The organism is Sphingobacterium chungjuense (genome assembly GCF_011316935.1).
GTDB classification, from domain to species: Bacteria; Bacteroidota; Bacteroidia; order Sphingobacteriales; family Sphingobacteriaceae; genus Sphingobacterium; species Sphingobacterium chungjuense.
In genome coordinates this window covers 692,057-749,727 of the sequence record NZ_WLYS01000001.1, presented here as the reverse complement: position 1 = coordinate 749,727, position 57,671 = coordinate 692,057, and the positions used below count along the sequence as shown (strand labels likewise).

The following is a 57,671-nucleotide window of genomic DNA, read 5'->3' as shown; positions in this document are numbered from 1 at the left end:
CCGTGGCAATACAAATTGAACGCCAGCATCTATATTGGTGTCAAATAAACCTGTTGTGCCGAATGATGCTAAGTAATTTCCAAATCTCACTTGCGCTTGAGGAGCAGGTCCTCTTACCCATTGTGGATTTTGTTCTAAAATACGATCGACGAACTCCCATCCATACTGATCGATAATTTTTTTCCACAAAAATATGATCGCATCATCGTCGTGAGGATACGTGAGCATCATGTTATCTCTATATTCCGGTGCTAATAAGTCGGCATACGTTTCAGGAAGAGCCGAAACGTTAGCCCGATTGGCTATTATGGCAAAAGAAGTATAATAAACTGGTGTGAAAGCGCCATCCGTATCTTTGATGTCTGACGGTATTAAATCCCATGCCCACGGTTTATAATTTTCTAGATGACCTTCTGCTTTCCATCGAGGAAAGTTAGTGATCGTTTGAATTTGAACTACATCGGGCGTCAAACTGTTATTGGCCAGCTCTTGATTAACCTCTTGGTCTAGGAATTTTGAAAAGTCCACTCTAATATTTATTTTAATTTCTGGAAACGCTTCTTCCCATGCATCTCTAATCCAATCTAGCTGCATGGGAGCGCTACCTCCGCCCCATAGTGTAACTTCAGTTTCTCCAGCATCAATAGCTGCGCGGTACAACCGTTGGATTTCTGCTTCTTCATTCGCAGCTGTCTGCTCGTGGTCATCATCCCTATTACAGGCCAGTGCGATCAAAGACATCGCTATGATCAATAAATGCTTCGTTTTCATAATGTTCATTTTACGTTTAACCTTCTGTTAATTAATGAAATGTCTTGTTGTAGAATCTATCATAACGAATTGCGCGGTTGCTATTTTTTAAATAGCACTAATCTGGTCGTAGCGGCTGTTATGCCTTCTTATAGGGTTTTCCCAAGAGAGCTATGATTCCAACCTGCTAATAGTATTACCGTGTGTATTCGGGAATGTATTTTTTACGCATAAATAAGCCTTAGGAGGGTTTATTTGTTTTTTTGGTTAATAAATATTTTTTTAAAGCAACTTCACTGGCTTTGGGTATTTTTGCAATTCAAATAATTGGATCTGTAGTAACCAATCTACAAATAGCAGCCATATTTTCATATTGAAATGACTTTATAAGTAATAGGTAGATTTGCTGTTTTCCTTTCTCGCTTTGAGTCAGTTTGTTAGTGCGAGATTTGGGATGCGCGTGGGGCTATTTATTATCTTCGAAGGTACCAAGCCTGCGCATTTTTGAACATGATAAGCTCAAGATCATCGGCCGAAAAGTTTTCAGCGACCAATTGTGCGTCTTTTTCAGAGAATGGTACAGAAGCACGCGTGGAAGGCAGGTCTGTGCCAAATAGCAGGGCGTGTGGATTGATTTGGTGTATCTTCTTCATTGTCGGTATCGGATCGAAATTAATTCGTCCGAAGCCCGTCGCTTTTATCTTTGCACCTTTATCTACCCAATAATATAGATCGTCCAATCCCTCTTTGGAAAGTCCGAGGTGGTCAATGGAGAATTTTGGAATACTTTGCAGTACCGGCTTTAGCTCTTTCAAATCCTTGCTGTCAATATACAGCTCCGTGTGCCAGCCGTATTCCTCATACAGCTTATTAGAAAGCTGCTCAATATGCTCTATTTTTTCTGAGCCACCTCGTTTTACATTGAAACGCACGGCTACAACATTTGCTTTATTTAATAAAGCCAGTTCTTGTCAGATATAGTATGTGGGATATTAGCCACGCCTACAAAACCATCTCCTAAGATTTTCAATGCATCAATGAGATAATCCTGATCGAAAGCTTGAAATGAACCAGATACCACTGCTCCGCCGGCTAGTAGATAAGCCTTTGTCGCCTCGAGATAATCTGTAGTGACAAATTCAGGTGGAAGATAACCATTGTTTTCTACCAGTGGAAATTGCGGATTAATAATGTGAAAATGGGCATCAAATAATTTCATGATCATACATCGTATACGTGATTCTGCATCGAATTATGGTATAACACGTAAAACTACTTCTTGTGATATCAGATGGATGAAATGATTTTTGAAAAATTGAAATTCGAAACCTATAGTTGTTGAATGTCCTGTAAATTACAGATATGTTTTTTTACACCGTAAAATTGTAAGACGTACTAAAAAGGGAAGCAATTAGGCTTCCCTTTTTCTTCTTTGTAACCACACTTTTAGTTGTTAGTCAATAAATCGAGATACTGCGGATCAGTAAGTGGAGAGCCACCTTGGACAGGTCCTATTCTTTCCTCCATCTGTCTATAAATCTCATTATAGGCTTCCGTATCCAAGAGAAATTGAACGTATTCAATTGGAGATGTATTTTGGAAAGTTCTAAAATCATATCCTCCTTTGATTGGCAAATCTGTCCTTATGGACCACTCGATCCATACATCTCTTTGGATTCTTGGCGAAAGTAACCAGTTTAAATAGAGCTTTGCTGCATTTTTATTTTTTGTCAGCTTGAATATTCCTGCTGTTTGACCCCAAGTAACGAAAGGGTCTACTCGTGGCAATATCACTTGGGCACCATTATCTCTTGTGGTGTCAAAGACACCTGCCGTTCCGAATGATGCCAGTTCGTTTCCAAATCTCACTTGATTATGTGGGCCAGCAGTTCCTCTCACCCAGCGGGGATTTTGTTCTAAAATACGGTCAACATACTCCCAACCATACTGATCGATAATCTTTTTCCATAAGAAAATCACTGCATCATCGTCATGAGGATAAGTGAGTATGAGGTTGTTTCTATATTCTGGTGTCAATAAGTCGGCGTATGTTTCTGGGAGAGCCGAGACGTTATTTCTATTAGCCAGCATAGCAAAGGTGATGTAATAAACTGGCGTGAATGCACCATCTGGATCTTTGAGTGCTGATGGGATCAAATCCCAAGCCCATGGTTTGTAGTTTTCGAGATGCCCCTCCGCTTTCCACCGGTGGAAGTTCTGAACCGTCTGAATGTGGACAATATCCGGAGTAAGGGTATTATTGGCTAACTCTTGATCAATCTCTACGTCCAAAAATTTAGAAAGATCAACTCGAATATTGATCTTAATTTCTGGAAAGGTTGCTTCCCACTCGTTAATAATCCAATTTAATTGAGTCGGAGTATCTCCGCCCCCCCAGATGGTAATTTCTGTCTCTCCGGCATCAACAGCGGCTCGGTAAAGCCGTTGGATTTCTGCTTCTTCATTTGAGATGGTCTGCTCGTGGTCATTATCCCTACTACAAGCTACTGTGATCAAAGACATGGCGATGATCAATAAATACTTCGTTTTCATAATGTGCATTTTAAGTTTAACTTTCTGTTAATTATTGAAATGTCTTATTGTGGAATCTATCGTTACTAATTGTGTAAATGCTGTTCTCCAAAAGAGCAGTATCTGTCTGTGGCAGCTCTTATATTTTGTCATCGCTTTTTGCCAAGAGAGCTATGATCTACCTCGATAAGAGTATTAATGGATGTATTTAGAAATTTACTTTTTACGTGCAAATAATGTTTAGGAACAGCAAGTAATGTGTGGGTTAATTAATGTTGTTTTTAAAGCAATTTTAATGCCTTTAAGTATTTTTAAAATGAAAAAATAGGGATCTGTAGTACCGAATCTACAAATAGTGGTCTTATTTTCTTGTTGAAATGATTTTATAAGCAATACGTAGATTTGCTTTTTATTTATCGCTCTGAGTCAGTTCTCGCGCTGACATCGTGTTCGGAATATTCGCGACGCCAACAAAAACATCTCCAAGCATGCTCAAGGCGTCGATAAGATAATCCTGATCGAAAGCCTGAAATGATCCAAAGACAACCGCTCCACCCACAAGCTCATAGGTGCTGATTTCCTGAATGTAATCTGTTGCAACAAATTCGGGAGGCAAATAACCATGGTTTTCTATTAATGGAAATTGGTGGTTGATGACATGGAAATGCGCGTCAAATTACTTTATGCTCATTTAATTGTACAGCGTTTTATTCGGATAACATCATAACGTTTAAATGGCTTATTGTGATAAAAGATATCCATGTTTTCGATTGGATGCATTCTATAAAAGCCAAAAAAGCCGGACATCCCTCAGGATATCCGGCTTTTGCACTATATATAATTAAACTAATTGTTGGCTTACATCATGCCGCCCATGCCGCCTGGCATACCAGCAGGAGCACCGCCGCCAGCTGCACCAGCTTCTTCTGGCTCATCTGCCAACACACACTCGGTAGTCAACAACATTGAAGCTACAGAAGCAGCATTTTCTAAGGCTACGCGAGATACTTTAGTTGGGTCGATAACACCAGCTGCGATTAAGTTTTCGAATACATCTGTGCGTGCATTGTAACCGAAGTCACCAGAACCTTCTTTCACTTTTTGTACGATTACCGCACCTTCGATACCTGCGTTGAAACAGATCTGACGAAGAGGCTCCTCGATTGCACGACGGATGATGTCGATACCGATGTTCTCATCTTCGTTATCACCTTTCAAGTCTTTCAAGGCTTCTGTTGCACGAATAAAAGCAACACCACCACCAGCAACGATACCTTCTTCCACAGCTGCACGAGTAGCGTGCAATGCATCGTCTACGCGATCTTTCTTCTCTTTCATCTCTACTTCGGTAGTAGCACCTACGTAAAGAACAGCTACACCACCAGAAAGCTTCGCTAAACGCTCTTGCAATTTCTCACGATCGTAGTCAGAAGTAGTCGTTTCGATTTGTGAGCGAATTTGTCCAACGCGTGCTTTGATCTCTTCCCCGTTTCCAGATCCGTTGATTACCGTCGTGTTATCTTTGTCGATGACCACTTTCTCTGCTTGACCTAGCATATCTAGTTCAGCATTTTCCAATTTGTAACCTCTTTCTTCAGAAATAACGGTACCGCCAGTCAAGATCGCAATATCTTCCAACATCGCTTTACGACGATCACCGAATCCTGGTGCTTTTACAGCAGCCACTTTCAGTGAACCACGGATTTTATTTACCACTAGTGTCGCTAATGCTTCACCATCTAAATCTTCTGCGATGATCAATAATGGTTTGCCTGTTTGTACTTGTTTCTCCAAGATTGGCAACAATTCTTTCATGTTGCTGATTTTCTTGTCGTAGATCAAGATGTATGGGTTCTCAAGATCTGCTTCCATTTTTTCGGAGTTGGTCACGAAATATGGAGACAAATAACCACGGTCAAACTGCATACCTTCTACTGTTTTTACTTCAGTTTCCGTACCTTTTGCTTCTTCTACCGTGATTACGCCATCGTTACCTACTTTTTCCATCGCTTGTGCGATCAAAGAACCGATCACTTCATCGTTGTTAGCAGAGATAGACGCTACTTGTTTGATTTTGTTATTGTCTTGGCCAACAACCTGAGATTGCGATTGCAAGTTAGTCACTACCGCAGATACCGCTTTGTCGATACCACGTTTCAAGTCCATTGGATTTGCACCAGCCGCTACCGACTTGATACCTGGCGCTACGATTGCTTGAGCCAATACGGTAGCCGTAGTCGTTCCGTCACCTGCTTGATCAGCAGTTTTAGAAGCAACTTCTTTCACCATTTGTGCGCCCATGTTTTCCACGGCGTCTTTCAATTCGATTTCTTTTGCTACCGTTACACCATCTTTAGTGATCGCTGGAGAACCGAATTTTTTCTCGATAATGACGTTACGACCTTTTGGTCCCAACGTTACTTTTACTGCATTTGCTAACGTATCTACCCCTTTTTTAAGAGCTTCACGCGCTTCTACATTATATTTTACCTGTTTTGCCATTTCTTGCTATTACTTAAATCTAATAATCGAATATAACTTAACTTACAGTACCGCGTAAATGTCTGATTCACGCATGATCAAATACTCCTTACCTTCGTACGTGATCTCTGTACCTGCATATTTACCATACAACACTTTATCGCCTACTTGTACAGTCAATGGTTCATCTGGTTTACCAGTTCCTACTGCTACCACTGTTCCTTGAGAAGGTTTTTCTTTCGCTGTATCTGGAATATAGATTCCTGATGCTGTTTTCTCTTCTGCTGGAGCCGCCTCAACTACGACTCTGTCGCCGATAGGTTTGATACTTAATGCCATAATTATTCTATTTATTTTATGTTTTATTTACGTTTATACATTCTTCGCATCACCAATTATGCCAAAGCAGGATTTACATATTTAGGAGACATTTTTGCATAAGTCTGCTTCATGGTTGTCAGATTTCTGCAAAAGTTGCGTGTCAAGCTGTCAGGATATCAGCATCTCGCATTTCGGCAAATTTGCCTAATTTTAGACCATGAGAGCAGTCATTCAGCGTGTCAGCTTCGCCGCATGCCATGTTGATGGTGTCGAAACAGGAGCCATTAAACAGGGATTGTTAGTTTTGCTAGGAGTGGAAGAAGCAGATGGAGAAGAAGATGCCGTCTGGCTTGCCGCCAAAATTTGCAGTATGCGCATATTTTCCGATGATCAAGGGTTGATGAATCGCTCCCTGCAAGATGTAGGCGGCGGCTTATTGCTCATTTCGCAGTTCACCTTGTACGCGCAAACCAAGAAAGGCAATCGGCCATCCTTTATTCGTGCGGCGAAGCCGGATAAGGCAAAACCCATGTACGAAGATATGATTGCGCGGTGTAGCGAACTGTTGGGTCAACCGGTGCAAACCGGAATTTTTGGAGCAGATATGAAGATCAGTCTGGAGAACGATGGACCGGTGACCATCATGATGAATACCAAAGACAAAGAGAATTTTTAAGAATAGGAAACACACAACAAAAGAAAATATGACGATCGAGCAAGCACAGATAAAGGTAGACGAATGGATCAATACGACAGGCATACGGTATTTCAATGAATTAACAAATACGGCTATGTTGATGGAAGAGGTCGGCGAAGTGGCGCGTATTATGGCGCGTCAATATGGAGAGCAATCATTTAAAGCTTCCGATAAAGAAGTGAATCTAGCCGATGAGATGGCTGATGTACTTTTTGTATTAATCTGTTTGGCTAATCAAACCGGCGTTAATCTCACCGAAGCATTGCAAAAGAACTTGGAAAAGAAAACCATACGCGATGCCGATCGGCATGCCAATAACGAGAAGCTCAAATAATAAAAATACCAACAAGCAAACAACACACATGAAAATACTATCTCATTTTTTAATCGCGTTCTTGCTGTTCAGCTCCTGCCAAAACAAGAGCAATACACCCGATGGCGCGCAAACAAACGAATTCGAACACGGCGCTGTAGTCGCAGCTCATCCATTGGCCTCTGATGTGGGCGTGCAAATCTTAAAAGATGGCGGTAATGCCATCGATGCGGCTATCGCGGTACAGTTTGCTTTGGCCGTCGTATATCCAAATGCAGGAAATATCGGCGGAGGCGGTTTTATGCTGTACAGAAGTCCCGATGGTAGCGTAGATGCCTTGGATTTTCGAGAGAAAGCACCCGAGAAATCTGATAAAGACATGTACTTGGATGCCGATGGCAATGCAATTACAGACTTAAGTCTTCATGGACAGCTGGCAGCAGGCGTGCCGGGCACCGTGGCCGGAATGGTTGCCGCGCATGAGAAATATGGCTCTATGGATTGGAAAGCCCTCGTTGCACCAGCAATCAAGCTAGCCAAAGAAGGTTTCCAAATTACCGGCATGCAAGCCGAAGAATTCAATAAGCATCAGGAGCTTTTTTCCAAACTCAATGTCGGTGGCGCAGCGATTATCCGTAGCGAAGCATGGAAAGAGGGCGATATATTTCAGCAGCCTGAGTTAGCGAGCACTTTAGAGCGCGTAGCGAATGATGGTCGTGATGGTTTTTACAAAGGCGAGACAGCCGATCATATTGTAAAAGAAATGCAGCGTGGCAATGGTATCATGAGCAAAGCGGATCTGGAAAATTATCAAGCGGTATGGCGCAAACCGGTAGAAGGAATGTATCGCGGTTACCGCGTGATATCCATGCCGCCGCCATCAAGCGGCGGTGCTGCGCTAATCGCTTTATTGCAATCGGTGGAATTGTATCCATTGACAGATTGGGGATTTCAAAGTGATTCTGCCGTGCGTGTCATTGTAGAAGCCGAACGGCGCATCTATGCCGATCGCGCGACGCACATGGGCGATCCGGATTTTCACCGCGTGCCTTTGAAGGAATTGATGGACAACGACCGCAATAAATCGCGCATGAAAGCAATCAATTTCGCCAAAGCGACACCAAGCAGTGACGTATTAGCTTCTAAATTCGCAGGCTATGAGTCGGAGGAAACAACACATTATTGTATCGTCGATAAAGATGGTAATGCGGTTTCGTTGACCACGACGTTGAATGGCGCTTACGGTGCGGGCGTGTGGGTGAAAGGTGCCGGTTTCTTATTAAATAATGAGATGGACGATTTTTCGGTGAAGCCAGGCGTGCCTAATTTATACGGTTTGGTCGGCGGCAAAGCCAATGCTATTGCGCCAAACAAACGTATGCTGAGTTCGATGACGCCAACGATCGTGGAGAAAGAAGGTAAGTTATTTATGGTTGTCGGCACACCGGGAGGTTCTACGATCATTACGTCAGTATTTCAAACGATTACCAACGTGATTGATTACGGCATGGATGCGCAAGAATCGGTTTCCGCTTCGCGGTTTCACCATCAGTGGTTGCCCGATCAGATTGATGTGGAAGATGCCGCTATCAAACCTGATACGCGCAAAAGCTTAGAGCAAGCAGGTTACAAATTCTACGAACGTGGCAATATCGGTCGTGTAGAGAATATTATTGTGTTGCCGAACGGCAAATTGCAAACTGGCGCAGATCCGCGTGGGGATGATGTCGCGAGGGGGTATTGATTTTTAGATTAGTATTGCCATCAAACCGGGCAGGCGCATACTTTTTCCCCGTAAAAAAGTATGCAAAACCACGAAGTGCTCAGCGAAGCTAAACTCGCCGCTGACCGTATTGGCAGAACGTCCGTGCATCCTACTACAATTGCCAATCCGCTAAGGCGGCATTTTATGAGTTGGAAAATTCCTGCTTCAACCGACCTAGCGTTCCGACTGCGTGAAGCTGTCCGAAAGTAAATCCGTGAAGAACAAAAATCTGTTTGAGCGCAGCGAGTTTATTTTTTGTTCAGGATTTCTGAGGATGGATCGCAGTAAGGGACGCAGTCTTGATTTTTGCCAAACTTTTTATCAAGAAAAAGTTTGAATAAAAACACCTACTGCAACTTCTGATGCGTACGCCACCACAAATCCGGCATTTCGCCATCTACGGCCAATTGATAATCCTCATAACGGCATGGCACCAAGAAAAATCGTTCGTTCACCGATTTGGTGCCGAAATAGGGCACTTGCATCCACCAACGATCAGATTTTTTGCTTTTCACAAATACCAATTCGTAATCGTCGCTCTCTAAAGAAGTGCGATAGATGATGTAATTGGATTTTGGATACATCGGAGCATCGCCCTTACGAGAATAAAAACCATCTACAAAACACCAGATCATCTGAGCGACCAACATGGCGCTGTGTCCCATCGGATCGAAGGTTGGGTTAAATTCATAGAATCCTACCGACGAACATTTGTCGGACATGCCCGCATAGCGCGCTAGCTGACAAGCTTCATCACCATATAATCCATTAGGAGTCGCATTCGCATTGCCGCCAGCTTCCGAAGCGCGGATCGCACCCATATCAAAACTCACCATATCCGCTGCGCGGATCAATGGTTCAGACTGATCTAGTTTTCCGGTAATCGCGCCAAGGCGCATGGTATTGAAAAACAACTTATTGTACATGTTGATCGACTCCTTGCTTACCAAATACGTTTGATAGGCAATGTTGCTCAGGCTAAACAGATAATCTGGTTGGTGTAAGATGATGTGATTGAGATACGTTGTCGAGTTCAGTTTAGTATTCTCGTCGCTTTCCTGATCCAAGTCAAACCGAGAATCAATAACCGCGACCTCCACTTTTTGCTCCAGATTTTCATAACCTTGGTACTGCGCATAAGTCAGATCCTGTCCGCCGCCAATAATCACGGGTACAATCTGCATTTTCACCAATTCTTCTACCACATTGCGTAGTGCTGCATACGTATCTTCGATGCGAGCACCGGCTTTGATATTTCCTAAATCAGCAATTCTCAGCGTATAATCGCCTTCGTAGAGTTCATATAAATGCTTACGCACTTCATTCGGCGCTTTCGCAGTTCCACGGTTATTCACCGCGGCACGATCTTCTTCCACACCCACAATAGCCAGATGCGGTCTAGTATCGGCATCCTCCAAATCAGGGAAACTATCTTCGTAACGTGTGATGGTTTTGCCGAGTTGTGAATTAAGAAAATCCGTGGTAGACGTAATTTCAGAAAGGATTATCGGTTGAAAAAAATCTGCTAAAGTCATGAATATGGTGATGCTAAAAGTACTTTACGTAAATAAATCGCTTTTGTTTACCACAAAGATGCACTTATTCCTTCGCTTTTGCTCCCACAAATAAGCATTTGCATGGTATGTATAATTACTATACTTTTGAAGGAAGCAATGTCAAACACCTAGGTAGAAGATGATTTTAGTAACTGGAGGAACCGGTTTTTTGGGATCTGTATTGATCAAAAAGTTGATAGATGCAGGGCATAGCATTATCGCTCTAAAGCGACCACAATCTATTATACCAGATGCGCTGAAAGCATCTTCTTTGGTACAATGGGAAGATGCCGATATCACCGATTATTTCGCCCTGCAGGAAGTGTTTTCAGGTATTAAGTACGTGTACCATTGCGCGGCGATGATTTCCAATCAATCGAGAGATGCTGCCCAGATCACACAAATCAATAGAGAAGGTACTAAGCATATCGTGAATCTGTGTGTAGAGCATCAGGCACGTTTGGTGCATGTTAGTTCTATTGCAGCGCTGGGGCCTAACAAAGACGGACAGCCCGTTACTGAAGAGGCAAAATGGGAGATGACACGAAAAACGGCTCTATATTCTCGTGCGAAGCATGATGCGGAGATGGAAGTGTGGCGCGGGATGGAAGAAGGGCTGGATGCGGTGATTGTCAATCCATCGATTATGATGGGCGTAGGATTGGGCAAAGGCAAAGTTGCCGCCAATGCCTTATTCGACCAAGTCAAAAAAGGACTGAAAATCTTTCCAATCGGCTCCGTTGGTATCGTTGATGTCACGGATGTCGCTAGTATTATGATTTGGCTGATGAATTCCGAAATCTCCGGTGAGCGATTTATTTTAAACAGTGAGAATGTATTGTCACGCGATTTACTGACGGATATTAGTGCCTTAATGGGAAAACCAGCACCCACCATTCAAGCGAGCAAAACCTTAATGTCGATCGCATGGCGATTGGCCAAGGTAAAAGCGACGCTGTTCGGACAGCCTTCGGTACTCACCAAATATGCCGCCAGAGCAGCTTCCGAAAAATTGAGCTACGACAATTCCAAGATCACTCGACTTACTGCCCATCAATTCGTGCCAGTAGCCGAAACCCTTAAAAATGTATACCAGGCATATTATGCCAAATAATCCATACGGAGCGTGAAAAATTATTATATCATTGATTTCGACAGCACATTTACACAAGTAGAAGCGCTGGACGAATTAGCCAGAATATCACTAGAAGGAAGTCCCGAACAAGAAACCGTATACCGCGAAATAGAACGCTATACCAATTTGGCGATGGAAGGAAAGATCTCCTTTCGCGAAAGCCTTACTGGCCGCATCAGTTTGCTAAAAGCAAATAGAACTCATCTAGATCAATTGATCAAACACCTCAAAAAGAAGGTTTCCAAATCCTTCGATCGCAATCGTGCTTTCTTTCAAGCCAATGCCGATACGGCATGGATTGTATCTGGTGGATTTAAGGAGTTTATTACGCCCGTCGTGGCGCCCTACGGTATCAAGACCGAAAATATTTATGCCAACACCTTCTTATTTGATGACGAAGGCAATATTGTAGGCTATGACGATACCAATCCACTTTCTGATGAAGGGGGAAAGGTAAAATTGTTGAAAGAACTCAACGTACAAGGCCGTTTGTTTGGTATTGGCGATGGTTATTCTGATTTTCAGTTGAAGGAGTCTGGATTGATCGAACGATTCTATGCTTTTACGGAGAATATTGCGCGGCAATCTGTTACCGAAAAGGCGGATCACGTCACGCCAAGTTTTGATGAGTTTTTGTATGTCAATGATTTACCACGTGCGATCTCGTATCCGAAAAATCGAATTTTATGTCTGATCATTGGCAATGTACCTAATGTGGCCGCCGAGATATTGAAGAATGATGGCTTTTCGGTTCGTATCAAAGACAGCTTTGAGGAGAAATACGTGAAGGATGTCGGCATGTTGCTTCTGGGAGATAATGTCACAGTAGATCCCGATCAGCTCCGTCGTGCGAATAAGCTCAAAGTATTAGGCTATCTAGGTGATGTAAAAGGCAATGTGTCACGCACGGTATGTTGCGAAAAAGGCGTGGTCATCTTTGATGATAAACGACAAAAAAAACGCAATGCCGAATTTATTCCACGTCGGATGGCAGACTTCATCAATCATGGCGATACCTATATGAGTCGCAATTTCCCGGCCATGACTTTACCAAAGTTGAAACATGCGCATCGCCTGATACACATTCACAAGAATGTACCGGGCATTATGGCGCAGATCAATAAGGTGTACGCAGAGAATGAAGTCAATATTTTCTCCCAGTTTTTGATGACAAAAGATGCCATTGGCTATGCCATCACCGATGTGGACGCACAGTATGATAAAGAGATGTTGAAACAACTCAAGCAGATCGATAATACGATCAAGTTCCGAATACTATACAAATAAGCCGATTACTCTAAGAGGATACTTAGGTCCTCGCGGGATAAGGATTTGACGAAACTCTCTTCTGTGGTGATTAGCGCGGAAGAGAGTTTCTTTTTGCGGTTCTGTAAGGATACGATCTTTTCTTCTACGCTATCTTTGCTGATGAAGCGGTAGATAAAGACATTGCGCTCTTGGCCAATGCGGTGGCTGCGGTCAATGGCTTGCTGCTCTACCGCCGGATTCCACCACGGATCCAGAATAAACACATAATCCGCTTCTGTCAGATTTAGACCCACGCCACCAGCTTTGATCGAAATCAGAAAGATGCGTGTTTCCGCATCGTTTTTAAACTGATTCACCGCCGCTTCACGATCTTTCGTGCCACCATCCAAGTATGCGTATTTCGTTTTCTTGCGGTCGAAATGCTGGCGAAAAATATCCAAATGCTTCACAAACTGAGAGAAGATCAAAATCTTGCTATCTTGGGTAGGTACGGATTCCAACATTTCCAGTACAGCATCAAATTTTCCCGAGCCGTCGGCGTATTCCTGATCTACCATATGCGGATGATTGGCCAGCTGCCGCAATTTCATCAAACCCTGCAACAAAGTCATCTGACTGTTTTCGCCTGGCGCAGGCCCGTCCAACAATACATTGCGATAAGCCGATTTCGTGCTATCGTACAACTCCGCTTGTTTATCATTCATGGCGCAATACACGATCTGCTCCGTTTTGGAAGGCAGTTCCGTAGCCACCTGATTCTTCGTGCGGCGCAGGATGAATGGTTTGATCATCGCTTGCAGCCGTTGCGCACGGTCCTCATCTTTCTTTTTCTCGATCGGAATCACAAATTCCTCTTGGAAATAGTGGTAATTGCCCAATAATCCGGGATTCGAAAAGTGCATCTGCGTCCAAAGGTCGGCTACCGAATTTTCAATCGGTGTACCCGTGAGTGCCAAGCGATGTTTGCTACGCAAAGTTTTGATAGCTTTAAACGATTTCGATCGCGGATTTTTGATGTGCTGACTTTCATCGAGAATGATGTAATCGAAGAAGAATGCGCTAAACAACGCCTCATCACTTCTGACTACACCATAGGTCGTAATCACCAGATCATAGTGTGTAAACGTAAAAGAATCTTTAGTACGTGCATAACCCGTATGTAAGAGCACTCGGAGTTTTGGCGCAAAACGGGCAGCTTCCTTCTGCCAGTTGTAGAGCAACGAGGTGGGCAAAATCAGCAAAGAGGTGACCGCATGCTCGCCTTCGGCACGGTTTTCTTTTTGCCGTTGCAATAGCGCAATGGTCTGTACGGTCTTACCCAATCCCATATCATCCGCCAGAATACCACCAAAACGGTATTGCTGCAAGAAGTGAAACCAATTGTAGCCCGCCTGCTGATATGCGCGTAATTGTCCTTTGAAATGCATCGGCGGCGGCATCTGCTCAATCTCTTCAAACGAGTTCAATTTCTCCAATTTACGTTGGAAAGAAACCATCGCATGTTCGCTGATGTCTTGGAGAATACCGACATGCATTCTATTCAGTTTCAACCCATCGGTGGAGTGGGAGAAATGAAACAAATGCTCGTACTGTGCAAACCAAGCTTCGGGAATCACGGCAATCTCGCCGTTGGGCAAGACGAATTCGTGAATCCTATTGAGAATATGATCGCGCAATTGCACGAATGGTATTTTGTATGGCCCAAAGGAAACGAAAGCTTGTAGATCAAACCAATCATTGTTCTCCTCTACCGTCATGTCGACGCTAGCCAAACCTAAGAAAAAACGTTTCGCGCCGGTTTGTTGCTCGACGACAAAGCCCAATGCTTCTAACTGTTCGATATGCTTGTTCAACCACTCGAAGATCGAAAAGCTGTGTTCACCTGAAGCAGCGGCTACACCGAAAGAGCCGAAGAGGCGATCTTTGGATTGTAAACCCAATTCTATCAGCGCATTTTCTTGTTTCTGCTCCCATTTCACGGATCGTTTGATTCGGGTGAAGGTGTACGTATCTTGTTCCTCATCGTGTTGCAAACGAACGGTGATGGAGCGCTCGATGCTAGGCGGAAAGGTGTAGTCGCCATAGCGAAAGCTCAACTCTACTTGTGGCGCCTGTCCTTCCGCGTAGCGAATGGTTAAGATGGGTATGGCATCTTCCTTCATCGTTTTGATATCAAAACCTTCGGCGTAGACATTGTGGCGTTCGATGAGATTGGTCACGAAGGTTTCAAAATACTTCTTCTCCGTACTGCGAGGGACCGATATAAAACGCTTCTGTAAGAATGGACTGAGCTTTTTGCCATCCAGTGGCTGATCAAAATGATACAGGGTGCCTTCGAGTAACAACCAAGCTTGTTCTTGTATAATGACACTTGCATCTTTATACATAAACTCCATGCGGTGTCCTTGGTATTTGATGGTCGGGAAATAGCGCGTTTCTTCTTCATTTCTTCTGAAATGAAATAGGATAGAGGCAGGCTCTTGCGCAATTTCCAATCTCGTTTCAGCCGGGTAACCATCTTTTTTGCTCATCAGATAGAGCGGACGGCCTTGGAGTTTGTCGAGCACCTTGAGCAGTCGTTGCTCGATCTTGGGGCGAACAAACTGATATATTTTTTGATCGAATATCTTGGTGAAGTAATCTGCCGGACGAATCGGTTTTTTGTGATACCGCTTGATGATATGCGTCTGCTCGACTTCATCGAGCAAGCGAATCATCTCCATATCCGCATCAGATAGTCCTGCAGCGTACTCGGCAGCCGTATTGCTAAACACTCTTTTGTACGTGAGTGATAGCGATCCATTGCTATTGAGCTGCACCACATGCGGCTCGATAAGGTAGCCCAAATAAGGGTGCTCACCCAAAGAGTAAATTAAACGAAAAGGAAGATTGGAATCAACTTGCTGCATGAAATGATTGTAGTGCTGTCTCGCAAAAAAGACCACTAATATACCATTCTCCTGCTAGAGTTTAAAATTCGCCCTGAAATACCGATTTGGCAGGGCCGTGTAACCAGACATTGGTAAATGAATCTCCTTGCTTGTCGAAGGCAATGCGTAATTGGCCACCTAATACACGAATGCCAATTTTTTGATGTCCTTCTCGTTGTTCTTGCAGGGCAATGGCCATCGCTGCGGCCGTCGCGCCAGTACCACAAGCAAATGTTTCATCTTCTACACCGCGTTCGAAAGTACGACAGAAATAGGCATCTTCTCCTTCTTTCTCCACAAAGTTTACGTTGATACCGTCGGTTTTGTAGGTTTCATTATTTCGGATCGCCCCGCCGACTGTGAAGACATCTAAGTCTGCCAGTTCGGATACGAATTCAACATAGTGCGGAGATCCAGTTTGCAAGATGTACGCTTCGCCATCGCGAACGAAATTGTTTACGTCTATCATGCCAAGTTGTACTTGATCGCCTTGGATATTGGCATGATGTAAGCCGTCAACTGCCATAAAGACAGTGTCTTGCTTGATAACGCCAAGATCACGCGCAAAAGCAACAATACAGCGTCCGCCATTGCCACACATCGAACCTTTTTGACCGTCGGCATTATAGTAAATCATGTCGAAATCGGTCGAAATATCAGAATTTTTTGTATACTCCAATAGCATAAGACCATCAGCGCCGATACCAAAACGGCGATCACACATTTTGGACACTAAATCATGGTTGTTATGGTCAAAATCGTAATTACGGTTATCTATTAAGATAAAATCGTTGCCTGCGCCTTGATATTTAGAGAATGCAATTTTTCTGCTCATGTCCTTTAAAATATGGTACAAATTTAATAATCTTGTTACAAAAGAGACCAATATGGTTAAATCTTGTTAAAAGCGCATCAAATGCGTTTTTGATTAACATTATTTAACTGACAAAACTTGTACCAGCAGGCCGCATGGTATTACATTTGACTTAATCAAAATATCATCGGATTAGTAGCGGTGTTTATTTATGTTTCAAGAATTAAAATCATTATGAAAAAAATAGGAGCAACATTGTTAGTAGCGGCGATAGGAGGAGCTATCGCATTGGGGGGCTATAAGCTCTTCGAGAACCGGCAGCTGGATCGGATGACTTTCGAAGAACAGCAGAAAGTTTTTTATGCAAATAATCCGGGTGCAGAGATTATGTCTTCTACCGGAAATCCAGATTTTACACAAGCAGCAGCAGCCGTGACACCGGGAGTGGTACATATTACAGTCACGTCTACAGCAAAAGGTTCGCAACGTGGCGGCGGTGAACCGTTTGATCTTTTCGAAGAGTTCTTTGGTATGCCGCAACAACGCAGACAGCAGCAACCACGTCAATCTACCGGATCAGGATCTGGTGTGATTATCTCGCCAGACGGTTATATCGTGACGAATAATCACGTGGTACAAGATGCAGACAAGATTGAAGTAAAACTGACCGACAAACGTACGTTTGAAGCGAAAGTGATTGGTCGTGATGCCAATACGGATTTAGCATTAATCAAAGTTAGCGGCAGCAATTTGCCAATCGTAAAACTAGGCGATTCAGATAATGTGCAAGTAGGTGAGTGGGTTTTAGCCGTTGGTTATCCACTTGGTTTAGAATCGACAGTTACCGCCGGTATTGTAAGTGCAAAAGGTCGTCAAATCGGTATTTTGGGTGAATCGCAACAGCAACAACAACGTCCACGTGGATTTGGTAGTCCGCAGGAACAGCAAGAGCTGATGGTTAATACGGCGATTGAATCCTTTATTCAAACGGATGCGGTGATAAACCGTGGTAATAGTGGTGGTGCTTTGGTAAATGCACGCGGCGAATTGGTCGCGATCAACTCGGCTATTGCTTCTCCAACGGGCGTATACGCTGGTTATGGTTTTGCTATTCCGATCAACTTAGCCAAAAAAGTATTGGATGATTTCAAAGAATTTGGTAGCGTAAAACGTGGTTATGTAGGTGTTACTTTCACGGAAATCAATGCAGCAACTCGCGAAGAGTTCGGTATTGATGATGTATCCGGTCTTTATGTAAGAGATGTGGTGAAAGGTGGTGCAGCAGAAGCCGCAGGTATCAAACGTGGTGACGTGCTGACAAAAATCGAAGGACGTACGATTGAATCGACTCCAGATTTACAAGAGCGCGTAGCGAGACTTCGCCCGGGTGATAAAGTGAAATTGACGTACAAACGCGACAAAAAAGAGAAAGACGTTACGATTACCTTAAAAGGTGAGGAAACCAAAACAGCCGCAGAATCTGAAAGTGGATCGGCTAGCGGTGCGGAAATCTTTAATAAACTAGGAGCTAGCTTTGTGCCAGCAACCGATGCGAAGAAAAAAGAATTGGGTGTCAATTCTGGTGTTACGATCGCACAGGTACACCGTGGTGGATTGTTCGAGTACTTTGGTTATGAGGCTGGTTTAGTGATCACCGAAATCAATGGTAAACCAGTGAACAACGTAGATGATGTAGAAAGTGCTTTATCTAATACACGTAGAAATATGATTAACATCGTGGCGGTGCCACGTAGAGGAAGCATTCGTGAAATGAATGTGCCCTTGCAACGATAAAAAGTAGATAGTTTCCATCCCAATGGAAGAGCCTCCCCAGAACAGGGAGGCTTTCTTGTTTTTGACAAATTAGGCCATTGCGGCAGCGGAATTATAATATCTCCGCATAATGTAGTAATTTCGATCACCAACAAAAATGGACTAGCAATACATGAAGATATTAATGGTATGCTTGGGTAATATTTGCCGTTCGCCTTTGGCGCATGGTATTATGCAAGCATTGATCGATAAAGAAGGATTAGATTGGCAGGTAGATTCTGCCGGAACGGGCGATTGGCATGTTGGCCAAGCGCCAGACCGACGCTCCATCGCGACAGCAAAAAGCTATGGATTGGATATATCTACGCAGCAAGCGCAATGGTTTCAACCGAATATGTTCGATCGCTTTGATAAGATTCTGATGATGGATCGGCAAAATTACCGCGATGTGATTAAACAAGCTAAAACGGATGAACAACGCGAGAAAGTAACTTTGTTCTTGCCAGAAGGCGAAGTGCCCGATCCGTATTTCGATGATACGATGTTTGAGCCGGTATACGATATGATTGCTGCACAAGCGCGAGTCTTGTTGAAAACTTGGCAATCCGAAAAGCAGGAGGACAAAGCATGAACGCCGGAGAAGTAAATAAGAAATGGGCACATCTGCAACAGGTTCTCGCTGAGCAGTTTGATATGGATATCCCTGACCTCAAGGTGATGTTGTTTCTCATCGGTGTACAGGAATTGGGCAAGGGCCCGCAGGAATTTTCTAAAAGACAGAAAGAAGAGCTGATGCATATCGCTAACTGCCGTTTGTTCAGCTCTATGGGTTTTTACGAACTAAAGGGCTTGGATGAAGAAGGTTGGCCGCACTGGGAATTGGTGAAGCCAATCCCCAACTATACGCTGATGGAACAAGAATTAATTATCAAATCATTAATCATAGATTATTTTGAAGATGCACAGGTTATTTAAGGCCACGATATTACTAGTTTTCGCGTTGTTATTGAGCAACAGCGCGATATATGCGCAATCACCTACTCACTATTATGTAGAGATCAAGACGGGAAAAGGCAATGCCATTTTGAAATTGTACAACGAAACGCCTTTGCACCGCGATAATATGGTGCGATTGGTGCGCGCGAATTTTTACGATTCCCTATTGTTTCACCGCGTGATTAATCAGTTTATGATACAAGGTGGAGATCCGGGGTCTAAGTTTGCGGTCGATAAGCAAAGTTTGGGCGAAGGCGGTCCCGGTTACGATGTGCCTGCAGAAATCCAAGAGCAACTCATCCACAAGAAAGGTACGATTGGCGCTGCGCGCGATAATAATCCAGAAAAGAAATCTTCGGGGTCACAATTCTACTTGGTACAAGGCAAGAAGTTCTCCGAAGCGGGATTGGATTCGTTGGAAACGATGCGCTTAAAGAAAAAGCTGACACCGAAACAACGTGAAACCTATACCACGGTCGGTGGCGTGCCACATTTGGATGGAGAATACACGGTGTATGGTGAAATTATTGATGGATTAGACGCGGTTGATAGCATCGCCAAAGTAGAAACTGATGGGCGCGATCGTCCAGTAGCGAACGAACGGATGTCTATGCGTACGCTAACGCGTGATGAAGCTTTGAAAATCGAATTAGGAGCAGTGCCAAAACGAGGTTTTTTCTCGAGTATTTTTTCTAAAGCACCAGCACAAGAATACACCCTAACGCCCAGCAAGAAATAATCCATGAAAATCATCACCTATAACGTCAACGGGATACGTGCTGCGCTCAAAAAGGGCTGGCTCGAATGGTTGAAGATGGCTGCGCCGGATGTTATCTGCATTCAGGAAATCAAGGCCACACCGGATCAGGTGCCCGAATTGCTTTATCTGGAACAAATGGGTTACGAACATTATTGGTATCCCGCACAGAAGAAAGGCTATAGCGGAACGGCGATCTTCACCCGCCGAACACCAAAGCAAGTTGTTTACGGTTGCGGTCATGAAGATTACGATTTCGAAGGCCGCATGATTCGCCTAGATTTTGAGGAGGTATCGGTGATGAGCGTGTATTTCCCTTCGGGAACGACTGGCGATATTCGCCAGACATTTAAATACCGCTTTTTGGACGATTTTCAGGCGTACAGCAACAAATTGATTGAAGAACAACCCAAGCTCGTGGTGTGTGGAGATTTCAACATCTGTCACCGTGCGATCGACATTCACAATCCCAAGTCCAATGCCAATACTTCCGGCTTTTTGCCGCAAGAGCGCGAATGGATGGAGCAATATTTAGAATCAGGCTTTATTGACTCATTCCGCCACCTTAATCCAGAGCCACATAACTATACTTGGTGGAGTTACCGTGCGGGATCGCGCGGCAAAAACTTAGGCTGGCGCATTGACTATAATATGGTTTCCAAAGCGTTGGAAAGTCAGATTGTCAGCTCAAGTATTATGTCAGAGGCGGTGCACTCAGATCATTGTCCGACAGTGGTAGAATTGGCGCTGTAGCAACAACCAATTCCATTTCAAAAAGCGAAGCAATATGGCCTTTTAGCTTCGCTTTCACTTCTTCCATATCTAAAGCGTAGCCGAGCTCGCGCTGCATGGAAGTCACATCCTTGTCATCAATGCCGCAAGGCACAATGTGGTTGAAATAATTCAGATCCGCATTCACATTAAAAGCGAAACCATGCATCGTGACCCAGCGCGAAGCACGTACGCCCATCGCACAGATTTTGCGTGCGCGATCGTTGTCCGCATCAATCCAAACACCCGTAAAACCGGGATATCTGCCGGCTACAATGCCATAATCGGCCAGCGTCAAAATCACCGCTTCCTCCAATACGCGCAAATAGCGATGAATATCGGTGAAGAAATTGTCCAAATCTAAAATAGGATAACCAACAATCTGTCCCGGTCCGTGGTATGTAATATCACCGCCACGGTTGATTTTGTAAAATGTCGCTTGGTGCTTTTGCAGTCCTTCTTCGTCCAATAACAAATACTCCAAATGGCCACTTTTCCCCAACGTGTACACGTGCGGATGTTCCGTGAAAATCAGGTAATTGGGCGTTGGGTTTTCTGTATTTTTCGTACGATTCTGCAGTTTGGCTTCCAGCACATGGTTGAATACCGACTCCTGCCGATCCCACGCTTCTTGGTAATCTACCAAACCCCAATCGATAAATTGCGTCTGTTTGTTTTGCATGAACTTTCGTTTTTCGACCGTTTAGTACAACAAATTGTTGTGCGGGTAGCGCGCGGTATGAAGTTCGGAAACCATCTCGTATAGCTTCGCGCGAAACTCTTCGACATTGACCTTATCCGTTGCCGAAACAAAGATTGCTGGCGCAGCGTGTCGACCCATCCACGAGTTTTTAAAATCCTCTAAAGTCACTTTGATTTCTTCGCCATCCTCATCCTGTTCTACCGCCGGTTTGTACGCATCGATCTTGTTGAATACCGTCAAGATCGGTTTATCCAAGGCATTCAAATCTTTCAAGGTTTCATTCACGGCATGAATATGATCTTCGAAACTATGGTGTGAAATATCCACCACGTGAATCAAAATATCCGCTTCGCGCACCTCATCCAAAGTCGATTTGAAACATTCTACCAAGTGATGCGGTAATTTTCGAATAAATCCAACGGTATCTGACAGCAAGAAAGGCAAGTTTTCGATCACGACTTTGCGTACCGTTGTATCCAGCGTGGCAAAAAGTTTATTTTCGATCAATACATCCGACTTAGACAATAAGTTCATGATCGTCGATTTGCCCACATTGGTATAACCCACTAATGCGACGCGAACGAGTTCGCCGCGATTTTTACGTTGGGTTTCATTCTGCTTGTCAATGTGTTGTAAGCGCTCTTTGAATAAGGAAATCTTATTCAAAATCATCCGGCGGTCACTCTCGATCTGGCTCTCACCAGGACCACGCATACCGATACCACCTCGCTGACGCTCTAAGTGAGTCCACATACGAGTTAGTCGTGGCAATAAATATTGTAACTGTGCTAATTCCACTTGCGTTTTCGCCTGCGCGGTCTTTGCATGGTTAGCAAAAATATCTAAGATCAAGTTGGATCTGTCCAATACCTTGATCTCAAATTCCTTCTCTATGTTGCGCAGTTGCGATGGTGAAAGCTCGTCGTCGAATACGACGATGTCAATTTCCTCTGCTTTGATGAATGCTTTGATTTCGTCCAGCTTTCCCGATCCAACAAATGTTGCCCGATCTGGCTTGGTTAATTTTTGCGTGAAAACGCCTTTTACAATACCACCCGCCGTCTGCACCAGAAAATCTAACTCAGCCAAGTATTCCTTGGCGGTTTCGTCCGAGACGCCCTGCGGAATGACACTGACTAAAATAGCCGTTTCTTGTCTCGCAGCGGTATCGTATATTTTTGGTTCTTTTCCCATTAAAAATCTCTCTCTTTATGATTGTAAAGTACAAAGATACGTGTTTTTAAGAGATTTTGTCCCAAGCGATGGCTGGGCCTTTGTGGGTGAGTTTTTGGAGTAATGGTTGGTGTTCGGGAAGTTGCAGCTCGGGATCCTGTAAGAAAATGTCGATCACCGTTTCCCGTACTTCGGTCAGCAGCGCTTGATCGGTGCTGAGGTTGGCAATTTTCATCTCCAAAATGCCGGATTGTTGGGTGCCCGAAATATCGCCCGGCCCACGCAATTGCAAGTCCACTTCGGCAATCTTAAATCCGTCATTGGTTTCCACCATCGTTTCTAGTCGCTTTCTGCCGTCTTTGCTCAGCTTATTGCTCGACATCAAGATACAGAACGATCGCTCTGCACCACGACCAACACGGCCGCGCAACTGGTGTAGTTGCGAGAGGCCAAAGCGTTCGGAATTTTCAATAATCATCACCGAGGCGTTGGGCACATTGACACCGACCTCAATCACGGTGGTGGCCACCATGATCTGCGTTTCGCCTTTTACGAAACGTTGCATTTCAAAGTTTTTGTCCTTGATCGGCATTTTGCCGTGTACCACGCTGATGCGGTAGTTGGGCAATGGGAATTCGCGCATCAGCGATTCCAGTCCAGCTTCCAGATGCAGTAAATCTAGTTTTTCACTTTCTTTTATGAGCGGATAAACGATATAGATCTGTCGACCTTTCTGGATTTCTTCGCGCATAAAACCAAAGGCGCGCAAGCGTTGGTTTTCGAAGAAATGCACCGTTTTGATGGGCTTTCGGCCTGCCGGCAATTCATCAATCGCCGAAATATCCAGATCGCCATACATCGTCATGGCCAAGGTGCGCGGAATCGGCGTCGCCGTCATCACCAGCATGTGCGGCGGAATGGTGTTTTTGCGCCAAAGTTTGGCGCGCTGTTCCACGCCAAAGCGGTGTTGCTCGTCGATCACGACGAAGCCAATGTTTTTGAACTTTACTTTGTCTTCGATCAAAGCATGTGTGCCGATCAGAATATCCAAACTGCCATCTTCTAGCTGTTCGTGAATGCGACGACGCTCTTTGGTGGATGTAGATCCCGTCAGCAAAGCGACCTGACACAGATCTTCCCCCAGTAATTCTTTCACGCCGTGATAATGTTGTGTCGCCAAGATTTCTGTTGGCGCCATCATACAGGCCTGAAATCCATTGTCGATCGCCAATAGCATCGCCATGAGCGCAACCACCGTCTTGCCCGAGCCAACATCGCCCTGAACCAAGCGATTCATCTGTGCACCGGTATTGGTGTCGATACGGATTTCTTTCATCACGCGTTTCTGCGCGCCCGTAAGTGGAAAGGGCAAACGGTTGTTGAAAAACGTATTAAAATGATCGCCTACCTGCGTGAATCGATGCCCGCGGTATTTCTTGGTGTTGAGCTGCTTATTGCGCAGCAAGCGTAACTGCAACCAGAATAATTCATCGAATTTGAGCCGACGCGACGCGGTTTCATACGCCGTCTGATCCGTAGGGAAATGAATGCCTAAAATAGCTTCACGAGCCGAAATTAGATGATGTTTCTGCCGCAAACCTGCGGGCAGATCATCTTCCCAATTGGGTAATACCGTTTCTAGAGCCTGAGCTACCAACTTCTGTAAACCTTTGGTGTCCAGATTGAATTTCTTCAGTTTTTCGGTGGAAGTATAGACCGGTTGCAAGGTTTGGTTACCGATTTTTTTCTCGGAAGATTGGTACAGTTCCATCTCGGGATGCGTGATGGAAATCGCGTCATTGAATGAGGTCGGTTTGCCGTACATCACATAAACGGCATTGAGTTGCAGCGTTTTTTTGAGCCAAGCGATTTGTTGAAACCACACCAATTCGACCGTTCCGGTTTCGTCTTTGAGCAATCCGACCAAGCGCTTCGCGCGCTTTTCGCCAACCTCTTGCAGGCGAATCAGTCGGCCCAACACCTGTGCGCCTAATAGTGAAGCGTCCAGTTGGCGGATTTTGAAAAACTGTGTCCGATCGACATACCGGAAAGGATATAGCTGTAGCAGGTCACCGATCGTGAAAATCTGCAACTCTTTTTTCAAGACGTCGGCCTTTTGCGGGCCGACGCCTTTGAGATATTCGATGGGAGTGATTGCTGTCAATACAGCCATATCGGGAAATCAGATTTTTAGGAGCCTTTTTTCCAGGCGATGACGGAGATCTCTACGTTCACATTTTTTGGCAAAGTCTTCACGGCTACGGTTTCGCGCGCGGGCTGGTTCTCTACAAAGTATTGCGCATAGACATCATTGATGGTCGCAAAGTCGTCCATATTGCTAATGAAGATCGACGTTTTGACCACGTCATTGAAGCTGTAACTAGCGTGCTCCAATATGGCCGATACATTTTTCAATACCTGATGGGTTTCATCGGCAATGCCTGTAGCGACCAATTGCATGGTTTCTGGTAAGAAAGCAATCTGCCCAGAAACGTATAAAGTATCTCCGGCTTGCACCGCTTGATTGTAAGGGCCAATGGCTTTGGGTGCGGCATCTGTGTTAAATATCTTCTTTTCAGACATGGGATATATTGTGTAGTGATATAAATATTTTGTGGTTTTGTATGCTTACAGCTAATGTACGACACCGCGGCAAAAATCTAAAATTTAATTGTCGAAGACCTTGTGGGACAATTCTTTTTTTTGACGGATAAAATTGTAGTTTTGCTTGTTATGAACTTTTGGAATATGAGGCAACGAATTGGTTTTTTATGGGTAGGATTGGTGATGATGTTGGTGTTGTTTTCTTGCGGGAGCAAGAGAGGGCGCAACAAAGTATTAGTAAAACCAAATACCGAAGTAACAGGTGTAGCGCAGGGTAAACCGGAGCTCGAAGGGCCGAAGGAAGCAGAGGTAGCGCAAACATCGCGTGCCGCCGAAGTCGTAAAAGCGACAAAAGTAGCCGAAAAAGAAGTTCCGCAGCCGATACGCGCGCAGTTGCCAGAAGTTCGTCGCGAATTTCGCGCAGCGTGGATCGCTACGGTAGCCAATATCAACTGGCCATCGAAAAACAACCTATCGACCGATCAACAAAAGCAAGAAGCGATCACGCTTTTGAATCTGTTACAAGAGAATAATTTTAATGCCGTGATCTTCCAAGTAAGACCATCGGCAGATGCTTTATATAACTCTTCCTTAGAGCCTTGGTCGTATTTCCTGACTGGCGAAACAGGCCGTAAGCCTTATCCGTATTACGATCCTCTGGAGTTTTGGGTAGAAGAAGCGCACAAACGCGGTTTGGAATTACACGTTTGGCTGAATCCTTACCGGGCACATCACAGCTCTGGTGGCGGCGTGGGAAGCGCGTCGTTAGTGAAAAAATTTCCACAAAATGTGGTGCGATTAAAGAATGGTATGTATTGGTTTGATCCAGCGGATCAAACAACACAAGATCATGCTTCGATGGTAGTGCGCGATATTGTAAAACGCTATGATATCGATGGGGTGCATTTCGATGATTATTTTTACCCGTATGCATCGTATAATGGTGGGGCCGATTTTCCAGACAATACTTCGTGGAATGCTTATCGCCAACGTGGCGGGAATCTTTCGCGTCCCGATTGGCGTCGGGATCAAGTAAACCGCTTTATCAAGCGTGTTTACGGAGAGATCAAAGCCGAAAAGAAGCATGTTAAATTTGGATTGAGTCCGTTTGGCATCTGGAAACCGGGATATCCATCCGGAATTACCGGATCATCGCAGTACGATGAATTGTATGCCGATGCCAAATTGTGGTTAAACGAAGGTTGGGTAGATTATTTTGCGCCGCAGTTGTATTGGGCGATTGATCCGCCGCGTCAAAGCTTCCCAGCTTTATTGCGTTGGTGGCAATCTGAAAATAAGCACAATCGCCACTTATGGCCGGGTTTAAATACGGTAGAAGTACGTACGGCAGATCGTCCGACAGAAATCGTGCGCCAAGTAGAGTTAACGCGTCAAATTGTGCCCAACAGCCAAGGTGTTATTCACTGGAGTATTGCGGGCTTAACCAAAAGTCCGGCCATGGTGCAAGCATTGGTCAATGGTCCATACAAAGAGAAAGCCTTAGTTCCTGCCTCGCCTTGGCTGCAAACAACGCCGTTAATCACACCAACTTTGTTGTTGACGAAAGAGAAATCCGGATCTGTTTTTGCCAAATGGCAACACCGCACACCCGAAGATGTCAATCACTGGGTAGTATATGCTAAGTACGGCGATAATTGGGAATACACGATCTACGATCGCGACATTACGTCGAGCGAATTCTCTCCGAATAAACAAGGGGCTAAGTTGCGCGGCGTCGCGGTGCAAGCGATTGATCGCTTGGGCAATGCCAGTGATTATCTCGCTTACGACGTAAAATAGAGGCTTTGCTATAACGCTTTGAGCTGCTATTTAATAAGTTGTTTTTTTTGAATAGATTTATAAAAAACAAAAGTTGATATGATCTACGCTCGACTTATTATCATCTTCCTATTAGGCGGTCTCTATCAAGTAAGCTGTTCTTCTGGTGCTAGCAAAAAATCGGCCTCTTCGTTGGAATCAAGAGATTCTGTAAAGTCCGAAGCGCAACAATTACTCACCGGTGCCGATAAGACGGCGGACTATTTGCCTTTGCTTCAAGGGAAAAAGGTTGGACTCATGGCCAATCAAACTTCCATTGTTGGCGACACGAGTACGCATCTTGTCGATTTCTTATTAGCGCAAAAAGTCGATGTGAAATTCGTATTCGCGCCAGAACATGGCTTTCGTGGGCAGGTAGAGCGCGGCGAAAAAGTCGACAATGAAGTAGACAGCAAAACGGGTATTCCACTGCCCACTTTATATGGTGGCAATGACAAGCAAGATGAGATCGTGCAATCTATCGACGTGATGGTCTTTGATCTGCAAGATGTGGGCGCACGATTCTATACATACATTACATCCTTGCACCGGGTGATGGAGTTGTGTGCCAAACACAACAAACCACTCATCGTATTAGATCGTCCGAATCCGTGTGGCGATCAAGTCGATGGTCCGGTACGATCGGATGATCGTTTTAAAGCTAATATTTCTTATCATAAAATTGCCATGGTGCATGGCTTGACGATTGGAGAGCTGGCGCAGATGATCAATGGAGAACGCTGGCTCGAAGAAGGTCGCAAATGCGAACTACATATTATTCCGGTGGAGCATTATACACATTCGACCAGATATGTGTTGCCCGTTGTGCCATCGCCAAGTTTACCGAATGATGTGTCGATCAGATTATATTCATCCCTCTGTTTATTTGAAGCAACTGATTTTTCCATTGGTCGAGGCACGGATTTTCCTTTTCAGGTTGTCGGTTATCCAGATCGGGTGTTTGGCGACTTTACATTTACACCAAGCGAAAAATCGGGCATGGCCAAACACGTAGAAGGAAAAGGGCAGGTAAATTATGGATTGGATCTGCGCGGTATCGATCCCGATCAACAGCAGTTTACGTTGCGCTACCTGTTGGATTTTTATCAGAAAATGCCGGATAAAAAGCGATTCTTTACCCGCCCGGATTTCTTTGACAAGCTGGCAGGTACCGATCAATTGCGACAGCAAATTATCGCCGGTAAGAGCGAAGCGGAAATCCGAGAATCATGGAAAGAAGAATTGACCGCCTATAAAACGATGCGCAAGAAATATTTGCTGTATCCAGATTTTGAATAAGAGGCCGAATTGCGGCATCACTATATATTATTGACCATATTATGATCATTAGAACGACCGAAAAAGAATCGAATCACCAAGGATTGGATAAAATGTCGACCACCGAATTGTTAACCAATATCAATCGAGAAGATCAAACGGTGCCCCATGCGGTGGCATTGGCTATTCCAGCGATTGAAAAATTAGTGGATATCACTGCAGATCGGATGAAAGCGGGTGGACGCTTATTTTACATTGGGGCTGGCACGAGCGGTCGCTTGGGTGTGGTCGATGCTTCGGAATGTCCGCCCACATTTGGTGTACCGGCCGATTGGGTGATGGGATTGATCGCCGGTGGCGATACGGCGATCCGCAAAGCGGTGGAAAATGCAGAAGATGATGCCGAGCAAGCCTGGAAAGATTTGGAAGCATATGACATTAATTCGAAAGATACTGTAGTCGGCATCGCCGCTTCGGGGACGACACCTTATGTCATCGGTGGATTGCAGCATGCGAATGCTGCCGGTTTGGCAACGGGATGTATTGTGTGTAATGCTGGATCGCCTATTGCTGCTGAAGCGCAATATCCCGTAGAAGTGGTTGTCGGACCGGAATTTGTCACTGGCTCGACGCGGATGAAAGCAGGAACAGCACAGAAATTGGTGTTGAATATGTTGAGCACCGCTGTGATGATTAAGCTTGGCCGGGTCAAAGGAAATAAAATGGTGGATATGCAACTATCGAATCATAAATTGGTCGGCCGTGCGGTACAGATGGTGATGGACGAAACGGGAGCGAACGAAACCACTGCAAAGGAATACCTAGACAAATATGGCAGCGTGCGCGCTGCAGCTACGCAATACGAAGCAGATTTGAAAAACTCTTAACGCCCTCATGATGTCGCCGATTATCTTATTATGTTTCCTGATTGTATATTTTGGCGTGCTGCTATCCATCGCGCATTTCACGTCCAGAAAATCCTCTGACAATGCCACTTTTTTCGTAGCAAATCGCAATGCGAAGTGGTATATGGTGGCTTTCGGAATGATCGGCACCGCACTTTCTGGCGTGACGTTCATCTCCGTGCCCGGAGCTGTCGGAGCCAATAATTTCAGTTACTTCCAGTTTGTGCTGGGCAATGCTATCGGCTTTGTATTGATCGCCTACGTCTTGTTGCCGTTGTATTATCGCTTAAACCTCACCTCGATCTATACGTATTTAGAAGAGCGGTTGGGCCATCGTAGCTACAAGACTGGCGCCATGATCTTTTTGATTTCGCGGACTATTGGTTCGGCTTTCCGCTTGTATCTGGTAGCCATCATTCTGCAAAAATTCATCTTTGATGCATGGAATGTGCCTTTTATCGTTACCATTGCTATTTGTCTTTTGTTGATCTGGTTGTACACTAATAAAGGCGGACTGAAAACCATTATCATTACCGATTTATTGCAAACATTCTTTTTGCTGTTGGCGGTTGTATTGTCGATCTATTTTATGGCAGATGGATTGGGCTTGTCTATGATGGAGGCTTTTGAAGCAGTCAAGGAAAGTAGTTATTCGAAGATTTTCGTGTGGGAAGACTTTCTAGGATCGCGCAATCATTTTTGGAAACACGTGATTGGCGGGGCATTTGTTACGATTGCGATGACAGGGTTGGATCAGGATCTGATGCAGAAGAATCTGAGTATGCGTACTATTGGCGAAGCGCAGAAAAATATGCTGACCTTCACGGGTATCTTTATCGTGATCAATTTGTTTTTCCTCTGCGTTGGCGCGCTTTTATATATCTATGCCGCGAAGAATCAAATCGATCTTACGGCAATGCGCACGCCAGATTACCTGTATCCAGAGATTGCGCTTAATTATCTGACGGTGCTACCTGGGATTATTTTTATGTTGGGACTTACGGCGGCGACGTTTGCCACCACAGATTCTGCATTGACGGCCTTGACGACGTCCTTCTGTGTAGACTTTCTAGGATTTAATAAGAAAGCAGACCCAAATGCACCACATTTGATTCGCCAGCGGAACTACGTTCACGCGGGGTTTTCGGTCATCATGCTTCTGGTGATTATGGCCTTTCGGATCGTGAATGATGACTCGGTGGTGAATGCTATTTTCACGGCGGCCGGCTATACGTATGGGCCTTTGTTGGGCTTATTTGCTTTTGGGATTCTAACGCGACTGCGTGTGCGGGATTCCTTGGTGCCGATCATCAGCGTGATTTCACCGACGATTATTTTTCTGGTCATCAATACAGATTATCTGTTTTCATTGGGCAGCTACCAAGTAGGATTTGAGCTGATTATTTACAATGGTTTGCTCACTTTTCTGCTGCTACTGTTAAGCTCGCCGGGCCGATTGAAATTAAATCCTGAGGTGGTGCAAGAAATACCAAAGCGATAAGGCGATCGTTAAAAGAACTTAAAGTAGCTGATGTATTATTGCGTGGCTAACAAAATTCGTTTATGTTTGAGAATAGATCTATATTTTGAGTATGCACGATAGTTATAATGAAACCATTGCCTACATCCGTCGTAAAATAGGTGATTTTGTACCTGAGTTTGGTATTGTCTTAGGCACCGGTTTAGGAAAGTTGGTTAATGAAATTGATGTTTCCTATCAATTGATGTATTCCAATATTCCAAACTTTCCGATCTCTACCGTAGAGTTTCACTCTGGGAAATTAATCTTTGGGCAATTGAATGGTCGCAACGTGGTCGCTATGCAAGGTAGACTGCATTATTACGAAGGCTATGATATGCACGAGATCACTTTCCCCATCCGTATTATGAAGTTGTTGGGAATCCAGAAATTGTTTTTGTCCAATGCTTCTGGATCTCTAAATCCGGATATTAAAAGAGGCGATCTCGCGATCATAGACGATCATATCAATCTGTTGCCTGATAATCCGCTGCGCGGATCAAATAATGAAGATTTCGGGCCACGTTTTCCAGATATGAGCCAACCTTACGATCGTGGCATGATTGAGCAAAGCTTGTCGATCGCACATAATTTGGGTTACAAGGCTCATAAGGCCGTGTATGTTGCCGCGCCCGGGCCAAACTTAGAAACACGTGCCGAATATCGCTATATGCGCATTATTGGAGGTGACATTGTCGGGATGAGCACTGTGCCGGAGGTAATTGTTGCGCATCATATGAGTGTTCCAGTGTGTGCAATCTCGGTGGTTACTGATGAAGGATTTCATGCGAATCTGCATCCGGTTTCATTGCAGGAAATTGTTTCGGTTGCTACAGAGGCCGAACCCAAATTAACGCGACTGTTAAAAGAACTAATTGTGTTGCAATAATTTGGCGCATAAGATGTATTTTTGTCTCAATTTGCCGGGAATTTACTAAAGATGATCTTGTTGAGGGCGTTTCTATTGTGTGTCGTGTTTTGTTGTTTGTCTTTTGTGGCTGTTGCACAAGAGCAAGAGTTCAGTTCGGCATTGGATTCTGCGCGAGCAGCAGAGGATAATAAGCAAGATTCGGTCGTTTTTTCGGCGCGCTATGTGCGGTACACTACTTTAGCGGCACTGAAGCAACGCACGCAGACTTTCCAGATCGACACCACGCATCACAATTTTCAGTATTATAATAAACAACTGCAACCTTGGAATCCCAGTATCAATCTGGGCGCATATGGTTTAGCGACCCGGGATTTATTATTCAACCCGAACAAAAGTATTGGTTTTCAAACCGGATATAATGCCTTAGATCGTTATTTAGTGAAGGCCGACTCGGTGCAGTACTATCGCGCCCGCGCTCGTTATTCGGAACTGTATGCTGTTGGATTTTTCTTTAATGACCAGATCTTCCGAGCAAAGCTAGCGCAGAATCTGCACTCTCGTCTCAACATCGGTGCCGAATATAACGCGGCCAATACAGATGGTTTTTATCAGAATCAACAATATAGTGACCGAAAAGGAAGCGTATTCTCTTGGTATGAATCACCCAGTTTACGATACAACCTCTTGACGAATTTTACTTTCAATACGTTGGATGCCTCAGAAAACGGTTCTATTGTGAATGATGAAGTATTCTCCAATAACCCGGAAAGTAGAGGTTCATTAAGTGAAATTCCTAATCTTCGGGGCGCCAATGCGGATCGTCCGAGGACGAAATGGAAGGATATTGGTTTTTTTATGCGGCAATCGCTCTATCTTGGTCGCATAGATACGATCAATAAGAATCTTCCAGAAATGGAGATCCGGCCTACCAATGTCATGGCGCACAACCTCTATTTGCAAAATCGGCGTTATATGTTTTATAAGAATGAAGCCGATGCCAATGGGATATTTCCACTCAACAACTTGGTGCAGGTAGGCGATACCACGAAAGTAACCACATTGACGAATGAATTTACGTATAGTTTTTTTCTACGTAGTCCTTCGTTAGCCAACGAAATTAAGCTGGATTTGGGTTTTCAGAACGACCTGATCTGGTACGGCGAAGATAGGCAACGTGATTCGAATAGTATCGCATTACTGCAGGATACGATCTATCGAACAACGTTCCAAAATAGTATGGTCAAGGGGCGTTTAGGTTATCAGTTTTCGGATCGAGTAGATGTAAGCTTGGGTGTAAACCAAATAGTGTTGGGGGAGAATTTTGGAGATTTTCTCTACGAAGCACAAGCTAATATTTCTGGCGGCGATAATTTGGGGTATATACAATTAGGCGCGTATACGCAAAGTAAATCTCCAGAAATGATTTTTCAGCGAGCCAACTTGTCGTACCATCAATGGCGTCCGGAACAGACTAACTTTACTAATACAAGAACGCAGAATCTGTCGTTTTCCTATGTAAATCCAAAGTTGCGCTTTACAGGTAAGGCTGAGTACTTTCTGATGGATGGATTCCTCTATTTTAGAGAAGTGGCAAATCCGCAAGACGATCCTGCTTTGAGCCGCGTTATTGAACCAGCGCAACATGGAGCGCTTAATTTGTTGAAGCTAACCGTGACACAAAATTTTAGCTTTAGAAAATTTCATTTGGATAACAGAGCGGTTTATCAGAAATCTGATGCCATGGACGTGCTAGCTATCCCGGAATTATATACCTGGCATAGCTTTTACTATGCCGACGTACTTAGTGAGGTGCTAGATTTTAGATTAGGATTGGATGCCCGCTTCAATACACCATTTCGTAATCCTTCGTATGCACTAAATGCGGGTCAGTTTTATAACGACAACGCGGGAATAGAGTTCTCCACTTATCCCATTTTTGACATCTGGGCCACAGCCAATATCAAACGAGTCAACCTGTTTTTGAGTTACAACTTCGTAAACCAACATATCGCGCCGAACGGTTTCTATACCGTTAGAAGGTATCCGATGCAGGATGCCAACATCCGCTTTGGATTATCGTGGAAATTCTACGATTAATTTATTAGACCGCAATCAATTTATGCTTTGATCTTGTTTAGCTATGGTGTGATGCCACACATCAGGTTATCAAATTAATATGCGTACTTTTGTGGAATAATGAACAATGTGCAGAATATAGTTTTAAATTTCTTGTCAAAGTCAAAAGAAAAATTGGATTTTGAGCATATTCACTTGTTTCTTTTAGGGGAGCATGGTGGCGATGCTTTGCGGAATACTTTAGCGACGATACTGCCCGGTTTGATTCTTTTTTATTTTGGTTTTCTAGACGAGGCGATCATGATTGGGTTAGGTGCATTGTTTGCTGCACTCACTGATTTGCCAGGCAATCGTAAAGACAAAGTGCGATCGTCGCTATGGACGATTCCGTTTTTCGGTATCACGGCATGGATCACGGCTAGTACGATTGCCATTCCGGTTGTGTTGATCTTGTGGCTGATAACAGCAGCATTCGGTTTCACGATGATTTCTGTCTATGGTGGTCGCTTCGCTGCCATGGGATTGATGGGGTTGATACTAGTAACGTTCACAGTCGGTCTTTGGCCGGCAGATCCGTTGACGTACGGATTGTACATCGCCTTGGGTGTATTTTGGTATTTTATGATCAGCGTGCTACAGGTGCTTTTATTTCCGTATCGATCATTGCGGTACGCAATGGCAGATAGTTTTTACCGAATGGCTGTGATGCTAAAGAATAAAGCGCAGTTCTATGATGAAAACGTGCCGCTGGAGAAAGCGTACAAAGAGTTGGGGACGTTGCATTTGCAAGTGAGCGAACAGCAAGAGAACGTGCGAAATCTTTTGCTTCGGGAAAAACGGTTGACCGATTCTTCCTCTGATATGAGTGAATATTGGATCAAACAGGGTTTGGGTGTAACCGATTTATATGAATTGTTAGCTGCATTGGATCATGATTACGATTCGATTCGAAAGCTATTGGCGCCTTTGCAGGTATTAGAATCTATTCGAGCCTTAATACTATTATTATCGGAAGAAGTGGATTTCCTATCTCGCGAAAGTGCGCACAGTCTTCGAATGACCAAGCGCCATACGAATGAGGCGGAAATAGCGCAGATCATGCATAAATTATCCGCAAAACTCGACACGCTTTCTGGGGAAGCAGCACAAGTATTAGGGGCGACTATTCGGAATTCACGCTCCATAATCGCATGTATTGCCCGAATCCGATTGGTGCTGAATCGGCAAGATACGCAGCAAAGTGTGTATGGTCAGTATAGTTACTCACGTTATATAGCACGTGCTCCGCGTGGTGTCAGTGCACTACGCAATCAGTTTTCCTTTCGTACCGCCGTATTTCCATTCGCTTTACGTTTGGCTGTGATGTTTGGCGTTGGCGGCAGTATTGGATTGCTTTTGCCAGAGTATCATTATACGTATTGGATATTGATTACGTTGGTCGTCGTAGCCAGACCTGGATTTGCTAATACCAATATTCGGAATACCCAGCGGATTATCGGAACGCTTGTTGGCGTTCTGTTGGGTTCGGTATTGCTATTACTGATATCGTCACCAGTGGTATTGCTACTGTTGGCCGTGTGCGGATTATTTGGTTTTTTCTTCTTCAATAGGATCAATTATATGCTCAGCGTGCTTTGTTTAACGCCGGGAATCATCATGGCTTTGCATGTCTATGAAGGCAATATGGTCGATATATTGGGAAGCCGCATTGTCTTTACATTAATTGGAAGTTTATTAGCCTTGGCAGGATGGTTTTTCATTCCGGTACGGCAAAGCAAAGGTCTGAAAAAACTGGCGGCTGATGTGGTAGATAGAGGAGAAGTGTACCGCAAGTTGGTACAGCAAAAATTAAGTCGGGCAGATGTAGATGCGAATGATCTTCGGTTGGCCCGAAAGATGGCACACGGTGCATTGGCAGCATTCTCTTCGGCGATGGATCAAGTGCGTCGCGAACCAGGCGCAAAACGCTGGAATTGGCGACGGTTGTATACATTCCACTCGCTGGCATATCGCGCCAATTCGTTAATGATCGGATTATCGGTAGCGGCTGCGGAAGTGGGCAATGAGCAGGATGCTGTGGCATTGTTGCCGCGTACAGCTTCAGTTGACGCATTGCATGCTGATCTTCTGAAGCTGTCGGCGGAATTGTAGAAATCTATCTCCCTGATAATCCGTATGATTGGTTTTTTATTCTATTTATTTAGATAAATAGTTTTGAAAATCAGATTTTAGGCATATATTTGCACACGCAAACAGAAAGGAGAATTAGCTCAGCTGGTTCAGAGCACCTGCCTTACAAGCAGGGGGTCACTGGTTCGAACCCAGTATTCTCCACCAAAGTAAAAACAAGGAGGATTAGCTCAGCTGGTTCAGAGCACCTGCCTTACAAGCAGGGGGTCACTGGTTCGAACCCAGTATCCTCCACTCCAAAAAAGCATCAAGAAATTGATGCTTTTTACTTTTAGCTAAAGCGCCTATACTCTCCGCGCTCAAAAACCAAAATCCTAAAATTGTATCGACATTTCAATACCGCCTTTTCTATCTCGCATATTTAACTTTATAATAGTTTGTAAAAAAATTAAAAAGCTCTTGTTAATTAATTATTAAATTCAATATCTTTGGTGCGTCCTATGAAGACCTTTTTATGAATGCGGCGCAAACATTGGTAATGAAGAGTTTATGCTTTGCTAAGATGCAAGCGGTTGCAGATATGTCCGCTCGCACAGGTAAGAGCATACCTAATGTTACTAAGGTAATCAACCAACTCACTGATATGGGCATTGTGCTCGAATGCGGTTACGCGGTATCGAGCGGTGGCAGAAGGCCATTACAATATCGTCTCAACCATCAAAATCTACCCAACGTACTTTCTGTTTCCATAGATCAGTATTACACGAGTGTAGCGATCTATGATGTATCATTTGAAATTTTAGGAACTGTCAAGACGATTCGTAATCCTGTTACAGATGGCGAAGCATGTGTCGCTGCGATCAAAGCGATGATTGCCGAATCGCTGGAGGCGCATGTCGGTCAGCCGATTATGGCTATTGGATTGACTATTCCGGGCTTTGTGGATTCGGCTAGCGGGCAAAACCATTCTTACGGAGCAAATCACCCTTTATTTAATCTATGCAAAACTATTCAAGATCATTTTGGAATCCAGACTTGGGTGGAGAATGATTCGACTGCGATTGCGATTGCAGAGAAGCATTTTGGTGAAGCGCAACGATCGCAAGATGTGTTGGTCGTGAATCTCAACTGGGGCGTAGGTCTGGGTATGATTATCCATGATCGTCTGTTTAAAGGGCACAGTGGTTATGCAGGCGAATTCAGTCACATTCCACTATCGGACGAAAACACCTTGTGTTCCTGTGGCAAAAGAGGCTGCCTTGAAGTAGAGGCATCGCTTACTGCTGCGGTCAAATCTGCAAGCCTACGGCTGAGTGAAGGAGAAATTTCGGCGCTGCAAAGTGTGTATAGTGTACAGGGAAACATCCGCGGCGATCAATTGATGGATGCAGCCAATGAGGGCGATCAATTGGCGATGGAATCGCTCAACAAAATAGCTTTCATGTTGGGCAAAGGTGTAGCTACGCTAATCCATATCATCAACCCCGAATATGTCGTAATATCTGGTCGTGGTGCGAAGGTGGGGCGCATTTTACTGCCGCAGATTCAGAGCGCTTTGATGAAGTATAGCATTGATCGACTTTCGAAACATACAAGGGTATTGATTTCAGATTTAAGTCAGGTGCAATTACTCGGTGGGGCATGTGTGGCTTTGGATAAAGCCAAGTGGAGCATTTAATAATCCAATGAAGAACAATTAAACAATTAACCATAAATACAAACAACAAATGAGCAAATTTCACAACAAATGTTGCGCTCTACTACTGCTGTTGCTATGCGTATGTACAACAGTTACGTTCGCGCAGCAAGCTGTCAGCGGTCGCGTCATGAGCGCAGATGGTCCACTCTCGGGTGTGACGGTTAGTGTGGTAGGAACCAGTCGGGGGACGCAATCAGACACCGATGGTAAGTACAGCATTAATGTAGCTGCAGGAGAGGTTTTACGCTTCTCCATGATTGGTTTCGTATCACAAGATTTTACGATCGGAACGAATAGAGCGATCAATGTCGTGCTAAGAGAAGAAGCAGGAGAAGTGGGTGAGGTCGTGGTAACTGCGATGGGTATCAAACGCGAAACCAAAGCCTTGGGTTACGCTGCTACGACTATTTCTGCCAAGGAATTGACCGAAGCGGGCAATACCAACATCGGATCGGCATTGTATGGTAAAGCGCCAGGTGTGCAGATCACGACAGCACCAGGTGGTGCTTCGAGTGCGGTAAACATGCAAATTCGTGGTATCAATTCCTTGAACTACAATCGTCAGCCTTTATTTGTGGTAGACGGTGTCATGATCCGTAACGATCAGCAAGGCGGTGCGGCTGGTGTGAACAACACGGGTGGTATCACTAATCCGGGTGGACAGGCGATCTGGTCTGACAATAGAATCCGTGGTAACGGTATGTTGGACATCAACCCGAACGATATCGAGTCGATGACGATCTTGAAAGGTGCCAGTGCTACGGCATTATACGGATCGGATGCGGCGAGTGGTGTTATTGTTATTACCACTAAAAAAGGATCTAAAGATCGTGGATTGGGTATCGACTTTAACTACACAGGTTCGGTTGAAACAGCGGCATTCTTGCCACGCTTGCAATATGAGTATGGCCCAGGATATGATGCTGCGACAAACTTGCAAGCGGGTGCTAACGAAGAAGGTTGGATTACCAATAATCCTTCTTTCCCAGGTGAGCGTCTGTTGAATTACAATGCTTGGGGACAATTTGGGCCTAAATATGACGGCGGCGATGTACGTTGGTGGGATGGCTCCGTACGGGCCTATTCTCCAAACAAAGGAAACTACGGCGACATCTTTCAAACAGGTCACAACAGCAACTTCAATGTGAGTATTTCTAACCAAACAGAGAAGTTAAACTACCGTTTCTCTGCGACCAACATGGATTATAAAGCCATCGTACCGGGAAGTAGACAAAACAGAAGTACATTCAACTTAAACAGTAATGTAAAACTGCATGAAGATTTAAGTTTAGATGTGGTAGCTTCTTATATCTCTACTAAAACCAAAAATCGTCCAGGGCTGATGGGCGATGTATTGGCTTCTTACGGCGGATTTTTCAGTGGTGCAGAGGATGTTGCCAAAATGCGCGACCAATTGTACCGTACTTCAGATGGGTACAAATTTTCGACCGTTGGATCTAACCGTCCAGAAGAATTTCCAGTAGCTTATCGTGGGGTAAACTTATTAAATTACTTCTGGCAACAGAATCGTAATGAATATACCGAGAAAGAAGATCGTTTCCTATCTAGTGCGACGATGAACTGGAAGATTATCGACAAGTTGAGTTTGAGAGGTCGCCTCGGAACGGATGTGACTTCATTGAATATCGAAAACAAGGAGCATAATGAGTATGCAACTCGTTTCAATGAGACGAATAGTACTGGTAGATATGCTGTCAACAAAGGTTTGTATTCTATCGTATACGGAGATGCATTATTAACGTATGCTGATAAAATCTCTGATGATGTAGATTTCAGCCTGAGTGGAGGTTTCCAATCTCGTATGGAAGACTACAACGATCAATCATCGAGTACAGAGGGTGGTTTGGTTACGGCAAACTGGTTTAGTTTGAACAATACCTTTGCGCAAGCAACTACTACGAGTGTACGTAAGCAATTGATTAAATATGCCTACTTCGGGTTGGCTAATTTTAGCTACCGCAATTACCTATTCTTAGAAGCTACTGGTCGCCAAGAATACTCTTCGGCATTGCCTTCGCAAAATAACCCATACTTGTATGGATCGGTCAATACCGGTTTTGTATTTACGGAAGCATTTGAAATGCCAGAATTCTTCAACTTTGGTAAACTTCGTGCTTCATACGGTCTTGTTGGTAATGATGCACCAATGTATGTATCTAATATCGCCTACAAACAGAGTGCTATCATCACTGGAAATGGTCCGGTACCAGCATTAAATGTGAATGAGAACTACGGTAATTTTGATCTTAAGCCAGAGATGAAAACGGAAGTAGAATTTGGTTTGGACTTGAAGTTCTTAAATAGCCGCTTAGGCTTAGATGTGTCTTATTATAATAATAAGATCAAAGATCAAATCATGCCATTGTCCAATGCTTTCTCAACCGGAGCAGTAACACAAATCGTGAACGTTGGTAATATCTCTAACCGTGGTTGGGAAGTTTCCTTGACAGGCACGCCGATTCGCAGTGAGCACTTTACTTGGAATGCACGTTTGAATTTTGCGAACAACCGTTCTCGCTTAGATCAATTGATCGATGGAGTTCCACGTTTGATTTTCTACGATGCGGATCAAAGTTCCATTCGTTTGGAAGCAAGACCAGGTGAGTTATTAGGAAATATCTATGTACATCCACGTGCTACCAATGCAGATGGGCAATTTTTGATCTCTGACGAAGGTAACTACATCATCGACAAAAGCACGTATATCAAAGCAGGTAATATTATGCCGAAAGCGATTGGTGGTTTGAGCAATACTTTTGCTTACAAAAACTTCGCTGTAGATTTTACCGCAGATTATCGTTTTGGTGGTCAGATGATCTCTACACCACATAAATATGCATATGGTGCAGGTCGTTTAGAAAGCACATTGGAATACCGCGAGACAGGCATTACTTTAGATGGTGTGAATGAAAATACTGGTGAGGCCAATAATGTAAATCTTACTGGTGCAGAATATTACATGAACAACTTCTATTGGGGTAATGATGCTTGGAATGAAAAAGCAGCCGTTTTAGACAACAACTTCATCAAATTACGTGAAGCAGTTATTTCTTACCGTTTGCCAAGTGCATTCAGCGAACGCTTGAAATTAAATAATGTACGTGTATCATTGGTTGGTCGTAACCTGTTCTACTTCTATAGATCGATCAAAGATATTGATCCAGAAGCTCCAGTCGGAAATTTCTGGTACTCGCAAGGTATAGATATTGGTTCTACCGCAGCCACTAGAAGTTTTGGCTTCTCATTGAATGCTAATTTCTAGGACGTACAGCAGTTAAAAAAGAAACAACATGAAAAAGTTAAGAAACATAATATGTCTACTGGTTGCCGCGCTTTCATTGACGGCTGTGCAATCCTGCAAAACCGAACTAGACGAGCGTTATCAAGATCCAGAGCAAACGGACATTCCTAATATTCGGGCTTTTATGACCCAAATATTAAACAATTCGCGCCTTCGTTCTGAATACTGGCACTACCGAACTTTCGTATTGCCACACCATGCGCGTTATACACAAACGACGTATTTCGCGAACAACAATACGATGTACCAACAGCAAGATTCGTACACCAACGATTACTGGAGAGATTTCTATTCTCCGGGTATGTTAGGTGTATTTCGTGTAATGGAACGCACGTACGCCGCATTGCCAGAGGCAGAGCGTGCAGAGTATGACGCATTCATGCATGCTACTCGCGTGATTGTCTATGGTCAGGCAGCGAAATTGGTAAACAACTTTGGTGACATTCCTTTCAGCGAAGCAGGAAGCTTGCCCGCTACGGATCAAATTGTCTTAGGCAAGTTTGATGATCAAAAGGAATTGTACGATCAGTTTATTACAGCATTTGCCGAGGCAGCGGAGTTCTTTAGTACGTATCAGACTACGAATGATTTTATCCGTGCGGATATCATCAACAGAGGAAATGGTGAGAAATGGCGCAGATACGCCAACTCTTTAAGACTTCGCGCGCTAATGCAGATCTCGAAATCGGATGAGGGGAGAGCACGTACAGACATTATGGCGATGTTAAATGCACCAGAAACTTATCCATTGATCGATGGTACACAAGCATCATTGGAAGCTGGTACTCGTGCTGATGTATTGAATCAAAAATTGACAACCTATACATCTAGTTTATTAGATGCTGTACGTGAGTTGAACAGCCATTATGCACCAGATTATATGTTGAATACGGTGTTGAAGTCAGCTAACGACCCTCGTATGGATGCCCTATTTGGTAAATATGGTAGAACAGAGGGTGGCAGATTTGTGCCTAATGCTGACTATCAAGCACTGCCTATTAAGACTTCAGAAGCTACCGCAGATACCGAATACAGTAATGCTGCACTGCGCCGTTATGCCATTGTAGATTCAGCCACTTCTTGGATCAATAATAACCTTCCAGGTGTATTGATGACGACTTCTGAGGTGAACTTTATCAAAGCAGAAGCACAAGAACGTTGGGGAAGCACAACTGCAGCAAGGACTGCCTATGAGACGGCTGTAGAACAATCAGTAGATTTCTACTTCTACCTGAATGGCGCATCATCTAACAGTTTGAAAGCGACAAGACCTACGGTAGATTCCATCCAGACATTTATTAAAGAGTCGAATATCGCGTACGAAGGTAATTCGCAGGCAAAACTGCAATTGATCGGAACGCAAAAATGGTTGCATTTTGGTTGGTTGCAAGCAGAACAAGCATGGGCAGACTACCGCAGAACAGGTTACCCCGTTTTGCCAGCATTCCCAGTTTCGAACTTGAATGGCTTCCAAAATCCTCCGCTACGTTTGTTGTACCCATCTAATGAGGTAACGAACAATAGCATGAACTATGAGGCGGTAAGATCTAAAGATACGCGTACTACTCGTATCTTCTGGGATGTTGACTAAATCCCTACATCTACCAAACAATTGAAAAGCAAAATGGCTGCTTCCATATCGGAAGCAGCCATTTTTAGTATCGAATAGCTGCTAAAAGCAGTAGCTATAAATAGTTATAAAGATAGAATCTCTACAATTCGAGTCAGGTTGGTATTGACCTGTTTAATGTGTTTGATCGCTTTTTCGAAAGGTGTGTATTGGATCTGTCCACAGATCAAGCCTGCCATCTCTCCACGACGACCTTCAAGCAATCCTTCGACGGCAGCTACACCTAGTCTGCTGGCCAACACGCGATCCATACACGTTGGTTTACCACCGCGTTGGATATGACCTAAGATAGATACGCGAACATCGTAATGCGGAAAGTTTTCTTTGATCTTGTCGGCAACTACTAAACCACCTTCTTTATCACCTTCGGCTACGATGATGATACGAGAAGACTTATTAGAGCGAGATTTATCCAGACGCTTCATAATCGCGTCGTAATCTACATTTAGCTCTGGTATCAATACCGCTTCTGCTCCTGTACTAATACCAGAACGTAGTGCGATCAGACCAGAATCTCGTCCCATCACTTCCACCACAAAAACACGATCATGAGATTCTGCCGTATCCCGAATTTTGTCTACCGCATCTACGACCGTATTGATCGCTGTATCATATCCGATCGTAAAGTCTGTACCGGCCAAATCATTGTCAATCGTGCCGGGCATACCGATGATTGGAATATCAAACTCTTCGATAAATTTGGAAGCTCCGGTAAATGTACCGTCACCACCGATTACTACTAAAGCATCTATTCCAAATGTTTTTAGATTCTCATACGCGCGCTGACGGCCTTCGTAAGTTCGAAATTCATCACTGCGTGCTGTTTTCAAAACCGTACCACCGCGCTGGATGATGTTGGCAACGGACTTCGCGTCCATTGCTTCGATTTCGTTATTTACAAGGCCATCGTATCCTCTACGCACCCCATACATAGTCAAGCCATGGTAGATACCAGTTCGTATCACGGCGCGGATTCCCGCATTCATACCCGGAGAATCTCCTCCGGAAGTTAATACTGCTATATTTTTTATTTGACTCATCAAAAGTTGTTTGTTAGGTAATGGAGAAAAGTAAGCAATCTACTTCTTCGCATTAAACGCATCAATACCACTTTGTAAGTAGGCGGTGTAACTACTGATATCGTAGTCTGCGCCAGTTGGTGGTAACAACACATTGCCTTCTGTATCTACAATGACATACAAAGGCTGCGAATTGCTATTGAAAGTGGCTGCTTGAAAATCACTCCATTTATTACCTATTGTTTTTATTTTTTTACCACTATATGTAGAGGTATATTTCTCTTCTGCTGCCAGCTCGGTACGGTCATCCACAAAAAGTTCGGCCATCACAAATTGTTCGCGCAAGATCTGCGCCACTTTAGGATCGGTCCATACATTGGCTTCCATTTTTCTACAATTTACACAATTCCATCCAGTGAAGTCAATAAGAACTGGTTTGTTGGCTACTTTTGCGGCAGCCAAAGCTTCTTCATAATCATAGTATGGATCAAAACCTTTTGGTGTACCACGTTCGTGGAAGATCTCATAATATTTTTTCTTAGCAGAATCGGGTGATGACGCACTATGCGCTTGACCAACACCGGTGCTTAAATCAAAATCTTGCGTAGCACTTGGCGGCAGGAATGCCGAAATAGATTTTAGCGGCGCGCCCCATAATCCTGGTACCATATATACCACAAAAGCGAATACAATAACTGCAAAGATGGTGCGAGGCACGGAAAGATGGCTCAATGGGCTATCATGTGAAAAACGAATTTTGCCAATCAGGTACAAGCCCATCATGCTGAAGATCGCAATCCATAAAGACAAGAATACTTCGCGATCCAACCAGTTCCAGTGATATGCTAAATCCACATTGGATAAGAATTTAAGCGCCAAGGCCAATTCTAAAAATGCCAATACAATCTTCACGCTATTAAGCCATCCGCCAGATTTTGGCATAGACTTCAACATCGAAGGGAAGATCGCAAACAGGACGAAAGGAATAGCCAATGCGATGGCAAAGCCCAACATTCCGATGGCTGGCCCAAGGCGTTCGCCTTTAGAAGCGGCCTCGACCAAAAGTGTACCGATAATAGGTCCTGTGCACGAAAAAGACACAACCGCTAAACTTGCGGCCATAAAAAACAACCCGATAAAACCACCTTGATCTGACTTTGCATCAATCTTGTTCACGAATGAGCTCGGTAAAGTCAGTTCAAATGCCCCAAAAAATGATGCTGCGAAAAAGACTAGCAATAAGAAAAAGAAGAAGTTAAAGATGCCGTTTGTGGACAAGGCGTTGAGCGCGTCGGAACCAAAGGTAACTGTGATCAACATCCCAAGTGCCACATAGATCGCGATAATAAATACGCCATACAACAGTGCTTGTGAAATAGCAGCAGTCCTTGTTTTGGATTGTTTTGTGAAGAAACTAACCGTCAAAGGCACCATCGGAAAGATACAAGGCATGATAAAGGCCGCGAAGCCACCCAACAATCCTGCAATAAAAATCCCCCATAGAGATTGCTTTGCTTCTTGAGTCTGCGCAGCCTGCGCTTCATTTACTACTTGATCTTCATCAACAGTGGTATCTGCGCCATCCTCAAATTGAATGTCTGCAGGAACTTCTAATAATTCCGCTTCCTCCTCAGAAGCAGGCGATTCGGTAAATTCAATATCCTCGAAAGGAACTAAGGTGTCCTGCGCTTTGGTGGCCAATGCACCAAATGATAAGCTAAACAGGATCGTAATAATAGGTAGGTAAGTTGCTACACGCTTCATATGCAAAATTGAAAACATCGTAAAAATAAAAAAAAGGCAGATAAGGCTGCCTTTTATATTCAGATATTTACCGAATGATTATTTTACGGTAACTGAAAAGCTGTATTCGTCTGGTGGCAAGCACTTTGTTTTATCACACACCATAAACTCTACTGTGCCCGATACTTTCGTTGCTTTGTTGCCATTTAATTTGATTTTCTGTTGGAATACCACCTCTTTATTATGGTAAGGTACGTCCATTTTAAAAGTCTCTTCGTATTTAGATTGAGGCTTTGGCTCCATCGTTTTACCGTTTAAGGTGAAATCATTGGATTTTGCAAAGGTGAAGCTGGTAGCTATTGGACCACCACTAGGTACCGATGTACTATAGATATGCCATCCGTTTTCGATCGTAGCTTTGATAAATACGACCGCCTCGTTGTTGTTCAATTTCTTCGTCGCTACCGTCCATTTTACGGGGTTGTGTATTTGCGCAAAAGCGCCTGAAAGCGCAAAAAATACAAGGGTGAATGCTAATAATGCTTTTTTCATACGTATTGTTCTGTTAAGCGGCTTGTGTTGCCATAACATTAAGACCACGAAATAATAAATGGGTTTAATGATGAGCCAAATATAGGAAATAAAATCACCGTAATAAGGTAACTTCTTTGAAGTAATAAGACTTCATTACAGTGCCATGATCAATATGTAACATGCCGCGCTTATCCACATGCGATATGGTGCCTTCAAAGACTTCACCATTCGCCTCGAACTGCGTCAAATCACCTTTCCGATAAAGCAATTCATTGTATTGAGTAAGCAATTCATTGTATTGAGTAAGCATGCTGACAGGCTCAGACCAATATTTGGCGTACTTCTGCTGAATGATAGAAATTATCTCGGCACAATGCGCCTCCATCGGGCGCTCTGCCAAATCTGGCACTTCCAAGAATAGTGAAGTCGCTTTTGGTGCGATATCTTTAGGAAATTCGCGCTGGCCGATATTCACGCCGATTCCCACAATACTATATCGGATTTCTTGGCCTTTAAGTGTATTCTCGATAAGCACGCCGCAGGCTTTCTTATCACCCAACATCATGTCATTGGGCCATTTTATCCGGCAGTGATCTGTGTATCGACTAAACCATTCGTGCAAACTAAGGCTAATCAATGTTTGAATCGCAAAAACATCATCCACCACTAATTGTTTAGGAAATAAAATGAAACTAAATGTCAGACTTTCACCTTCGGCACTATGAAATGAATTGTCACGTTGCCCGCGGCCTTTGGATTGATGTCTTGCCATAATGGCAGTAAAGTTGTCGCATGGCTTGAAATTTGAAGCTTCTGCTTTTAAGAAGTCATTCGTAGATGCAACTTCATCAACGATAATTATGTTCTGACCGGCGAAATCTCCCGAAAATGTGTTATTTTGCAAAGGAATAAAGATGAGTGACTCACACCAAAAATAGAATATTTTTTAATGAGTAAAGACAAAAAGTTATTGTCATCAGAAAATCTGGCAGAGATAGTCGTGTTGGGGATGCAGGAGAAAAAGGGAAATGAGATTGTGCGTTTGGATATGCGTGAAGTGAATGGATCTGTTTCGGATTATTTTGTGATTTGCCATGCCGACTCTAATGTACAGGTCAATGCCATCGCCAACAGTGTCGAGCAGGAAGTATATAAAGCTTTAGGCCAAGACCCATGGCGTAAAGAAGGCCAAGGAAATGGCGAATGGATTTTGTTGGATTTTATCGATGTGGTGGTGCATATTTTCAAAACGGAAAAACGTAATCATTACGGAATCGAAGATCTGTGGGGTGATGCCGTCACCCAAGCCTATCAGAGTGCCTAACGAGACGAATGTCTCATCTATCAATGTAGAAAATGAAGAAAATACCAAATAAAAAGATTACTCCGGTGCCACCAAGATTCAGTATGATTTGGATCTGGATTGCCATGATTATTGGTTTTATAGGCTTACAGTATTTCTTCCGTTCCGAGCCTTCGAAACGGATCACTTATAGAGAGTTTGAAACGAAAATGCTAATTCCAGGTGATGTCGATCGCTTGGTAGCCTACAAGAATAATGATCTACTGGAAGTAGAAGTCTATATCAAAAAAGACAAACTGAAAGAAGATGACAAATACAAAGACGTTGCGCCGAGAGACAATGCATTAGCCTTGTCTCCGAATGTAGGTCCTCAATATTTGTTTACCGAACCTTCTGCCGAGATATTAGAATCTAAGTTAAAGGTGTCGCAAGATAGCTTGGCTGCCGACCATGCCGAAGTATCGGTCAACTACGAAGACCGCTCCAATCCTTGGGCTGGTTGGTTAGTATCTTTCATCTTGCCATTGGTTATTTTGGTCGCACTATGGATGTTCTTGATGCGTCGGATGAGCGGTGGCGGTGCCGGCGGTGGCGGGCAGCTGTTCAATATTGGTAAATCCAAAGCGCAGCTTTTTGATAAAGAATCGCAGATCAACATCACCTTTAATGATGTAGCTGGTTTAGAAGAAGCGAAAACCGAAGTGATGGAAATCGTAGATTTCTTAAAAAATCCGAAAAAATATACCGACCTAGGGGGTAAAATTCCGAAGGGAGCGTTGCTTGTAGGCCCTCCGGGAACAGGTAAAACTTTATTGGCCAAAGCAGTTGCCGGTGAAGCGCAAGTTCCTTTCTTCTCGTTATCCGGTTCCGACTTCGTCGAAATGTTTGTTGGAGTAGGTGCCTCACGTGTGCGCGACTTATTCAAGCAAGCGAAAGAAAAAGCACCATGTATTATTTTTATCGATGAGATTGACGCCATTGGTCGTGCTCGTGGTAAAAACTCCGTCATGGGTGGTAATGATGAGCGTGAAAATACCTTGAACCAACTTTTGGTCGAGATGGATGGTTTTGGTACCAATGTGGGAGTTATCATCTTGGCTGCAACGAATAGACTGGATGTATTAGATCAGGCATTACTGCGTCCCGGACGTTTTGACCGTCAGATATCTATTGATAAACCAGATTTAATCGGTCGTGAGCATATTTTCAAAGTACACTTGAAGCCGTTGAAATTAGCGGAAGAAGTCGATGCGAAGAAGCTTTCTGCACAAACACCGGGTTTTGCAGGTGCCGAGATCGCCAACGTATGTAATGAGGCGGCTTTGATTGCGGCGCGTAAAAACAAGCCAGCGATTGATATGCAAGATTTTCAAGATGCGATCGATCGTGTGATTGGTGGTCTGGAGAAGAAAAATAAAATCATCTCTCCAGAAGAGAAGAAGATTGTGGCTTATCATGAGGCAGGTCATGCTATTGCAGGCTGGTTTTTAGAACATGCCGATCCGTTGGTAAAAGTATCTATTGTACCACGTGGTGTAGCCGCATTAGGTTATGCACAATATTTGCCAAAAGAGCAGTTCTTGTATACAACGGAACAACTAGTAGATAGTATGTCGATGACTTTAGGTGGTCGTGTAGCAGAAGATATCACGTTTGGAAGAATAAGTACGGGTGCACAAAACGATTTAGAGCGCATTACGCAATTGGCTTATGCGATGGTTGCTGTATATGGTATGAATGATAAAGTGGGCAATGTGTCTTTCCGAGATGCATCGGGCGAGGCACAATTCCAGAAACCATATTCTGATCAGACGGCCGAATTAATTGATGTCGAAGTACGTACCATTATCTCGACGGTATACGAGCGCACGCGTCAATTGCTGCTGGATAAGCAAGATGGCTTAGTGGCGGTTGCTGAGAAATTGTTAGAAAAGGAGATTTTATTCCAATCCGATTTAGAAGAATTATTAGGGAAACGACCTTTTGCGAACAGAACTACCTACGAAGAATTTGTGAATGGCGGAGTAGACGGTGGTGGCGTGCCACAGACCGACTTACAGCTTCCGCCAATTCAGGATGACATTGTCGAGGGTGATCAACCAGAAACAAGTGATTCTGTAAAAGAATAAGAAGTATAAGAAACGTTCACACATAAAATGGAAGGTGCAGCCGAATAAATTGCTGCACCTTTTTTACTATGAATATCCGAAACACCACCGCCAAAGAAAAAATGCTGAAGCAGATCAGACAGGCATTGCTCCATAAACGGGACAATCCATACCCTGATTTTGAAGATACGCCTTTATACGCCGATGAAGAAGAAGCCCTGGATGTCACTTTTGCGCATGAATTTACGGCAGCCGGTGGGCACTTTATATACTGTGATGGCGAGGTAGATCTGATCGAAAACTTGGTCGTGCTGGTAGAAAAGTTGCAGTTGACTAAGATTGCCCTTTGGGAGCCGCAATTGCAGCGTCTGTTAGATCAGTATGGTTTTCCGTACTTACGCTCAGAACAAGACGTGGATCAAGTGGAAATCGGTATTACCTCCTGCGAATCGCTGATCGCTAGAACGGGTAGCGTATTGCTTTCAAATGCTAGCCCTTCGGGTCGTAGATTGAGCATATTTGCGCCAGTGCATATCGTTTTCGCTACGGCTTCGCAATTAGTGATGGATCTCAAGCATGCGTACAAAAAAGTGCAAGATCGTTATCCGAATGAAATACCTTCGTTGCTCACTACGATTACTGGATCAAGTGCCAGCAATGCGATCGGTTATACTGCTATGGATGGAGGGCACGGTCCTGAACAGTGCTATGTTTTTTTAACAGAAGATAGATTTTAAAAAGTATGTTATTAGATTATATCATCAACACGCCCGTTGCTAGTATCATCTTTGCGCTCACCGTTGGTTTGAGTATTTATGCATTTTCAAATCCACCAATATATGGGCGGATGATGTTGCACCCTTACACCGTATATCGCGATCGTAGCAAATGGCCAATGGTGATCACTAGTGGGCTGATTCACAAAGATTGGACGCATCTGATCTTCAATATGCTAACCTTTTACTTCTTCGGTTTTGCGTTGGAAAGTCTTTTAGTCGTGCAAAGTGGTCCTATCGGACACCTCTATTTTGCTGGTTTATACGTCGTGGCGTTGGTTCTGAGCGATATCCCTACCATCATGCAGCAGAAGAACAATTATAACTACCACAGCTTAGGTGCTTCTGGAGCTATTAGTGCCGTGCTCTTTAGTTTTATCCTTTTCTACCCGCGCACCATGCTGTACCTGTTTATGGCGATTCCGATTCCGGCTTTTGTATTCGGATTTCTGTATTTGGGCTATTGTATCTGGGCTTCCAAAAACGCACGTGATGGCATTAATCACGATGCGCATCTCTACGGCGCATTAACGGGAATACTGGTCACCTTGTTATTGTACCCTTGGATCTTCCGACATTTTGCCGAGCAATTCGGTTTTTAGTTCGCCCAATTTGCTTTATCTAAGCTTCGGTATTGGATGGCTTCTGCAATATGCTGTACTTGGGTGTCATCACTCGCATCCATGTCTGCAATCGTACGTGCCACTTTTAAAATGCGGTCATAAGCTCGCGCAGACAATCCCAAGCGCTCCATCGCAGATTTGAGCAACTGTTGACTACTTTCACCTAATCCACACATCGTACGTACTAATGCTGGACTCATCTGCGCATTGCTGTACGTGTTCTGATGTTTGGTAAACCGCATAGCTTGTCTTTCTCTAGCCAATACTACACGTTGGCGAACGTCTGTACTTTTCTCACTAGTTTTTTGCGCGCTCAGCTCTTTGAAAGCAACGGGCGTTACCTCGACGTGAAGATCAATACGATCCATGAGTGGCCCAGAGACTTTGCTCAAATACCGTTGCACGGTTTGGCTGCTGCATGTGCAGCTTTTCTCCGGATGATTATAATAACCGCAAGGGCAGGGATTCATCGAAGCGATCAGCATAAAGCTGGCTGGATAATCCACGGTAAATTTTGCGCGAGAGATCGTGATGTTGCGCGCTTCCAGCGGTTGCCGCATCACCTCCAGCACGTTGCGCTTGAATTCAGGCAATTCGTCTAAAAATAGTACCCCATTATGCGCCAAAGATATCTCGACAGGTTGTGGATTTGTTCCTCCGCCAACCAGCGCAATATTGGATATGGTATGATGTGGTGCCCGGAATGGCCGAATGGTCAGGATCGCATCTTTTGTATTTAATTGTCCTGCTACAGAATGAATCTTGGTGGTTTCCAACGATTCTTCCAATGTGAGTGGTGGTAAAATGGTAGACAAGCGCTTTGCCAACATGGTCTTGCCAGCTCCCGGCGGGCCGATGAGAATGAGGTTGTGTCCGCCAGCTGCCGCAATTTCCATCGCCCTTTTAATATTCTCTTGTCCTTGCACATCGGCAAAATCCACCTCGTGTGCATCCAGTTGCTGTGCGAATTGCGCTTGAATATCAATTTGTAAAGGTGGGATTTTCTCCTTTTCTTCCAAATGATGGATAACCTGACGAAGGTGTTTTACTCCAAACACTTCCAGTCCGTCGACCACTGCAGCTTCAGGAGCATTGGCTTCGGGCAGGATCAGTCCGCGAAATCCATCTTTCTTGGCTTGCAAGGCAATCGGTAAAGCGCCGCGAATCGCCTGAAGCGAACCATCTAAGGATAATTCGCCGATAATAATGTATTCGTGGAGGTTGATAGGTTGTATTTGATTCGATGCGGCTAGAATCGCTACCGCAATAGAAAGATCGTAAGACGAGCCTTCCTTCCTAATATCGGCAGGAAATAAATTAATAACAATCTTTTGCCGAGGCATGCGAAAGCCAACAGCCATGATAGCGCTTTCCACACGCTGTAAACTTTCCCGTACAGCGTTATCGGGTAATCCGACAATATAGTATTTAGTGCCTGTGGTTATATTTACTTCGACCCCAATAGCAGTAGCATCAATGCCATAACAGGAGCTTGCATGCGTTTTTACGAGCATAATTCGGTATATTTATTGAATAGCAGTATCCAGAATAGATAAAGATAGTATTGTTTGTTTAAATAAAATAATATTCTTTAAACGATACTTATTGGTTTTTGCCTTAGTCGTAAAAACACTTTGTATTCTTTGCTGTTATTTTACTAAGTCAATCATCACAATTGTCACATTTTAATATTTATACACATGAATTATAGCGGAAAAGTTTTAACAGCATTGTTAACAGGTTTGGCAGCAGGAACAGTATTAGGCGTATTATTTGCACCAGAAAAAGGATCAGAGACTCGTGACAAGCTTAATGAATCGCTAGCAGATTTGGGTGATGCCATTAAAGAACGCGCGGAAGAACAATTGGATCAATTGAGTGATTTACGCGAAAAGTTAGTTGCTTCATTGAAATCTAAAGCAGCAAGAGCAGAAGCAGCCATCGACGAGGAGATCGAAGAGCACGCGTAATCTGCGCTTATCTATGCCCTGCGCATAGGCATATTTATTAACACAAGTTAGGGGAGTCTTCGCCGATATAAATTGGGTAGACAGATTCCTCCAAACCCATATTTGCATGATGGATCAAAAATTTTCGTTTTCTGGCTCGTTCAATAAACTCAAAGAGTATGTTGATACACAGATAGAATTAGTCAAACTGCGGTCAATAGCGCGTGGGTCTAGAATTTTAGCATCGCTAGTACTAGATATTAGTAAGATTTTACTAGCACTATTGGTGGTTTTTTTTCTGGCCATGGCGCTCGCTTTTTATCTTGGACAGCTATTTAATAATTATGCATTAGGCTTTTTGGCAGCAGGTATTGCTTTTGCAATTATCATTGTGATTATAAATGTAGCCAAGGGCAAGTTAGAATTACTGTTAATGGATTTGACCATTCGCAAAGTATTAGGCAAGTGGCACGAGGAAGACGATCATCTAGAAGAAGATCGGCTGAGCAGACTCCGTAGAAAAGCGGCGCAGGCAGAGCAGGCAGCCGCTAAGATTAAGGAAGAAATAGAAATCATAGAAGATGAGCACGAACAAACAGTTGAGAAGTAGGATAACTAATGTTAATGATCTGTTGAACGAGATTGATCGTATCAGTGTCCTTCGTGATGAGCAGGAATTATACTTCGGTACGCAGTACAAGCTGCTTAAACATAAAATCGAAGCGCCCGTTCGATTTGTCAATATGATTACGGCTCATGTGCCGGGTGTTGGTAGAGTTCGAGATGTGGTTTCTTCTATTTCCGCGAATACGGGTAAAAGCAGTGGAAAATCCGATTGGATTACGAAAGTTTTGCGCTTAGCAACACCATTGGTGCTCAATCGTACGTTGCTTAAAAATGCAGGTTGGTTCAAAAAAGCAGTGGTAACTGTTGCCTCGGAAACAGCTGTTGGGCAGGTGAATCAGAATAGCATATCCAATGCCGTTGCTGGTATTGCAAGCTTTATTCGTCCGAAAAAGAAAACTCAGAAAGCAAATTTAGTAGCGGGTGAAATTACGGCTGAAGAAGCGGTAGAAGGTAATAAATACGGAATCCCAAAAGATAGCGAAGCCTATTAGTCTTTCTAAATCTTTGTAATAGATAAAAAAAGCGTTCATGAGATAGTGAACGCTTTTTTATGTTATTGAAAACCTTAACCGTTGGAAAGAAATTCTCAGACCGAATAGAGGTGTGCGAATTAATTCCCTTTTTGCTTATTTTGAAAATCCTGATACGCTAATCGTATGCCCTCTTCCAGTTCAATCTTGTGCCTCCAGCCTAGATTGTGCAATTTCTCTACATCCATCAGCTTACGCGGCGTGCCATCTGGCTTGCTGCTGTCGTAGCGTAAAGCGCCTTCAAAGCCAACAATTTGTTTGATAAGCTGTGCCAAATCTTTGATGCTAATATCTTCACCTACGCCCACATTGATAAATCCGCTTTCGCTGTATGTATCCATCAAGAAAATACAAGCCTCTGCCAGATCATCGGCGTATAAAAATTCGCGCATTGGCGTACCCGAGCCCCAGATTACGACCTCTTCCAACTGTTGCTCTTTAGCTTCGTGAAATCGACGAATTAATGCCGGCAGCACATGGGAGTTTTCAGGATGGTAATTATCATTCAAACCATATAAATTAGTCGGCATCACCGAGATAAAGTTGTCACCATATTGTGCGCGATAGGCTTCACACATTTTGATACCTGCAATCTTCGCAATCGCGTAAGGCTCATTTGTGGGCTCTAATAAACCAGTTAACAAAGCATCTTCTTTCAATGGTTGCGGCGCCATTTTAGGATAAATACAAGAAGATCCCAGAAACATCAACTTTTTCACTGCGTGCACATGCGCTTGATGAATAACATTGTTTTGTATTGCTAAATTCTCATAGATGAAATCTGCACGATAGGTATTGTTCGCTACGATGCCACCTACTTTGGCAGCCGCCAGGAAAACGAAGTCTGGCTTTTCTTGCGCAAAAAACTGGGCTACGGCGTTTTGATCGCGTAAATCCAGTTCGGCGGAAGTTCTCGTCACAATATTTTCATAGTCTGATTGTTGTAATTTCCGGTATATCGCAGAGCCCACCATACCCCGATGTCCGGCCACATATATTTTAGCTTTTTTATCCATTCAACTTTATTTTTGCAACTCTGTCAGGACTAAGATTTCTTCCTTTTTTTAGAATATACCCTTGCGGTATTCGTATTACCACAAATATAAGGTTATTTTTGCGCCAGTTATCTTGCCGGGTGATCAGCCTCTAGTCATTATTATCTAGAAATCGTATTCATTCGCAGGCAAACAAGAAGCACAATAGTAACAATGGGTAAAGATAAACTACGCAGATTTGCAGAGGTAGCTACATTCAAAAATGTAGTACAACTAGATGCAGGTAAAGATTATAAAGGCCAATGGGCCAAAGAATTTTTTGGTAATGAGAAGCCGATCATATTAGAATTAGCTTGCGGTAAAGGAGAATATACGGTGAACTTGGCGAAGCTTTTTCCGCAGACCAATTTTATCGGTGTCGACTTTAAAGGAAACCGGATCTGGCGTGGTGCAAAAACAGCCTTGGAAGAAGGGATTGACAATGTCGGCTTTTTACGCATACAGATCGAAAGCATTCTGGAGCACTTTGCAGAAAATGAGATTTCAGAAATCTGGATTACCTTTCCTGATCCACAACCTCAAGATAGTCGCGAGAAAAAGCGCTTAACAAGCCCTCGTTTCTTGGAGAAATATAAAATCATTTTGAAAAATGATGGTATTATGCACCTCAAAACCGATAATGATGGTTTTTATGCCTATACATTAGAACAAATCGCAGCCTCCAACATGCCGGTAACCAAAGCAACGACAGATCTATACGTGTCTGATTTGGTAGACGAGGTGCTATCTATCAAAACCTATTACGAAAAGAAATACCTGGCAGACGACAAGAACATCAACTACGTGCAGTGGCAATTCCCACAAGCGTTATAATCCAGCCGAGTTAAATTGTAGATCGTACAACTTTTTGTACGCGCCATCGAGCACCAATAATTCTTGATGCGATCCTGCTTCCAGCATTTCTCCTTTTTCTAGCACGATAATCTTATCGGCTCGTTGAATAGTAGATAAGCGATGCGCAATCACGATCGCAGTCCTTCCATCCATGAGGTTCTCAATAGCCGATTGGATCAATTGTTCTGTTTCCGTGTCTACAGAAGAGGTAGCTTCATCTAATATCAAGATTTCAGGATCGTGTACCAGCGCTCTGATGAAAGAGATTAGCTGACCTTGTCCTGCCGACAACGTAGATCCACGCTCTTGCACTTGATAATCATAAGCGCCAGGCAGTCTTTCGATAAATTCATGCGCGCCAACTTTTTTAGCAGCATCTACGATGGCATCCATCGATATCGTGGTATCGTACAGATTGATATTGTTGAGGATCGTGTCTGAGAACAAGAATACATCTTGCAATACCGTAGCGATAGTTTGGCGCAAATACGCCAAATCGTACTCCCGGATATCGACACCGTCGAGCAAAATTTGTCCACGTTGAATTTCGTAAAAACGACTTAAAATGTTGATTGTCGATGATTTTCCGGCGCCAGTCGCACCCACCAGTGCGAGCGTTTCACCCGGTTGCACCGTGAAACTGATGTCTTTCAACACCCACTTTTCGTCGTTGTAAGCGAACCAGACATTTTTAAATTCAATCTTACCGCGTACCGTTTCTGGTTGATAATTCCCTTCATCCGGCGTGAATTCTTGTGTGTCGAGCACCTCAAAAATACGTTCGGCAGAGATCATACCCATCTGCAAGGTGTTGAATTTATCAATCAATTCTCGGATTGGCCGAAAGATCATTGTGATGTACATCAAGAAAGCGACCACCACACCAGGCGAAATAGCATCAGCCAAGATTTGCTTCGCACCATACCACACTAACAAACCGGTCGCTATGGCTACGATCACCTCCAAAACAGGGAAAAAAATCGAGAAATACCAGTTGGCGCGGATATGCGCATTTCTATGCTCCGCGTTGATCTCCTTGAACTTGCGCATTTCCTGTTCTTCCCGTGCGAAGTACTGAATGATGGCCATGCCCGAAATATGCTCTTGCAAAAACGTATTTAGATTCGAAACCCATGTACGCACACTTTGGAAGGCCGACTTCATGGCCTCCTTGAAAATATACGTGGCTGCGATCATCAAAGGCATGGGAATCAAAACGACCAAAGTCAGGCGCCAATCCGTATAAAACATCACCAATAAAATGACGACTAATTGCAACAGGTCGCCAATAATTTGGATCAATCCTTCGGAGAATATATTAGCGATTGTTTCTAAATCGGAGATCGTTCTGGTGATTAATCGGCCGATAGGTGTATTGTCAAAATACTTGAGGCGTAAGTTCGTGATATGTTCAAAAACCTGAATACGGATATCGCGAATCACCGATTGTCCCAAGGTATTGGTCATCAAAGTATGAAAGTAGCGAATCACCGTTTGCAAAAGCAAAAGCGCAATCATGGCGATGAGCATCTTGGTTAATCCGCCTGGATTACCAGCCAGAATGTAACGGTCTACAGTATGCTCTACCAACATCGGTAATGCGGGCGCTACTGCTGCCAACAAAATAGTGAGCACAACAGAAATCCAAAATACCGTACGATAAGGGCGAATATATTGTGCCAATCGACTCAGCAATTTAGAATCGTAGGCTTTTCCAGCGACTTGTTCTTTTTTCACGATGGTTGATCGATATAAGGGTAGATAATTTGGGTAAGGTACAGACCGCAAGCAGGCACCGATGCGCCGGCTTGACTTCGATCTTGACTGGCAATTACTTCAGCAACGTGCTCTACAGATTTACCTTTTAAGCCAACTTCCAATAATGTGCCGACGATCGCACGCACCATATTGCGCAAAAACCGGTCGGCTGTAATGTGAAACGTCAATCGTTGGCCGTCCAGTACCCAGCGCGCTTCCGTGAT

General features: G+C 43.9%; 50 protein-coding genes and 2 tRNA genes (2 of these 52 running past the window's edge). 30 read left to right on the top strand and 22 right to left on the bottom strand.

The annotated features are described in order from the left end of the window. The 7 genes from GKO22_RS03420 to GKO22_RS03395 all read right to left on the bottom strand — a co-directional run. Positions 1–771: the 5' portion of an ABC transporter substrate-binding protein gene (locus GKO22_RS03420; RefSeq protein WP_166332676.1), read on the bottom strand. 333 nt of this gene lie to the left of the window's left edge; the window shows 771 of its 1,104 coding nt (coding positions 1–771); the start codon lies at positions 769–771; its stop codon lies off the left edge, out of view. Positions 772–1,223: 452 nt separating this feature from the next. Next, positions 1,224–1,682, bottom strand: a complete 459-nt coding sequence (locus GKO22_RS16550; RefSeq protein ID WP_206367791.1) for an amidohydrolase family protein — start codon at positions 1,680–1,682, stop codon at positions 1,224–1,226. A 20-nt stretch (positions 1,683–1,702) separates the two neighbouring features. After that, complete coding sequence (locus tag GKO22_RS16545) at positions 1,703–1,969, bottom strand: amidohydrolase family protein (RefSeq protein ID WP_206367790.1); 267 nt, start codon at positions 1,967–1,969, stop codon at positions 1,703–1,705. A gap of 227 nt (positions 1,970–2,196) precedes the next feature. Continuing rightward, positions 2,197–3,303 carry an ABC transporter substrate-binding protein gene (locus GKO22_RS03410; protein WP_166332675.1) on the bottom strand — a complete coding sequence of 369 codons (1,107 nt, stop codon included), beginning with the start codon at positions 3,301–3,303 and terminating at the stop codon, positions 2,197–2,199. A gap of 388 nt (positions 3,304–3,691) precedes the next feature. Further along, complete coding sequence (locus GKO22_RS03405) at positions 3,692–3,898, bottom strand: amidohydrolase family protein (protein WP_166332674.1); 207 nt, start codon at positions 3,896–3,898, stop codon at positions 3,692–3,694. Between the two features lie 242 nt (positions 3,899–4,140). Beyond that, positions 4,141–5,784 (bottom strand): chaperonin GroEL, encoded by a 1,644-nt coding sequence (groL, locus tag GKO22_RS03400; RefSeq protein ID WP_166332673.1) that lies wholly within the window; start codon positions 5,782–5,784, stop codon positions 4,141–4,143. A 42-nt stretch (positions 5,785–5,826) separates the two neighbouring features. After that, positions 5,827–6,102 carry a co-chaperone GroES gene (locus GKO22_RS03395; protein WP_066756485.1) on the bottom strand — a complete coding sequence of 92 codons (276 nt, stop codon included), beginning with the start codon at positions 6,100–6,102 and terminating at the stop codon, positions 5,827–5,829. 199 nt (positions 6,103–6,301) lie between these two features. On the opposite strand from GKO22_RS03395, the gene dtd reads away from it, so the two are divergent. The 3 genes from dtd to ggt are packed head-to-tail and all read left to right on the top strand — an operon-like array spanning position 6,302 to position 8,838. Beyond that, positions 6,302–6,760, top strand: coding sequence for a D-aminoacyl-tRNA deacylase (gene dtd, locus GKO22_RS03390; RefSeq protein ID WP_166332672.1), 459 nt, complete (start codon positions 6,302–6,304; stop codon positions 6,758–6,760). Positions 6,761–6,788: 28 nt separating this feature from the next. Further along, complete coding sequence (locus GKO22_RS03385) at positions 6,789–7,115, top strand: nucleotide pyrophosphohydrolase (protein ID WP_166332671.1); 327 nt, start codon at positions 6,789–6,791, stop codon at positions 7,113–7,115. A 28-nt stretch (positions 7,116–7,143) separates the two neighbouring features. Next, positions 7,144–8,838: a gamma-glutamyltransferase gene (gene ggt / locus GKO22_RS03380; protein ID WP_166332670.1), complete on the top strand. Its 1,695-nt coding sequence runs from the start codon at positions 7,144–7,146 to the stop codon at positions 8,836–8,838. Positions 8,839–9,206: 368 nt separating this feature from the next. Here the strand turns inward: ggt and GKO22_RS03375 are convergent, their stop codons facing one another. After that, entirely contained in the window at positions 9,207–10,394 is a 1,188-nt protein-coding gene (locus GKO22_RS03375; RefSeq protein ID WP_166332669.1) for a formimidoylglutamase, read from the bottom strand. A 160-nt stretch (positions 10,395–10,554) separates the two neighbouring features. On the opposite strand from GKO22_RS03375, the gene GKO22_RS03370 reads away from it, so the two are divergent. Together GKO22_RS03370 and GKO22_RS03365 are read left to right on the top strand one after the other, a co-directional pair. After that, entirely contained in the window at positions 10,555–11,529 is a 975-nt protein-coding gene (locus tag GKO22_RS03370) for an NAD-dependent epimerase/dehydratase family protein (protein ID WP_166332668.1), read from the top strand. A 12-nt stretch (positions 11,530–11,541) separates the two neighbouring features. Beyond that, positions 11,542–12,837, top strand: a complete 1,296-nt coding sequence (locus GKO22_RS03365; protein ID WP_166332667.1) for an HAD-IB family phosphatase — start codon at positions 11,542–11,544, stop codon at positions 12,835–12,837. Between the two features lie 5 nt (positions 12,838–12,842). Here the strand turns inward: GKO22_RS03365 and GKO22_RS03360 are convergent, their stop codons facing one another. Continuing rightward, positions 12,843–15,728, bottom strand: a complete 2,886-nt coding sequence (locus GKO22_RS03360; RefSeq protein ID WP_166332666.1) for a DEAD/DEAH box helicase — start codon at positions 15,726–15,728, stop codon at positions 12,843–12,845. Between the two features lie 61 nt (positions 15,729–15,789). Beyond that, complete coding sequence (gene dapF / locus GKO22_RS03355) at positions 15,790–16,584, bottom strand: diaminopimelate epimerase (protein WP_166332665.1); 795 nt, start codon at positions 16,582–16,584, stop codon at positions 15,790–15,792. A gap of 213 nt (positions 16,585–16,797) precedes the next feature. Here dapF and GKO22_RS03350 point away from each other — a divergent pair, with 213 nt between their 5' ends. The 5 genes from GKO22_RS03350 (at position 16,798) to GKO22_RS03330 (ending at position 20,842) form a co-directional block, all read left to right on the top strand. After that, a complete protein-coding gene (locus GKO22_RS03350; RefSeq protein ID WP_206367789.1) occupies positions 16,798–18,357 on the top strand; it encodes a Do family serine endopeptidase in 1,560 nt (519 codons plus the stop codon). 151 nt (positions 18,358–18,508) lie between these two features. Continuing rightward, positions 18,509–18,967: a low molecular weight protein-tyrosine-phosphatase gene (locus tag GKO22_RS03345; RefSeq protein WP_166332664.1), complete on the top strand. Its 459-nt coding sequence runs from the start codon at positions 18,509–18,511 to the stop codon at positions 18,965–18,967. Further along, positions 18,964–19,311, top strand: a complete 348-nt coding sequence (locus tag GKO22_RS03340) for a hypothetical protein (protein WP_166332663.1) — start codon at positions 18,964–18,966, stop codon at positions 19,309–19,311. Before GKO22_RS03345 ends, GKO22_RS03340 begins: the two co-directional genes overlap by 4 nt. Further along, on the top strand, positions 19,295–20,071 hold the full coding sequence (locus tag GKO22_RS03335; protein WP_166332662.1) for a peptidylprolyl isomerase: 777 nt from the start codon (positions 19,295–19,297) through the stop codon (positions 20,069–20,071). Before GKO22_RS03340 ends, GKO22_RS03335 begins: the two co-directional genes overlap by 17 nt. Positions 20,072–20,074: 3 nt before the next feature. After that, positions 20,075–20,842: an exodeoxyribonuclease III gene (locus GKO22_RS03330; RefSeq protein ID WP_166332661.1), complete on the top strand. Its 768-nt coding sequence runs from the start codon at positions 20,075–20,077 to the stop codon at positions 20,840–20,842. Here the strand turns inward: GKO22_RS03330 and lipB are convergent. Genes lipB through GKO22_RS03310 form a run of 4 tightly spaced genes read right to left on the bottom strand, consistent with a single transcriptional unit; the run spans position 20,784 to position 25,319 of the window. Then, positions 20,784–21,542, bottom strand: a complete 759-nt coding sequence (gene lipB / locus GKO22_RS03325; RefSeq protein ID WP_166332660.1) for a lipoyl(octanoyl) transferase LipB — start codon at positions 21,540–21,542, stop codon at positions 20,784–20,786. The two genes, GKO22_RS03330 and lipB, sit on opposite strands and share 59 nt — an antisense overlap. A 21-nt stretch (positions 21,543–21,563) precedes the next feature. Then, positions 21,564–22,757, bottom strand: a complete 1,194-nt coding sequence (hflX, locus tag GKO22_RS03320) for a GTPase HflX (RefSeq protein WP_166332659.1) — start codon at positions 22,755–22,757, stop codon at positions 21,564–21,566. 46 nt (positions 22,758–22,803) lie between these two features. Further along, on the bottom strand, positions 22,804–24,909 hold the full coding sequence (gene recG / locus GKO22_RS03315; protein ID WP_166332658.1) for an ATP-dependent DNA helicase RecG: 2,106 nt from the start codon (positions 24,907–24,909) through the stop codon (positions 22,804–22,806). Between the two features lie 17 nt (positions 24,910–24,926). Beyond that, complete coding sequence (locus GKO22_RS03310) at positions 24,927–25,319, bottom strand: RidA family protein (protein WP_166332657.1); 393 nt, start codon at positions 25,317–25,319, stop codon at positions 24,927–24,929. A gap of 165 nt (positions 25,320–25,484) precedes the next feature. On the opposite strand from GKO22_RS03310, the gene GKO22_RS03305 reads away from it, so the two are divergent. The 12 genes from GKO22_RS03305 to GKO22_RS03250 all read left to right on the top strand — a co-directional run bounded on the left by GKO22_RS03305 (position 25,485) and on the right by GKO22_RS03250 (position 42,549). Then, positions 25,485–27,140: a glycoside hydrolase family 10 protein gene (locus tag GKO22_RS03305; protein WP_166332656.1), complete on the top strand. Its 1,656-nt coding sequence runs from the start codon at positions 25,485–25,487 to the stop codon at positions 27,138–27,140. A gap of 78 nt (positions 27,141–27,218) precedes the next feature. Beyond that, positions 27,219–28,457 (top strand): exo-beta-N-acetylmuramidase NamZ family protein, encoded by a 1,239-nt coding sequence (locus GKO22_RS03300; RefSeq protein ID WP_166332655.1) that lies wholly within the window; start codon positions 27,219–27,221, stop codon positions 28,455–28,457. A 41-nt stretch (positions 28,458–28,498) separates the two neighbouring features. Next, entirely contained in the window at positions 28,499–29,323 is an 825-nt protein-coding gene (gene murQ / locus GKO22_RS03295; RefSeq protein WP_206367788.1) for an N-acetylmuramic acid 6-phosphate etherase, read from the top strand. 10 nt (positions 29,324–29,333) lie between these two features. After that, positions 29,334–30,842, top strand: coding sequence for a sodium:solute symporter (locus tag GKO22_RS03290; protein ID WP_166332943.1), 1,509 nt, complete (start codon positions 29,334–29,336; stop codon positions 30,840–30,842). 91 nt (positions 30,843–30,933) lie between these two features. Next, complete coding sequence (locus GKO22_RS03285; RefSeq protein ID WP_166332654.1) at positions 30,934–31,749, top strand: purine-nucleoside phosphorylase; 816 nt, start codon at positions 30,934–30,936, stop codon at positions 31,747–31,749. A gap of 51 nt (positions 31,750–31,800) precedes the next feature. Beyond that, positions 31,801–33,828, top strand: a complete 2,028-nt coding sequence (locus GKO22_RS03280; RefSeq protein ID WP_166332653.1) for a putative porin — start codon at positions 31,801–31,803, stop codon at positions 33,826–33,828. Positions 33,829–33,960: 132 nt separating this feature from the next. Continuing rightward, a complete protein-coding gene (locus GKO22_RS03275; RefSeq protein WP_166332652.1) occupies positions 33,961–35,958 on the top strand; it encodes an FUSC family membrane protein in 1,998 nt (665 codons plus the stop codon). A gap of 108 nt (positions 35,959–36,066) precedes the next feature. Further along, positions 36,067–36,144: transfer RNA gene (locus GKO22_RS03270), tRNA-Val, on the top strand. A 12-nt stretch (positions 36,145–36,156) separates the two neighbouring features. Next, positions 36,157–36,231: transfer RNA gene (locus GKO22_RS03265), tRNA-Val, on the top strand. A 244-nt stretch (positions 36,232–36,475) separates the two neighbouring features. Then, positions 36,476–37,615 carry an ROK family protein gene (locus GKO22_RS03260; RefSeq protein WP_166332651.1) on the top strand — a complete coding sequence of 380 codons (1,140 nt, stop codon included), beginning with the start codon at positions 36,476–36,478 and terminating at the stop codon, positions 37,613–37,615. Between the two features lie 49 nt (positions 37,616–37,664). Then, on the top strand, positions 37,665–40,919 hold the full coding sequence (locus GKO22_RS03255) for a SusC/RagA family TonB-linked outer membrane protein (RefSeq protein WP_166332650.1): 3,255 nt from the start codon (positions 37,665–37,667) through the stop codon (positions 40,917–40,919). A gap of 28 nt (positions 40,920–40,947) precedes the next feature. Next, positions 40,948–42,549 carry a SusD/RagB family nutrient-binding outer membrane lipoprotein gene (locus tag GKO22_RS03250; RefSeq protein WP_166332649.1) on the top strand — a complete coding sequence of 534 codons (1,602 nt, stop codon included), beginning with the start codon at positions 40,948–40,950 and terminating at the stop codon, positions 42,547–42,549. Between the two features lie 104 nt (positions 42,550–42,653). Here the strand turns inward: GKO22_RS03250 and pfkA are convergent, their stop codons facing one another. The 4 genes from pfkA to GKO22_RS03230 all read right to left on the bottom strand — a co-directional run bounded on the left by pfkA (position 42,654) and on the right by GKO22_RS03230 (position 46,788). Then, entirely contained in the window at positions 42,654–43,628 is a 975-nt protein-coding gene (pfkA, locus tag GKO22_RS03245) for a 6-phosphofructokinase (RefSeq protein ID WP_166332648.1), read from the bottom strand. 39 nt (positions 43,629–43,667) lie between these two features. Then, positions 43,668–45,371: a protein-disulfide reductase DsbD family protein gene (locus GKO22_RS03240; RefSeq protein ID WP_166332647.1), complete on the bottom strand. Its 1,704-nt coding sequence runs from the start codon at positions 45,369–45,371 to the stop codon at positions 43,668–43,670. A gap of 78 nt (positions 45,372–45,449) precedes the next feature. Then, entirely contained in the window at positions 45,450–45,902 is a 453-nt protein-coding gene (locus tag GKO22_RS03235) for a protein-disulfide reductase DsbD domain-containing protein (RefSeq protein WP_116775279.1), read from the bottom strand. Positions 45,903–45,996: 94 nt separating this feature from the next. After that, positions 45,997–46,788, bottom strand: coding sequence for a biotin--[acetyl-CoA-carboxylase] ligase (locus GKO22_RS03230; RefSeq protein ID WP_166332646.1), 792 nt, complete (start codon positions 46,786–46,788; stop codon positions 45,997–45,999). A 45-nt stretch (positions 46,789–46,833) separates the two neighbouring features. Between GKO22_RS03230 and rsfS the strand changes: the two genes are divergently transcribed. From rsfS to GKO22_RS03210, 4 genes are all read left to right on the top strand, one after another. Continuing rightward, positions 46,834–47,208: a ribosome silencing factor gene (rsfS, locus tag GKO22_RS03225; protein ID WP_166332645.1), complete on the top strand. Its 375-nt coding sequence runs from the start codon at positions 46,834–46,836 to the stop codon at positions 47,206–47,208. Positions 47,209–47,240: 32 nt separating this feature from the next. Then, complete coding sequence (gene ftsH / locus GKO22_RS03220) at positions 47,241–49,316, top strand: ATP-dependent zinc metalloprotease FtsH (RefSeq protein WP_166332644.1); 2,076 nt, start codon at positions 47,241–47,243, stop codon at positions 49,314–49,316. A 68-nt stretch (positions 49,317–49,384) separates the two neighbouring features. Continuing rightward, positions 49,385–50,032, top strand: a complete 648-nt coding sequence (locus tag GKO22_RS03215; RefSeq protein WP_166332643.1) for a LutC/YkgG family protein — start codon at positions 49,385–49,387, stop codon at positions 50,030–50,032. A 5-nt stretch (positions 50,033–50,037) separates the two neighbouring features. After that, on the top strand, positions 50,038–50,673 hold the full coding sequence (locus tag GKO22_RS03210; RefSeq protein WP_166332642.1) for a rhomboid family intramembrane serine protease: 636 nt from the start codon (positions 50,038–50,040) through the stop codon (positions 50,671–50,673). Here the strand turns inward: GKO22_RS03210 and GKO22_RS03205 are convergent. Beyond that, the gene (locus GKO22_RS03205) at positions 50,670–52,208 is read right to left on the bottom strand and encodes a YifB family Mg chelatase-like AAA ATPase (RefSeq protein WP_166332641.1); all 1,539 of its coding nucleotides are present in this window, start codon (positions 52,206–52,208) and stop codon (positions 50,670–50,672) included. The genes GKO22_RS03210 and GKO22_RS03205 overlap by 4 nt on opposite strands. Before the next feature lie 186 nt (positions 52,209–52,394). On the opposite strand from GKO22_RS03205, the gene GKO22_RS03200 reads away from it, so the two are divergent. The 3 genes from GKO22_RS03200 to GKO22_RS03190 all read left to right on the top strand — a co-directional run bounded on the left by GKO22_RS03200 (position 52,395) and on the right by GKO22_RS03190 (position 53,761). Further along, the gene (locus tag GKO22_RS03200) at positions 52,395–52,664 is read left to right on the top strand and encodes a YtxH domain-containing protein (protein WP_166332640.1); all 270 of its coding nucleotides are present in this window, start codon (positions 52,395–52,397) and stop codon (positions 52,662–52,664) included. A 106-nt stretch (positions 52,665–52,770) separates the two neighbouring features. Further along, on the top strand, positions 52,771–53,253 hold the full coding sequence (locus GKO22_RS03195) for a hypothetical protein (protein WP_206367787.1): 483 nt from the start codon (positions 52,771–52,773) through the stop codon (positions 53,251–53,253). Beyond that, positions 53,225–53,761 (top strand): hypothetical protein, encoded by a 537-nt coding sequence (locus GKO22_RS03190; protein WP_166332639.1) that lies wholly within the window; start codon positions 53,225–53,227, stop codon positions 53,759–53,761. The genes GKO22_RS03195 and GKO22_RS03190 overlap by 29 nt, the downstream gene beginning before the upstream one ends. A gap of 119 nt (positions 53,762–53,880) precedes the next feature. Here GKO22_RS03190 and fcl read toward each other — a convergent pair whose 3' ends face one another. Then, positions 53,881–54,816, bottom strand: a complete 936-nt coding sequence (gene fcl, locus GKO22_RS03185) for a GDP-L-fucose synthase (protein WP_166332638.1) — start codon at positions 54,814–54,816, stop codon at positions 53,881–53,883. Between the two features lie 192 nt (positions 54,817–55,008). Between fcl and trmB the strand changes: the two genes are divergently transcribed. Beyond that, on the top strand, positions 55,009–55,668 hold the full coding sequence (gene trmB / locus GKO22_RS03180) for a tRNA (guanosine(46)-N7)-methyltransferase TrmB (protein WP_166332637.1): 660 nt from the start codon (positions 55,009–55,011) through the stop codon (positions 55,666–55,668). On the opposite strand, the gene GKO22_RS03175 is transcribed toward trmB, so the two are convergent. Together GKO22_RS03175 and truA are read right to left on the bottom strand one after the other, a co-directional pair. Then, positions 55,663–57,426, bottom strand: a complete 1,764-nt coding sequence (locus tag GKO22_RS03175; protein WP_166332636.1) for an ABC transporter ATP-binding protein — start codon at positions 57,424–57,426, stop codon at positions 55,663–55,665. The genes trmB and GKO22_RS03175 overlap by 6 nt on opposite strands. Continuing rightward, on the bottom strand, positions 57,423–57,671 hold the final stretch of the coding sequence (gene truA / locus GKO22_RS03170) for a tRNA pseudouridine(38-40) synthase TruA (protein WP_166332635.1). 519 nt of this gene lie beyond the right edge of the window; the window shows 249 of its 768 coding nt (coding positions 520–768); its start codon lies off the right edge, out of view; its stop codon occupies positions 57,423–57,425. The genes GKO22_RS03175 and truA overlap by 4 nt, the downstream gene beginning before the upstream one ends.

Excerpts from the sequence above, each read along its gene's own strand:
- GKO22_RS03210 (WP_166332642.1), top strand. The coding sequence starts at position 50,038 with ATGTTATTAGATTATATCATCAACACGCCCGTTGCTAGTATCATCTTT.
- GKO22_RS03260 (WP_166332651.1), top strand. The coding sequence starts at position 36,476 with ATGAAGAGTTTATGCTTTGCTAAGATGCAAGCGGTTGCAGATATGTCC.
- GKO22_RS03290 (WP_166332943.1), top strand. The coding sequence starts at position 29,334 with ATGTCGCCGATTATCTTATTATGTTTCCTGATTGTATATTTTGGCGTG.
- hflX (WP_166332659.1), bottom strand. The coding sequence starts at position 22,757 with ATGGGAAAAGAACCAAAAATATACGATACCGCTGCGAGACAAGAAACG.
- dapF (WP_166332665.1), bottom strand. The coding sequence starts at position 16,584 with ATGAGCAGAAAAATTGCATTCTCTAAATATCAAGGCGCAGGCAACGAT.
- GKO22_RS03280 (WP_166332653.1), top strand. The coding sequence starts at position 31,801 with ATGATCTTGTTGAGGGCGTTTCTATTGTGTGTCGTGTTTTGTTGTTTG.
- GKO22_RS03195 (WP_206367787.1), top strand. The coding sequence starts at position 52,771 with ATGATGGATCAAAAATTTTCGTTTTCTGGCTCGTTCAATAAACTCAAA.
- recG (WP_166332658.1), bottom strand. The coding sequence starts at position 24,909 with ATGGCTGTATTGACAGCAATCACTCCCATCGAATATCTCAAAGGCGTC.
- GKO22_RS03190 (WP_166332639.1), top strand. The coding sequence starts at position 53,225 with ATGAGCACGAACAAACAGTTGAGAAGTAGGATAACTAATGTTAATGAT.
- GKO22_RS03330 (WP_166332661.1), top strand. The coding sequence starts at position 20,075 with ATGAAAATCATCACCTATAACGTCAACGGGATACGTGCTGCGCTCAAA.
- GKO22_RS03200 (WP_166332640.1), top strand. The coding sequence starts at position 52,395 with ATGAATTATAGCGGAAAAGTTTTAACAGCATTGTTAACAGGTTTGGCA.
- ftsH (WP_166332644.1), top strand. The coding sequence starts at position 47,241 with ATGAAGAAAATACCAAATAAAAAGATTACTCCGGTGCCACCAAGATTC.
- GKO22_RS03235 (WP_116775279.1), bottom strand. The coding sequence starts at position 45,902 with ATGAAAAAAGCATTATTAGCATTCACCCTTGTATTTTTTGCGCTTTCA.
- GKO22_RS03240 (WP_166332647.1), bottom strand. The coding sequence starts at position 45,371 with ATGAAGCGTGTAGCAACTTACCTACCTATTATTACGATCCTGTTTAGC.
- murQ (WP_206367788.1), top strand. The coding sequence starts at position 28,499 with ATGATCATTAGAACGACCGAAAAAGAATCGAATCACCAAGGATTGGAT.
- lipB (WP_166332660.1), bottom strand. The coding sequence starts at position 21,542 with ATGCAAAACAAACAGACGCAATTTATCGATTGGGGTTTGGTAGATTAC.
- GKO22_RS03255 (WP_166332650.1), top strand. The coding sequence starts at position 37,665 with ATGAGCAAATTTCACAACAAATGTTGCGCTCTACTACTGCTGTTGCTA.
- fcl (WP_166332638.1), bottom strand. The coding sequence starts at position 54,816 with ATGGATAAAAAAGCTAAAATATATGTGGCCGGACATCGGGGTATGGTG.
- GKO22_RS03250 (WP_166332649.1), top strand. The coding sequence starts at position 40,948 with ATGAAAAAGTTAAGAAACATAATATGTCTACTGGTTGCCGCGCTTTCA.
- GKO22_RS03375 (WP_166332669.1), bottom strand. The coding sequence starts at position 10,394 with ATGACTTTAGCAGATTTTTTTCAACCGATAATCCTTTCTGAAATTACG.
- GKO22_RS03360 (WP_166332666.1), bottom strand. The coding sequence starts at position 15,728 with ATGCAGCAAGTTGATTCCAATCTTCCTTTTCGTTTAATTTACTCTTTG.
- GKO22_RS03300 (WP_166332655.1), top strand. The coding sequence starts at position 27,219 with ATGATCTACGCTCGACTTATTATCATCTTCCTATTAGGCGGTCTCTAT.
- rsfS (WP_166332645.1), top strand. The coding sequence starts at position 46,834 with ATGAGTAAAGACAAAAAGTTATTGTCATCAGAAAATCTGGCAGAGATA.
- ggt (WP_166332670.1), top strand. The coding sequence starts at position 7,144 with ATGAAAATACTATCTCATTTTTTAATCGCGTTCTTGCTGTTCAGCTCC.
- GKO22_RS03385 (WP_166332671.1), top strand. The coding sequence starts at position 6,789 with ATGACGATCGAGCAAGCACAGATAAAGGTAGACGAATGGATCAATACG.
- GKO22_RS03350 (WP_206367789.1), top strand. The coding sequence starts at position 16,798 with ATGAAAAAAATAGGAGCAACATTGTTAGTAGCGGCGATAGGAGGAGCT.
- GKO22_RS03310 (WP_166332657.1), bottom strand. The coding sequence starts at position 25,319 with ATGTCTGAAAAGAAGATATTTAACACAGATGCCGCACCCAAAGCCATT.
- trmB (WP_166332637.1), top strand. The coding sequence starts at position 55,009 with ATGGGTAAAGATAAACTACGCAGATTTGCAGAGGTAGCTACATTCAAA.
- GKO22_RS03410 (WP_166332675.1), bottom strand. The coding sequence starts at position 3,303 with ATGAAAACGAAGTATTTATTGATCATCGCCATGTCTTTGATCACAGTA.
- groL (WP_166332673.1), bottom strand. The coding sequence starts at position 5,784 with ATGGCAAAACAGGTAAAATATAATGTAGAAGCGCGTGAAGCTCTTAAA.
- GKO22_RS03205 (WP_166332641.1), bottom strand. The coding sequence starts at position 52,208 with ATGCTCGTAAAAACGCATGCAAGCTCCTGTTATGGCATTGATGCTACT.
- GKO22_RS03340 (WP_166332663.1), top strand. The coding sequence starts at position 18,964 with ATGAACGCCGGAGAAGTAAATAAGAAATGGGCACATCTGCAACAGGTT.
- pfkA (WP_166332648.1), bottom strand. The coding sequence starts at position 43,628 with ATGAGTCAAATAAAAAATATAGCAGTATTAACTTCCGGAGGAGATTCT.
- dtd (WP_166332672.1), top strand. The coding sequence starts at position 6,302 with ATGAGAGCAGTCATTCAGCGTGTCAGCTTCGCCGCATGCCATGTTGAT.
- GKO22_RS16545 (WP_206367790.1), bottom strand. The coding sequence starts at position 1,969 with ATGAAATTATTTGATGCCCATTTTCACATTATTAATCCGCAATTTCCA.
- GKO22_RS03345 (WP_166332664.1), top strand. The coding sequence starts at position 18,509 with ATGAAGATATTAATGGTATGCTTGGGTAATATTTGCCGTTCGCCTTTG.
- GKO22_RS03370 (WP_166332668.1), top strand. The coding sequence starts at position 10,555 with ATGATTTTAGTAACTGGAGGAACCGGTTTTTTGGGATCTGTATTGATC.
- GKO22_RS03305 (WP_166332656.1), top strand. The coding sequence starts at position 25,485 with ATGAGGCAACGAATTGGTTTTTTATGGGTAGGATTGGTGATGATGTTG.
- GKO22_RS03285 (WP_166332654.1), top strand. The coding sequence starts at position 30,934 with ATGCACGATAGTTATAATGAAACCATTGCCTACATCCGTCGTAAAATA.
- GKO22_RS03395 (WP_066756485.1), bottom strand. The coding sequence starts at position 6,102 with ATGGCATTAAGTATCAAACCTATCGGCGACAGAGTCGTAGTTGAGGCG.
- GKO22_RS03215 (WP_166332643.1), top strand. The coding sequence starts at position 49,385 with ATGAATATCCGAAACACCACCGCCAAAGAAAAAATGCTGAAGCAGATC.
- GKO22_RS03335 (WP_166332662.1), top strand. The coding sequence starts at position 19,295 with ATGCACAGGTTATTTAAGGCCACGATATTACTAGTTTTCGCGTTGTTA.